This window comes from Microcoleus sp. D2_18a_B4 (genome assembly GCF_036702475.1).
GTDB lineage: Bacteria > Cyanobacteriota > Cyanobacteriia > Cyanobacteriales > Microcoleaceae > Microcoleus.
The window spans coordinates 57,672-101,551 of record NZ_JAUBTL010000015.1 but is presented as its reverse complement, the minus strand read 5'-3'; the positions used below and the strand labels follow the sequence as shown (position 1 = coordinate 101,551).

Here is a 43,880-nt window from a genome sequence, read left to right as displayed (position 1 = left end):
TTTGACGAAGCTCGGGCAGCTTACCAACGGGCGATCGCACTCAACCCTAATTTTAGTTGGTCTTACCACTTTTTGGGGGAAACTTGGCAGGCGATTGAGGAATACTGCGAAGCCGCTGCTGCTTACCGCAAAGCTATTGAGTTAAATCCCGATTTTTGTTGGACTTACAACAATTTAGGCGATGTGCTGATGGAGCTTTCTGAGTGGGAGGAAGCTGCTGTTGCTTACCGCAAGTTAGTTGAGCTAAATCCAGATTTTTGTTGGACTTATGAGAGATTAGGTAAGGCTTTGGTTGCACTGGAAAATTGGGGAGAAGCGACGGCGGCTTACCGCAAAGCTATTGAATTAAATCCCGATGATTGTTGGCTGTACAATTGTTTGGGGGAAGTTCTGGAATCACAAGAAAATTGGTCTGAAGCAGCAGTTGCTTTTGGTCGTGCTATCGAGCTAGAATCTGAGCAGAGTTGGCTGTACAAAAAGTTGGGTGATGCACTGCGGAATCAAGGGGATTTAGAAAGGGCGATCGCAATTTACGAAAAAGGCATCAATCTCGATCCAAAATCCTGTTGGTGTTACAAAGGATTGGGTTTGACTTTAATTGCCAAACAGCAGTGGGAACCTGCAATCACTACTTTAGTTCAAGCACTGCAAATTAAACCAGATTTGTTGGAAGCTTACGATAATATAGGTTATGCTCTGGAACAACAAGGAGAAGTCGATGAGAGCGAGTGGGCAAAATGCAGCCATCAAATCTTACCGTTAAGTGTTCTCAAAAAATACTGTCAGTTTACAGAGGATATGATAGTCGCCGCCGAGTCAAATCCGAACATCTCTTGCATTGACCTCTATCCTGCAAGCCAAATCAATTTATCCGCCTCCAAAACTACCGACAATAACAATAACTTATTTTCCCCAAATAAATTTTACATCAAAAAAGCTTTCGTTGCCATACTGCCAAACGGACGAGCTTGGGCCGATGTCATTAATACTGCGGCAATTACTTCAGATAATAAACTTGTTCTCGATGTTTCAATGGGTTCTCCTGAATTAATAGTAACTTCAGACAAATTACCTCCTGTGGAGCATATAGATGGAAGTGTTGCTTTTTTGTCCGCTCCCTGGGGAGGAGCTTATTTTCATTGGATGTTTGATGTAATTACCCGGTTTGAGCATATACAACGGAGCGGGTTAATAGATAGTGTAGATAAGTTTGTTGTCAATGCCGGCGATTATACTTATCAAAAAGAAACTTTAAATACTTTAGGAATTCCTCAATATAAAATTTTAGAAAGTGGCTGTTCCTTTCACATAACTGCCGATAATTTAATAGTTCCGTCAATTTGTAAAGATGGATCGGGCACCTCAAAATGGAAGTGTGAATATCTAAAACAGTCATTTTTGAACCCTAAAATACCACTAAAAACCGACTGTTCAGAGCGAATTTATATCACCCGTCAACAAGCATCCTATCGGCGAATCGTCAACGAAGAAGAAGTAGTTAATTATTTACAAAAATTTGGGTTTCGCAGTGTCAAGCTGGAAACGATGTCGGTAGCGGAACAAGCAGCCTGTCTGGCTGCTGCTAAAGTAGTTGTAGCACCCCACGGAGCTGGATTGACTAATCTAGTTTTCTGCACTCCGGGAACTAAAGTAATCGAAATTTTTTCTCCTATGTATGTGCCAAGTTGTTATTGGACTATTAGCAATTTGTGCGGTTTGGAACATTACTCTTTAATTGGCGATTTGGTTGATGATAGAACTCCGATAAAACCTTTACATAAAGATATGCGGGTGGATTTGAACTCGCTGGAAAAATTAATGAATCTTGCAGGAGTTTTGCATGGATAATGACTACCACAATCTGGGGAATTCTCTGCAAGAAAGCGGTCGGTTTGATGAGGCTGTTGCTGCTTACAAAAAAGCTATTGAATTAAATCCTAATTTTTCTTGGTCTTATCACAGTTTGGGCGATGTTTTGCTGAAAGTTGAAAAATGGGAGGAAGCTGTCGCTGCTTACAAAAACGCTGTTGAGTTAAATCCAGATTTTTCGTGGTCTTATCACAATTTGGGCGATGCTTTGCTGAAACTTCGGCAATGGGAAGAGGCTGCTGCTGCTTACCGCTGCGAGATTGCACTCAAATCGGATTTTGCTTGGTCTTTTTGCAATTTAGGCGACGCTTTAACTAAACTCAAACAGTGGGATGAAGCTATCGCTACGTATTTAAAAGCTATTGAAATTGACGGAGATTTGCCGGGAATTTACGAGAAGTTGGGATACGCTCTCGGACAAACAGAGTCGGATTTAAACTTAGTGTTAGAAGAATTTCAATTGCAAATTACACCGGAAAATTGGGAGTTTTATTTGCAGTTAGGAGAGAATTTAGCAAAGTACGATCGCCCAAAAAGCGCAATTATTATTTACCAATCTCTCTTGACAGCTATGCCTAATTATGGTAATGTTTCAGCGAAATTAGAGGAGTTGTTGCAGCAGCAAGAAAAGTGCGACCGCGCATTAGCCTCTTCTCGCGCAACTGTCGCCCAAAAACCGGATGATTGCTGGTCTTATTACAATTTAGGTGCTGTTCTGAGCCACCAAAAATATTGGGAGGAAGCGGCGGCGGTCTTTTTCCAAGCAATAGAAATAAATCCCGATCTTCCTTGGTGGTTTTATTACAATTTGTGGGAAGTTTTTGTTAGGCAAAACAAGCTAGATGAAGTTGAGAACTTGTGCCGCGAAGTTGTTGCAGCTAAACCGGAGGCTTTTTGGCCTTATCTGAATTTGGGGGAAGCTTTGACGAGGCAAGGTAAAATTGCTGAGGCGATTGATTTTTATCGAACTGTCAGTTACAAACAAAGTTTGGCATCTCTTATCAGTAAGAGAACAGGCAAGATGCCTGTTCCACAAGAAGATACAGGCAAGATGCCTGTTCCACAAGAAGATACAGGCAAGATGCCTGTTCCACAAGAAGATACAGGCAAGATGCCTGTTCCACAAAATTGGAACTTAAAACCAGTCAAAGTTCCTAACTTTATAATTATTGGTTGTCAGCGGTGCGGGACGACTTCTCTGTATACTTATTTAGCTCAACACCCGCAAATTTTGACTCCGATTAAAAAGGAGATGGATTTTTTCTCGTGGCACTTTGACAGAGGGATTGATTGGTATTTGGCTCATTTTCCACCAATGCCTTCGGGAGAGCAATTTTTGACGGGCGAAGCAAGTCCGAGCTATTTTGACTATCGGGAAGCACCGGAACGACTCTACAGCCTGTTTCCAGAGGCTAAACTGATTGTACTTTTGCGAAATCCGGTCGATCGGGCGATTTCTCAATTTTACCGCTTGACTGGCTTAAATTGGGAAGCGCGATCGCTCGATCGAGTAATTAGCGATGAAGTTGAACGGTTGAATCAAAATCCAGAATACATCATCGGCGAGGAACCGGGGAATTATTTAGCTCGCGGTAGGTACATAGAATTTATTAAAAACTGGCGGACTTTCTTTCCCCAAGAACAGTTGTTAATTTTGAAAAGCGAAGATTTTTATGCAGGTGCGGCCACAACTGTCAAGCAAGTTTTAGAATTCTTAGATTTGCCGGAATATCAATTGTCTCAATACCAAAATGCTAATCCTGGTTCTTACCAGCCGGTAAATGAATCGGTTCGCGACAGGTTGAGCGATTATTTCCGACCTTACAATCAGGAATTAGAGGAATATTTGGCGAGGCAGTTTGATTGGGAATAAAGTTGAGCTAAGATTAGAACAACTTGTAAGGAGGTAATACCGATGCTGACGATCGAGCTAGATACATTACTTAAAGAACAAGCACTCCAACGCCAAGATCCTGAAGATCGCTACCTTACCGATAGCGCCAACTGGGAACAATACGAGACACTGCTGAATCGGATTGGAGATGCGGCAGGATATCGAGTTACTTATTTAGATGGAGTTTTGGAAATTATGTCGCCTTCTCGCCGCCATGAAAGTAGAAAAACTCGCATTGGAGATCTGCTGCTTATTTATTTTGTAGAAGCTGACATCGAATATTTCCCTTTTGGGTCTACAACTCTGCGACAAGAGGAAAAACGTGGCGGTACGGAACCGGATGAAGCTTATTGTATTGGCACAGATAAAGAATTTCCCGATTTGGTAATTGAAGTGATTGTTACCAGTGGCAGCATCAATAAACTAGAACTGTATAGAAGGTTGAATGTGCGAGAGGTTTGGTTCTGGCGAAATGACCGATTTTCTATCTACCATTTGCGAGAAGAAATTCCGGTTGAATTCGTGTCCAACTGCGGTTATGAATTAATCACACAAAGCGAATTGCTGCCAGGAATTGATATCGATCTATTGACAGAATGTGTAAAAAATCCTCACCCGTTAGCAGCAGCAAAGGATTGGAGACAGAATTGCCGACATACTTAGGAATGATAATTAAATAACTTCCACAAGGAAAGTGGGATGGGCGTCCCGCCCGGCCAAAAAGGACGGGCGGGACGCCCATCCCACAATAACAATTAAAATTGTAAGTTATTTAATTCGCGATCCTTAAACAGCAAGTTGTGCACAAACCTGACGGTCAACGGAGTACCGTTAGACCGCAGGCTTCTTGTTTCCTTTTTTACAAAGGCTTTTTATAGTGAGGTAGTTCCACCCCCACTTACTAATATATTACCAGAGTATTTCCCGATTATCAAGGGACATAAAAGAATAATTGTCGGCTTCCGTCCGCGACATCCGACGCTTCTTTCCATCACGCGGGCGTAATTCATTCGGGGTACTTCGCGCAGCGCTCAGATATGTCCCCTCTGAATATACCGAGGGACTTCCCGGCTGGCAGTTAAATCTGCTAGCTGTCGCAAAAACAAGGAACTGAGCTCGCGCGCGCCCAAGTCCGAGAAAAAAACCCGCCTACCCTTGACAAGTCATACTCGTTATGAGTACGCTATAAAAAGCAAAGGAATTGAACCCAAGTACCCAAAAATTTAAAATCATGCTGACGAACCACGAAGGTCAAAGAGTACCCAAAGTCACCTTTCGCACTCGCAAAGACAACGAGTGGGTCGATGTCACCACGGATGATATATTTGCAGGCAAAACCGTAGCAGTGTTCTCGCTGCCTGGGGCTTTTACTCCCACTTGTTCGTCAACGCACCTCCCCGGTTACAACGAATTGGCCAAAGTTTTCAAAGAAAACGGCGTAGATGAAATTGTTTGTATTTCCGTCAACGACGCCTTTGTGATGAACGAGTGGGCAAAAGACCAAGAATCAGACAATGTGACGTTAATTCCCGACGGTAACGGCGAATTTACTGAAGGCATGGGAATGCTGGTAGACAAAACAGATTTAGGCTTTGGCAAGCGGTCTTGGCGTTATTCGATGCTGGTAAAAGATGGCTTGGTTGAAAAAATGTTTATTGAGCCTGATGAACCGGGCGACCCTTTCAAAGTGTCCGATGCCGAGACGATGCTCAACTACATCAACTCCGCAGCAGCCAAGCCGAAGGTAGTTTCGCTGTTTACAAAAATGGGCTGTCCCTTCTGCGCTAAGGCTAAGGCACTGCTGAGTAAACATGGCTTGGATTATGAAGAAATCGTCTTGGGCCGGGAGATCACAACTCGATCGCTCCGGGCTATGACTGGGGCTACAACTGTGCCGCAAGTATTTATCGACGGCAAGTTGATCGGTGGTTCCGAAGCCCTAGAGTCTTATTTGGGTGTTGCTTAGTTAAACCAAAATACTTAGCTTGCAGGTGCCCGCGTGCACACCTTCGTTGTAGGGTGCGTACTGTGCGCCTTTGCCGTATTTGGCGGTATTTAGCCCGATCGAGCTTTCGGGTCATTAGTTCGATCGGTCTATTTATCCATTCTCGTGCCACAATTACTGGGGAAGTAATATTAAAAACGCAAGAAAGGGGAGTGAACGATCGTGGATTTGAGTTTAGTCGCGTCAAATATCTTAAATCCGCCCATATTAGCTTTTTTCATGGGAATGCTGGCAATTTTTCTCAAATCTGATTTAGAAATTCCAGCCCCCATCCCCAAACTGTTTTCGCTGTACCTGTTGTTTGCGATCGGATTTAAAGGCGGCGTCGAACTGTCCAAAAGCGGAATTGACCAGCAAGTTGCCCTGACAATTGTGGCAGCGATGCTGATGTCAATGCTCGTACCCGTTTATACTTTTTTCATATTGAGGATCAAACTCGACTCCTACAATGCCGCAGCGATCGCAGCCACCTACGGTTCCATCAGCGCCGTCACATTTATCACCGCAACCTCCTTCCTCACAGCACAGGGGATCGACTTTGACGGTTACATGGTAGCCGCGCTAGCATTAATGGAATCCCCTGCAATTATAGTCGGGCTAATCCTGGTGAGTGTATTCGGCGGCGAAGAAGGAAAACGCGAAATAGTTTGGCCAGAAGTGTTGCAAGAAGCATTCCTAAACAGTTCAGTTTTTCTACTCATTGGCAGCCTAATTATGGGTATACTGACAGGAGAACATGGTTGGGAAGTTATGAGTCCGTTTACTCAAGACTTGTTTTACGGAGTCCTGACTTTTTTCTTGCTAGACATGGGGCTGGTTGCAGCCAGCAGAATTAAAGATTTGCAAGAAGCAGGAATTTTTCTGATCGGCTTTGCAATCCTAATTCCCATAGTCAACGCCGTAATTGCTTTGGTAATAGCGAAATTAATCGGAATGCCACAGGGAGACACTTTGCTGTTTGCCGTATTGTGCGCGAGTGCTTCTTATATAGCAGTACCAGCAGCCATGCGCCTAACTGTTCCTGAAGCGAATCCAAGTCTTTACATTTCAACTGCCTTAGCAGTGACATTTCCATTTAATATCATTGTAGGGATTCCCCTGTATCTATACGGAATCAATATGTTTTGGAGGTGAGATGATGGAGTCAGTCAAAAGAGTAGAAATCATAGCCCACTCAGTGGAGCTCGGCAAGATTTTAGACGGTTTAGACAAAGCTGGCGTACCCGGTTATTCGGTGATTCGTGATGTGGCTGGAAAAAGCACTAGGGATCACGTTTCCCGTGATTCATCAATGACGGCGCTGGATAACATTTATGTGCTTGCTTTTTGTTCACCAGCTCAAGTTTCAGCAGTTGCAGAAAACATTAGACCCGTGCTCAATAAATTTGGTGGGTCGTGTTTTATTTCAGATGCGGTGGAATTGCTAATTACTAGGTGCGTCGGGTAGTCATTAGTTATTAGTTATTAGTCATTAGTCATTAGTCATTAGTCATTAGTGATTAGTGATTATACCGCTTCGGAAAATTTGAGCTACACATATAGCAATCCTCGCATCATTTGTGAATTTCTTACTCCCTCCCCGCGAGTTCGGGGAGGGTTGGGGTGGGGTAAAAAATTTACGACTCCTGCAAGGATTGCTATAGATTGTACGCCATAGGTGTATGGACACGGCAGTGCTGTGTCCTTGCGCGTATCTGCGACTTTAATCCTAGGCTTTGGTTGCGACAATCGTCACTGGTGAGAATGCTAATCCGTTTCTCCTTTTGGATAAGTTTTTTATTATTACTTTAGGCTGATTTAAAAAATGCAATTTTGAAAATATTTTCTGTCTATTATAGCACTTTTACAAGTTGACAAAAATCAGCCATTAGCCATTAGTCAGCGGTCTTTTCAGGATTAATTGCCCTTCCCAGCCGGGGCCGAATTCAGAATTCTTAAGAGATAGAAAAGAATCAGTTGCAAAAATCCGTAAGCGTGGTAAATTCTAAGCCACAACAGGCGATCCTTTTCGTTGGCGTAGCCCCCGTAGGGGCGGGCTTCGCTAACGCCCGATCGACTAACGAGATTTTCAATAGGAGTTTAAACATGGCTGCATTAAAAGTTGGCATCAACGGATTTGGTCGCATCGGACGGCTAGTCATGCGCGCCGGCATCAAAAACCCCAACATCCAATTTGTCGGCATTAACGACTTAGTTTCGCCAGAAAACCTGGCTTATCTTTTCAAATACGACTCCACCCACGGCATTTACGACGGCGAAGTTGAAAGCAAACCAGACGGGATTGTCGTTGACGGACTATTTATCCCCTGCACATCGATTAGAAATCCTGCCGAATTGCCCTGGGGTAAATCCGGCGCAGATTATGTTGTAGAATCTACCGGATTGTTTACAGATTTTGAAGGCGCCTCAAAACACTTGACGGCAGGAGCAAAACGAGTAATACTTTCAGCACCGACAAAAGACCCGGAAAAAGTGGCAACTTTTCTAGTAGGCGTCAACCACCACAAATTTGACCCGACAAAAGATACGGTTGTTTCTAATGCTAGCTGTACGACGAATTGTTTAGCACCAATTGCCAAAGTAATCAACGATAACTTCGGATTGGAAGAAGGTTTAATGACGACAGTTCACGCAATGACAGCTACTCAACCAACTGTAGACGGCCCCAGCCAAAAAGATTGGCGGGGAGGACGCGGTGCGGCGCAAAATATTATTCCATCTTCGACCGGTGCAGCGAAAGCTGTTACTTTGGTGTTGCCAGAATTGAAAGGAAAATTGACGGGAATGGCTTTGCGGGTGCCAACTCCCGACGTGTCTGTAGTTGACCTTACTTTCAAAACGGCGAAGGAAACTAGCTATAAAGAAATTTGCGAGGCAATGAAAAAAGCTTCGGAGGGCGAACTCAAAGGCATTCTTGGATATACTGAGGATGCAGTGGTTTCGACAGATTTTCAGGGCGACGCGCGATCGAGCATTTTCGATGCAGGTGCGGGAATTGAACTGAATTCTAAGTTTTTCAAAGTTGTTTCCTGGTACGACAACGAGTGGGGTTATTCTAGCCGCGTGATTGACTTAATGCTGTCGATGGCCGAGAAAGACGGAATTTTGAATAATTAATTTTTTTGGGGGTGGCATTTTGGGCGGGCTCGCGTGCCCAACCCCTACTCCCCACAAACAAATTCCTATGATTTTTTGTGGAACGGGCCGGAGAGCCCGTTCCTGAGATTAGTACCTAATGTGAGTTAAACTTTTTTTGTTTCCGATTCGATCGCGCTTATGTCTGAATTACCACCGCTGAATAACGAAACTATTTGGGCTATCCTCAACGAAGAAATCGACGATGCTGCCGTCAACCGATTAGTTTGGCTGTATCTGGGCTACCGCTGGGATGCCGAGACTGGCAAGTGGAACAGTGCAGGTGTTGCAGCCGAGTGGCGGCAAGAGTACCCGGAACCGCCGGATTTTATCGATTCTAGGCCGGCGACGGTGAAATTGACTCGATCGACCCCCCCAGAAAACAAGCAGTTGCTGAAGGAAAAATTGGGCTTTAAAGGCTATAAAATTGGGGAATTCGGGCCGAGACAGACTCGCAGGGCGACGATGGCTAATTGGTTGATGGGTTTTATCGAATCTGGGGCGTAAAAGGAATTTTGGATGGCTGCGCGGTTGTGGCCACCGTTAAAGTACAGAGATAGGAGATTTTTTGGCAGGAAAACCCCTAAATCCCTATAAAGGATTGAAACTTTGATTAAACTCTTCCTCTCTTTCTCTGTGTCCTCTGCGTCCTCTGCGGTTAATTAACAAAAATTAAGCCTGTTGAAAGTCAAAACACACTAAAACCAGCCAATTCCAACATCCTCACCCCGAACCCTGACACCGGACTGCGGCAGACTTTATGTGTATAGTTTGAGGTCAAAAGGTTTCAACCGCCGCCTTCATAAAGGGACTAATAAACCCGGATTTGGTATTAATTATTTGCCGGGGATTGTGCTAATAGATTTGATCTAAGCGAAGGGTTTTCAACTCGAATTCAATTAACTAGAAAGCCAACGCTTCAGCCTTGATTTGCTGGTTCTGGCTGCACCTGCTAATTGCCTCAACCCAGGTACACGGTCCCACCAATTAGGAGTGATGTCACTAGGGGAACTCCTTTGCCACCCCAGGTTTGGAGAAGCAATCAAGGTGACAACATCGGGATTTTGAGATCGGAAAGTAGAATAAGCTCCGTCGAGGTGCATCGGGCCCCCGTCGGGATGTCCCGGAGGTCGCTGTTGCACTTCTTCCAGAAACCGCAGGAGGCGATCAAAAATCCTGCCATTGACAGCGTAAAAATGAGTGGTCATTACCCCCCCAGAAAAGGGTACGAGGGCGACAGGAGACTTTTGTTCAACCTCTTCGACGTGTCCGAAGTAGACGAAATCCCAATCTTGCTGACACAGTTGTTGGAGGATAACAGCTTGGTCTGTTCTGAACTTTGCTGAAATTTCTAGGTCGTCTTCTACAATCAAAATATTGCTCAACCCCTTGTCTTTTGCCTGCTTGAGGATACCTACATGACTGGAAAAGCATCCCCTCGCCCCAATGCTGGGGAAACCTCCTGCTTCGTCGGGGCGGATTGCGGGAAATATCTCAACCTTATTGGGCGTGAGGGGCATTCCTGCTTTCTCTAATTCCTTGACTATGAGTTGCCGTCGGTCTTTCCTTTCAGGGAGATTTACCGCATAAACTCCCTGGAAATAGTCTGTAATTTTCGTCATAGTTTGATCTCGAATCAAGAAGTTGATGAATCTTCGGCTTGAGCGGTCTCAAATTTTATTTTAGCTCTGTGTCTGCCTTAAACTATTCTATTTTTAGCAAGCTGCATCTTCCATTTTCCTAAACTTACTCAAATTACTTCGGCAGGATGTACTATTAACAGTTTAATTAGCATTGGGATTTGAGTCAGAAGCAACGCATTTCCCCTGTTGAGTTGGGTTTAAGGCTAGGTTAGACACTACTTTAGAAACAGCAGCTTGTTCTTGAATCCATCCGATTTCCCCCGGTTGCAGCTTGGCGCTTTCTACTTCAACGGTTGGCTTAACTACCGGGGAAGGCGAGGGAGTGGGACTTGCCACAGCGGGAGATGGATTCAGTGTCGGTTTTGAAACTGTAGAAAAATCTTTATTTGACTCGGGTTTGGGAGAGTTCGATCGCACTATTTCAGGAATAGAACAAACTTTCAATTCCAGCCAATTGCCTTGAGGCGTAAGCTGTTTGTTTGTCACCTGCAAAACACTGCCGGCTGGGACTGTTCCTTTGACAGTCAACTCACCGATTGCGCCTCGCAAATCCAAGCGATCGCCCTCTTTTCCCAATTCCCCAGCAGCAGAAGTTTTAATCTCTATAAACGAGCCTGTTTCTAAAGATTTGACCGGAGAAGCTACAGATTCAACTGTTTTCTCCGGCGTGCTTCCAGCCTTAATTAAACCGCCTTTCCCGAAAATCGACTCCCCGGCAGTATCGATCGCGCGACCCACCGGAGGGATGAAAAAATAAGCAAATACACCCCCCAACCCTAATAAAAATAAAATTTTCAGCAGCAGCCCAAATAAACTTTTGCTTTTTTCCGGCGGTAACAACAGCGTTTTTCCTTGAGAATTCCCCTCGCCCAGGCTTGTGCTTTCGGTCAAATCCGTTGGCATATCCTCGCTATCGGAAATTAGTTCGATCGGCGTATCTAAAGGTGCGACAGACAGTTCTGTAAAAGTATTGCCGTCTTCCCTCAAATGTGCTTGACAGTGAATTAAAGCAACAGTGACGTTATCGTGACCGTTTCTAGTATTAGCAATCTCAATCAGTCGATCGCGCGCCTTAGCCAAACTAATGCTACCGTCGAGAATTGGCAAAATCTCCGCTTCCCAACATTCCTCAACCCGGTCTTTATCACTCAAACCGTCGGAACACAGCAGCAAAACGCAGTCTTCATCCACTGGAAAACGCTGCACAGTCGGGTGCAAAGTGTTGGACGAAGTAATCCCCAAAGCTTGAATCAGAGCTCCGGCGGCCACTTGTTCCAAAGCATCCCGGTAGAGAGAGTAGCCCAAACGCACCTCGCGGCAAGCCACATTATCATCGAGAGTAACTTGATAGCAGCCGGTGCGGGTAATCCAGTAAGCCCGACTGTCTCCGACGTGGGCGACATAGAGTTCGTGAATGTGGGCTAAACCCATAACTAGCGTAGTTCCCATCCGCTGGCGGCCTTGGCGGTGTTCGCTGTCGTTGCGACTGGCTATCTTGTCGTTAGCAGCACAAGCCGCCCGTTCCAGCTTGGAAGTCAGGCTCAACGGGTCCCAATTAGCCTGATGCAGGGGCATTTGCTGCAACTTGTCGCGCAGCACACCAATTGCTTCTTCCGAAGCGACTTCGCCGCCGTCTTGTCCACCGATACCGTCGCAGACGATCGCGCAAGCTTCCGCCCCCGGATTTCCTGCCAACAGCGTACCGCTGGGCGGATAGCAAGCATCTTCGTTGTGAGCCCGGGATCTGCCTACATCCGTGCCCGTGGCAATTTCAACGTGACGATCGTAAAATCGACCGCACTTTGCCAAAGCTTTATCCAACTGGCCCATCAGTTGTTCGCCGTGGCGCACTTGACCGGCAACCATTTGCTGGCAAAGTTGCCTCAAAAAATTGGCAATAGCCGGGTGAGCATCTTCGAGCCACTGCTGCCACAATTTGCCCAACTGCGACAAATGAGGCGGTTTGCGATCGGGCTGCAATTCCAGAAACCGCACCAATTGCCCTTCCACCCGTAGCAGTTCGGGAGTCAGCAGCGTCGAAGCCACGCCCTGAGCGATACACGGCTGCCACAACTGGGCTATTTGCCACAGCCAATTGAGTTGGCGCATCGCTGCGGCTCCTTTCCAGGAATCCGCCAATTCCGGCATTAAAGATTCCGTCACCTTCAAAATAGGCACGTTTTCCAGCAGCCAGATATCTCCCGATAGCTTGCTCATCTTGGACGATACCAGACCGTATACTTGAGGTACGTGCAACTGATAGGCAAACAGTCTCAGATAAGGAGTGACAACACTCGGAATCTCATCGGGCAGTTCCGGCAAGTGTTCGGGTTGAGTATCGACAAGAAGTCGATCGCGCTTGACCAAGTAGCGACCAGCGATCAGATCGCCTGGCTTACACCCTTTGATCCCTTCACCTAAAGCCCATAAGTAGTGTTTTGCCACAGAGTTTTGCATAAGGGTTCCTGACGCCTTGGGGCAAGCGTGCTGATCTGAACTATTTTAGCGATTGAACCTCGACGGGTTGATACGTGGCGATTATTTGACACCCCCGCTTTCTCAACAGACGGAGATTCTTAAGACTTCGCAGTCCTAATATCCTGATTTTTCAGGTTCCTCGGCTCACCACGTTGGCACTGTTGTGTGCGTAGCGATATCTGCTACACAAAACTTGGCTAAACTTATTTAAGTCTCACCATTCAATCGGGATTGCTCCTGAAGGGTCTGCTTCCTGCTTCACCCAAGGGAGTCGGCTCCTTCTTGTCCACAGGCGTTAATTCGGGTGTAGCCCACCCTAATCGAATTAATTTTAGTTGAAGCTTTTAGCCATGAGTCATCCAATATTTTCAACCAATTTAACGAAACGCGGACTCCCGTTCGACCTTTTTACAGGCTGGTCAGTTTTGACTTGCACGCTCGGTTTACTCTCCCAGATAATTAAGCCTTGGTTTTTGGCATCGCTCTAATTCTACCACCCACAAAGGTTAACCAGTCAAGTTAAGTCTGACTAACTTTAGTAAACTTTTTTGCTATCTAGTCCAACTCCTGACAATGTTTTAGGCGTGACTTTCCCCCAATCCAGGGGTAGGTTTTAATGTCTTGTACTGACACAAATAGTCTACCATTTTGTTAACCCGCCGATGAATTTTGCTAGGAGCTTTCAGAGTTAGACGATCGCGCGACGCCCAAGTCATCGGCTTGAAATCACGCTGTTTTCAGCATATTCCTGATAGCGGCAATTTCCGAAGAAATCGCAGCACTCAAGGGAATTGAAATTTTAGACTAACTATAATGGTATGATGCAGCTAGGTAGAAATCACCTGAGCCGACAGGTATAGATAAATATCAATTGTCGGTTTTCTCGCGAAGGGTCATCTGTGCCTCGCACGCTAGTTTCGCAACAGAAGTTAAATTTAACCCTACCCAAAGACGGATACAGGCCCGCAGATTCATCTGTGGAGTCAATCTAAAATCTAAAATCTAAAATCTAAAATCAACTGACGGATGCCAGCCCCCGACAGGAATCGTGGACAGCAAAAAAAATTAGATATTAGTTCAAGCGCCCAGATTCATCTGTGGAGTCAATCTCAAATCTAAAATCTAAAATCTAAAATCGACTGATGGACGCAAGCCCCCGACAGGAGTCGTGGAGAGCAAAAAAAATTAGATATTAGTTCAAGCCCGCAGATTCATCTGTGGAATCAATCTAAAATCTAAAATCTCAAATCTCAAATCGACTGACCGGCCTCTGCAAGCTGTTGAGTATTGAACCATGCACCCACATGATCCCAGCGCCTTTCCCAAGAATTTGCCCGATCCGAAGCTGCCGCCTGCTGTTGAAATAGACGAAATACTCACTAGCATTCAACATTCTCACAGTTTCTATTACCAAGTGATGAATCTTGAGGTTTGGGCACTGGTGGAAACCTTGGATGGGATGTTTCCCGGCGCTTGGGGTCAGTTTATGGCCAACCGCCAAGTCGCAGTTAAACAGTTTTTGGAACGAGATCACGTTCCAAATTCTCCGGTTGATGCTGGGGAGGCGGGGGAGAAGTCCGAGGGCACTCGGAAGAAGGAAGAAGCCGGGAGTCAGGAGTCAGGAGTCAGAAACAAGCAGGAAGAAGAATAAAAGCAGATTTTCTCAATTCTCCCCATCTCCACCTTTCCTCTGTATCCAAGTCTAAATCCCCCTCAATCCCCAAAGCGAGAGACAAAACAGAACCCTCTTTTCCCCCCTACTCCCCTAATTAAGAGGAGTAGGAGGGATTGAAACTCAGCTACAAGCGACATTTATTATGGGTTTCAATCTTAAGTTGACATAAATGCCGATCGCCCGATCGCCCTTACAGGTGAACTTTGGAATCAACTTGAGGCAATCCCATGCTGTAGTTAACAGCGCGGCTGTTGAGGTTATAGCTGATTTGGCCTTTTTGTAGGAACGATCGTACCAAGTGCTCCAACTCCGAACCGATACGGCGGAGGTTGTACTCGGTCAAGTCTTCGCCCTCGTAGGCGTCTACGAGTTGGTCGAATTTGGCATATACCTGTTTGACAGACTCGTCGTTCCAGTTAAGTTCGTTATCTGGGTCAATGTCGAGCGTCAAAAGGTCGTTGCTGGGGACGAGTTCGTTATCTTCGAGGATGGCGGTGTATATGCGAATATGGCGGGTTGTTGACTTGAGCTGCATGAGTTCTTATGTGTAAAGATTTTTTGCTGAATTAATTGTAATGGGTCACAGACCGTTGGAGGAGAGTAGGTCGCCTGTTGTGGGAGCGATCGGGATATCTCACTCCCCCTCCGACTTCAAGGCAAAGACTTGGAATCGGTAGTTTTGAGACCTACTTAATTCAAGACTAAAAACAAAAGCTTTCGTAAAGTATAATAATGCAGAATTGGCATAGGAGGACAAGGTGGAAGGCAAGAGATTTATTCACTCCCTGCAACTGCAAAACTTCCTTTCCTATGGAAGTGAGGGGGAAAAAATTGAACTGCAACCCCTGAATGTATTGATCGGTACTAACGCATCCGGCAAGTCTAACTTAATTGAAGCGATGGGAGTGTTGAAGGCAACACCTACCGACTTACTTGCTCCGATTCGTCAAGGAGGTGGTATCAGCGATTTTCTGTGGAAAGGTGAAAAAGGTACTCCCACAGCAAAAATTGAGGCTATTTTAGATTACCCAGAACGAACGATGCCACTGCGCTATCAAATTAGTTTTACCGCAGTCGGTCAGAGACTTGAAGTAGTGGACGAAGCTATAGAAGATAAGGCACCGCGCAATAGTTCTGAAAGCGGGCCATTTTTCTATTACCGTTATAGCGATCGGGGTCGCCCTGTTATCAATGTTATACAGGAAAACGAGCAACAAACAAGAAAGCTGCGGAATCTGCGGCGAGAAGATATCATTCCCGATCAATCTATCTTATCTCAAAGAAAAGATCCCGAACTATATCCAGAACTATCATATCTGGGAAATAAATTTGCCGACATTGGTTTATATCGTAACTGGCAGACAGGGAGAGATTCAATACCTAGAAAGGCTCAGCAAACTGACTTGCCAGAACATCCCCTCCTAGAAGATGGTGGCAACTTAGGACTTGTTTTAAACAACTTACAGTATCAATTAGGAAGCAGGCAAATTATTGACAAATTACAACTGTTCTATGATGCTGCTGAAGAACTGAGTATCAAGATTTATGGCGGTACTGTCCAGATATTCATCCGCGAAACAGGATTAATTCAGCCAATTCCCGCAACTCGTTTATCAGACGGTACGCTGCGTTATTTATTCTTAATAGCTTTACTCCTAGATCCAACTCCCCCGCCACTTATTTGTATTGAAGAACCGGAGATTGGCTTGCATCCCGACATTCTGCCTGCTGTTGCTGAAATGTTGATCGAAGCCTCACAGCGCACACAATTGATTGTGACAACTCATTCCGATGCTTTAGTGTCGGCTCTGAACCCTGAGTCAGTTTTAATATGCGATCGGGATGATAGAGGAAGTCACCTGAGCCGTCTCGATCCCGAACGACTGAAAAAATGGCTTGAGAATTACAGTTTGGGAGACCTTTGGCGGATGGGAGAAATCGGGGGCAACCGATGGTAAAAGAGGTTCGCATTTACATCGAAGGCGGCGGCGATGGCAAGAATACAAAGCAATTACTTCGAGGAGGATTTAGCTTTTTTTTCAAAGAACTTGTGGAGGTTGCCCGCAGCAATAAAATCAAGTGGAATATCACTGTTTGCGGTTCCCGGAATAATGCTTTCAGGGATTTCAAGAATGCTTTGGCAGATCACCCAAATGCTTTTATCATCCTTTTAGTTGACTCAGAAGCCCCTGTAAAGCAGCCGCCTTGGGAGCATTTGAAGTCGAGGGATAACTGGGATTCGCCGCCTGGGGTTGATGAGACTCATTGCTATCTCATGGTTCAAGCGATGGAAGCTTGGTTGATAGCTGATATTGATACTTTAAAAAGATTTTACGGGCAGGGATTTAAAGAAAATGCGATTCCTAAAAATATTAATGTAGAGACGATTGAAAAGGATTTGTTAGAACCAAGTCTGAAAGCAGCTAGCCGCGACACAAAATCGAAAGGCGAATATCAAAAGATACAGCACGCTTCCAAGCTGTTAGAAATGTTGGATGTTGACAAGGTTCGCAAGGCTTCTTCAGAGTGCGATCGTATTTTTACAACTCTCACCAAACTCATGGAAGAAGCCAAATGAACAAGTATATTTAAGAAAAAGAAGGACTAAAGTCCTTACTACAAACAGGCTCGTAGTGAGGACTTTAGTCCTTCCATTTCCAAGGACTGAAGTCCTCACTACAAACATTAATTTATTTGTGAGTTGTGCCATCTGGCATAATTGCGCCTGTGAGTGTTGCTCCAACCAGATTTGCTCCAGCCAGATTTGCTCCAGCCAGTTTAGCCTCCTTCAGGTTAGCTTTCTCTAGGTTTGCCATCATCAAGTTGGCCCCGCGCAAGTCTGCTGAAGTTAGATTTGCTTCACTCAAATTGACGCGGATCAAGCTAGTTCCGCAGAGATTGAACCCGCTTAAGTTTTGCCCGCTCAAGTTGACGATATCGAGGTTTACTCCAACTAAACTTACTCCTATAAGATTAACTCCTCTTAGGTCGAGTTCTCTGAGGTTAGCTCTCTTTAAGTTAGCTCCCACAAAAATTACACCTGTGAGGTTAGCAACCTTCAAGTTAACGTTCTTCAAGTCTACTCCCGCCAAACTTACACCTGTCAATTTAACGCCTGTCAGATTAGTACCAATTAGGCTGGCACTGTTAAGATTTGCTTGACTTAAATCTGCTGCTACCAAATTAGCACTATTGAGATTAGCCGAAGTTAGGTTAGCATTATTTAGATTGGTGGCGGTTAAGTTTGCTCCACTGAAATTTGCTCCTGTTAAGTTTGCTCCACAGAGATTTGCCCCTGTCAGGTTTGCTCCTGTGAAGTTTGCATCGCTTAATATGGCTTGATGGAAATTCGCTTGAATCAGTTTTGCAGACTCCAATTTGGCCTTAGTTAGGTTAGCACTGCTTAACTTAGCTCCTATCAAATCAGCTTCTTGCAGATTTGTTAAACTTAAATTTGACCTTTGCAGATTAGCTTCAAATAGATTTACTTTTTTTAAAGTAGCACCAGTGAGGTTTGCTTCTGTCAAATTTGCTTCTGACAAAATGACATCAGCTACCAAAGTTTTTCCACTCAAATCTAATCCGAATAAATTGCAGCCAGTAAAGTCTCTTTCACCTGCGTTATATCGCTGACAAAATTCCTCAGTGCTGATAGCTAGTTCTCGCTCGTCAGGCTTAGCATTCACAGGAATAGCAGCAGGCGATTCTACCGCTTTGCTAGATACAGATTCTTCGCGCAATAACCGATCCACCCGATCGCTAAACCGCCTCACAACCTCAGCATCATCAAGCTTCTCACCAGCATTCGAGCTTTTCTCAACCGCATTCTCAACATAATACTTGTCTACAAAACTTTGCAACCCAGCATTATATCCCTGTCCTACGGCCTGAAACCTCCATTCGCCATTCTTCTTATACAAGCGTCCAAATTCTAAAGCCGTTTCTTGGGAAAAAATCTGATTTAAATTGTACCGAACCAATTCGCTAACAGTTTCTTGGTTGTAAAGCCTGATAAAAGCATTTGTAACTTGACTAAAACTTTGATTCTTTTCCTGTCCCTCGTGAATAGTCACAACAAACACAATTTCCTGAATCGCAGAATTGATTTTACTCAAATCCACATAAACCGTCTCATCATCTCCGTCTATTTGCCCAGTCGCGCTGTCTCCTGAATGCCGCACCGCACCGTCCGGCGATGTCAGATTGTTGTAAAATACAAAATACTTTTCATCAGGAATCCGACCGTCCGCCGCTAACATAAAAACAGATGCGTCAATGTCGCAATTTTGTGCTGTCTGGCTGACTTGCCACCCCAGGGCGATCGCAATTTTACTGAAATTAGGACTTTCTTTAGAAAGATTGAACCTTTCACCCTTAGTTAATTCGATACTCATATGCGATAATTCCCTTACCTCATAAATGGTATTAATTATCTCATCTATGTTAACCCGATCGCAAATTGGATTTTATCTCGAAGACATCGAAACCCCAATTGGCAGAACCGTCAATTTAACTATTACCGGACTCATTCTTTTATCTTCCGCCAGCTTCATCGCCGAAACTTACCCGATTTCGGAATCTGTTAGAATTAATTTCCAAACTCTCGATACCGTTCTTTTAATCGTTTTTGCAGTTGAGTATTTATTGCGGCTGTGGTGTGCCGAAGATCGAGTTAAATTTATTTTTAGTTTTTTTTCAATTATTGATTTGCTCGCAATATTACCATTTTTACTGGGATTTGTCAACGTTAGTTTTATCCGAATTTTTCGCTGGTTTAGAATTCTCCGACTCATCCGCTTTCTGGAATTGAAAATTTCTATTTTCCGCATCAGCAGCGAAGATGGGGTGATTTTTGCTCGGATTTTGTTTACCTTGCTGGCAATAATTTTTGTTTATTCGGGTTTGATTTATCAAGTCGAACATCCGACCAATCCCGAAAGTTTTGGAACTTTTTTGGATGCTGTTTATTTCTCGGTTGTCACGATGACCACGGTGGGATTTGGCGATGTTACTCCGATTTCGGAATCCGGTCGTTTTCTGACTATTTTGATGATTTTGACGGGAATTGCTCTGATTCCTTGGCAATTGGGGGATTTGATTAAACAATTAGTTAAAAGTGCTAATCACGGAGAAGCTGTTTGTAAAGGTTGCGGTTGGTCTGTACACGATGCTAATGCTAGATTTTGTAAAATGTGCGGCAGTCAATTAGATAATGGTTGACTGTTGACTGTTGACTGTTGACTACTGCCTCACCCTAGATAATTCATCCGTGTATCCGTGTCAAAATCCGTGTAGTGCTTTCCTTCTTTAAGCTAACGGTAACAAAATTTCAAATTCAGTGCCTCTGCCTAATTCCGATCGCATTCTGAATGCACCGCCGTGTTTGCCCGTCACTATTTGATAGCTAACTGCTAAACTGGTTTCTTTGAGGGCGCGTTTTTCCGTAGAGAATGATTCTATGATTTTTTTGTACTTGCTAGGTGACATTCCAGGCCCATTATCTGATATGCAAATCGAAACCCAGCGAACATGAAGTTTGTCTAAATCCGGCGCAGGTTCGGGACAGCAGACTTGAGTTGTGATTTCAATTTTAGGCTGGCGATCGGCGTCTTTGGGCCCTCCACCTTTGAACTCTTTCGCCAATTCTTGACCGACTGCTTCGTTAATTAATGTATGAATAGAGTTGGTCAAGATATTCATAAATACTTGGTTTAGCTGTCCTGCATAGCATGGGACTGGTGGCAGGTAGCCGTAGTTTTTCACTACTTGGATTTCCCTAGTCAAACGACTTTTGAGCAGCAAAAGTATGCTGTCTATGTTGGCGTGCAAGTCGGTGGGTTTGGGATAAATATCGTCGATGTGGCAGAAGTTTTGCAAACTGGTTGCTAACTTGCTCAAACGTTCTGCACCTGATTTGATGCTGGCAACAGTTCGGAGAAAATCGTTCTGCAAAAAGTCATAGTCGATCTCTTCTTTGAGCCGTGCTATTTCCGGCGGTGGGTCACTACAGTATGCGTCGTAAACTGAGAGCAATTCCATCAAGTTTTTGCTGTAGTCGCTGACGTAGGTTAAATTCCCCCAGATAAAGCCTACCGGATCTAAAATTTCGTGGGCTACTCCGTTGACTAAACGGCCTAAACTAGCCATTTTTTCGCTTTGAATCATTTGAGTTTGGGCTCTTTCGTAGCGGACTTGAGTTTCTATGCCACGAATTTGCCAGTACGCGATGTTGAGTGCGTTAGGGTCTAAGAGTCGGTAAGATTGGGAGTCTATTTGGACGACGATCGGTTCTGCCTGCAATTCGGGCGATCGACGCAGAGCTTGTGGAGCTGCTGCCAAAATGGTTGTACTCTCTGGGACTAATAATATTTCGACGCGAGCGTAACTGTAGAGAACTTTTAGTGGCAGGTGCAAAAATAGCTCCGGGCCTTGGGGTTTGAGCAAATATTCCAGCAGTTGCCTTCGAGATATCATGCCAGCAAACTCTCCTGCTTCCATCAAGACGACTCCCGGCACTAGGGGATGCTGTTCAAACATTTCGGCAACTGCCACGGCCAAGCAGCTCGATTTAACCTGAAATTCATACAGGGGCAAATCCCAGAGGGTAGATTCTAGGGAAAGGTCTTGATGACTACCTTCGGAGAGTGAAGGGCCAATGAGTTTGGAACTGAATTTATTTGCCACTGGAACTTTTAGTTGCCGAAACGCTGGGAAATTGATACTCCCCAAGGCTGAAGCCACGGGGATTCTTGAATGAATCCGAAAACTCTCAAAGGCGTTATCAAAGCACCTCTATACGCTCAAAACAACTACCACTACAAAGGGTATTGCAATTGCGCTTACTTTTAAATTGTGTTTGCTTTCATAATCCATCACAATGCCAGATAGGTACGCTTCACACTCTGCCATTACTTGTCAGTTATACAGGCTTACTACTCCTCAAGGAGTGTGGTGGCTCACTGTGCCGGGATTTCTCCGATACTAGAGTGTTTCAACACGTAGATGGTTGTTTTACTTACAATCTAATTCTAAAACAACCTTTCAATCAGTTGTATAAAGAAATATTGAAGGCGGTTGAAACCGAAGCCGACTTCCTCCCCGTGTCTAAAGCCAGGGGCTTCCGTCTCGTTCTTCGGTGAATTGAGAACCTACTACTAAGCTACCCTATCATTTCACTTTTCTGAGCGAACCACCGAGAATATTCTGAAGTTAATCATGTTGTGCCAACTAGAGGCAGGAGAATTTCAAATTCAGTGTTCTTACCTGGTTGCGATCGCATTCTCAGTTCGCCACCGTGCTTTTCTGTGACGATTTGATTGCAGATAGCCAGCCCCATACCGGTGCCTTTGCCCGCTGGTTTAGTGGTAAAAAAGGTGTCAAATATCTGCTGGTGATTTTCTGGGGGAATGCCGGGCCCGTTATCGGCAATGCAAATTGCCACCCGCTTGCCGTGTTCGGTTTCTATAACTTTAGTGGTAATTTCGATTTGGGGCTGCCAGTTGTCCCGGCACGGGGTGTGTGTTTCTCGATCGGCTGCGTACTCTGCCAGGGCGTCTAGAGCATTAACTAACAAATTCAAAAACACCTGACTCAACTGTCCGGAGTAGCCGCTAACTAGCGGCAGTTCGCCGTAATTCTTAACCACTTCTATGCTGTTTTTAAAGCGGTTTTTCAAAATTAACAGCGTCATCTCCACGCATTCGTGAATGTCTGTCTCGGCTGGTTTTGTCTCGTCCATGTGAGAGAAGTGGTGCAGCCCGTTAACTATTTTGAGCAATTGCGCGGCTCCCAACTCCATCCCTTCTAAGGTTATCGGCAAATCTTCTTGTAAAAAATCAAATTCAATTTCTTTTTTAAGGGCCTCAATTCGGGGACACGGTGCCGAATATTCTTCTTCATAAACGGACATTAGCTGAAGCAAGTTTTCAAAATAGGACAGCAGAAAAGTTAAATTTCCCCAAATACAGTTCAGCGGATTTCTGATTTCGTGGGCTACTTCTGCTACAATCCTCCCCAAACTAGCCATTTTTTCTGTTTGGATGAGTTTGGCTTGGGTTTGTTTGTGGAGTAACTTATTTGTTAATTGGTGAATTCTTGATTGAGCAACCATTAATTGGTGTACGTCTAACAGCTTGTAGGTCTGGGGGGCTATTTCCACTACTACGGGTTCGTAAATTAATTCGGCTGATCTGTAAAGACATTCCTGGGCTGCTTCTACTATTAATTTACTCGCGGGAAGTACGAGTTCCTCTGGCCTGGCAAACTTGTACAGCACCTCTATTGGTCGCTTGAAAAACATTTCTACTCCGTAGCGGCAGTTAACTTTTTCAAAAAATAGACGCCTCGATATTATGCCGACAAAATTACCCCCATCTGTCAAAATGACGCCTGGAAGCATGGAATTTTCTTCAAAAGCCTGGGCTACTTCTTTTGCCTGTTGAGTTATTTCAATTTGGCAGTTGGAGAGGGGCAGGTCTAGGAGAGTTGATTCTAAGGAGAGGTTCCAAGTACAAAATTCAGGTATATGCAACACTGATAACTCCAAGCTAGTCTCACGCACAGCAAACATAGATGAAACCCCTGTTAAATATTGTATTAATGGACAACTTAAGTTGCTATTAATTCGTAACTGGTAATTGGTAGCGGTAGTTGCTAATTTGTCAAATTACAAGAGCACCCTATGGGAAAACCCGATCGCAGTAGCATTGTCTGCTAAAGATTTTGTTTCTAAGTCAATATTAAACGATCTAAGCTTTTGTGTAACTTACGGAGTAGGCACTTTAAACTTTTTACCATGATATACCTGCGATCGCCTGTTTTCCGAAAATTTTTAATATTTATAACTAATTATTGTGATAAATTATACCATTTTTTCAGTTAGAGAAGGGAATTGGAGAACCGCGAGCGAGTTATCAGTGAATATAAGGGCATCCTTCGAGGGTTCGAGGGCCCGGATTAGCCATTGTCCAAGGGGCTTGAGGCTCCAACGATCCAGACTGGGCCCCAGACCAAAATCGGCAGATTGTACAGCAGAAGGAAGTTCGGCCACGGATTCGCTTTCTTGGGATGTAACCGAATGTAACGGATGGAAGGCTTTAGTTATCTAGCAGAGAAGGAAGAAGCAATGTTCCGCAAGGGTTTGTGGAATTAAGAACATCCTAACCGTCGGCCGCAGTTCCTATGCCACTCAAAAGAAATGCTACTTTAGGCAACTTCCGAACCTGGATAGTCATCAGTTTTTTGCAATCTGCCATCTGCCATCTGCAATCTGCAATCGTCTTAGGGTTCCACCTCCGGCCAGAGGCGTTCTAGCTGATACCGCCAAGCCGCGAGAGTATTTTCGCGAGACTCTCGCCCTAGTTCCATTTCACCCATCAATCCCTCTGCGTAGAAACGGTCTAAAGTCTGAAGGGTAGTTTCGACAGACTGCCCCTGCATCTTCGCAGCTTTGATGATTTGACGGATGCGGTTTTCTATCAAACCGTCGAAAAAGTCAGACAAACCTCTCTCTTGCAAAGCCAGCAGTCTGGCGACGGCGGCTGAGAAATCGGCAGCCGCGAGTGTGGCACAACTGTGCTGAAATACTCCCCACAAAACGTTTTGATGTAAGGCGTAGCGAGTTTCGAGGGTGGTGTCAAAGTTAGCTTCTAGCAGTTTATCAAGAAATGGTTGAGCTTCCTGGGCATCGGCGATCGGCAGCAAAATCCGCAGCCAACTCCCGTCTTCTGAAAGGAGGACTAACAGGCGAAAATTGGGGGTTTCTACTTGCCAAGAAGTGGCAGCAGGCATCTCAACAGTGTCACCAAATAAGTCTTTAAGGGTATTGCTAATTTCTTCGGGAGTCATGAGAATTTTAGATTTTAGGTTTGAGGTTTGAGATGTGAAATTGCAGGCTGGTGAGTTCGTTTCAAAAGTTTGTAATATTTACCAGTATGGCTTAGTATCAACTCAATTTCAAATCTCAAATCTCAAATTTCAAATCAATTTAGTAAAAGTAGGGTGTGCACCGCGCATATTTCAACGCTTGGTGTTTATGGGCGCACCTTACCCTATTGATATTTACTAATATCGGTCAATCTAAGATCTAAAATCTAAAATCTAAAATCGATTTAGGGGAGCCAGCGGGGGTGATAGCCGGCAAAAGGAAGTTCTTCTGGCTGTAGTTTTGCGGGAGAACCGTCTGCCAGTATTTCTACTAAGGGTAGCAGCCAGAGGCGGCTGGTTGCGATCGACTGTCCACTATCGTTGCGGGGACTGTCTGCTGCTGAGGGAGTTGCTGCTGTGACTGATTGGTCGAAAATTAATGCCAGCCCGTCGGGAGATAAACTGATTTGGGTATCTAATTGGTTGGGCAAAATCAGCAGCGGTTTGATGGTTCCTACCAAACGAGTACCCTCTTTTTTGAGGTCGATGGTGGCGATGAAAGGCTGTTCTTTGTAGCTTTCTGTTTTGAGGCGTTGGGCTAACAAACAGTAGAGACGCTGAACTTGGTTGTCTTGGTTTTTGCGGGGGTCGAAATAAACGGCCATAATGCTGCCGGGAATACGCAATATTTCTTGTTCTACACCTTGGTTATCTAAGATGAAAAGCGATCGAGTAAAGTCGCTGTTGTATTTAACATAGGCGGCGGCGGAGTTGTCGCGGGCCATGCCCAATACTTGTTCGTATTTTGGCAAAAATTCTACTGGGTCTGCTTCCGGTTTGAGGGGGACGATCGCTAATCCTTGTTTTTGAGATATTACCATCGATTTGCTGTCGGGGCGAATCATAAAATCTCCGCCTTGTTCATTTTCCAAGGGTCTGGGCGGCACTTTTTCTTCCAAAATCCAAGGACTGAAATCGCCGGGATTGCGGCGGTTGACGCGCTGGACAACTATGATTTTTCCGTCGGCTGAGAGGTCGAATTTGAGGTTTTGGTAATCTTTGGAGTCTAAGATTTTGTCGATTCTACCGGCTGGGTATTTTTGTTGAGTTCCTGATCCCGATTGGGGGTTGAGGCCGGTGGTGACTGTGAATAGTTCTTGATTTAGGGTGCCGCGAGTACGGGCGATTGATCGATCTGTGGCTGAGAATAAAATGCGATCGCTCTCAGGATACGGTTTAAAATCGGTAACGACTAAATCTTTGGGAGTCAGCGGTATCGGTTTCGAGTCGCTGCTGGTGAGATTGACTAGCATTAATCTGCTTTCTGTTTCGCCTTGGACGCCGATGTAAGCAAAAGCTCGATCGCGGCTGCGAAAGGAACTGCTAAACGGTTGCATTAGCGTTCCTTTATTTTGGTTTTTTTCTCCGAAATACTTGTCGGTTGCTCCAGCGAGTTTTAATGTGTAGGTAACGCCGTAGGGTGCTGGATCTTTGAGGGTGTAAGCCATGCGCTTTCCAGCCCAACTAAATTTACCGGGGAGGGGGGGTTCTAGCTTTAAGTTTTCCTCGACGGTGGACTGGTTCATCGGCCGAAAGAATGTGAGGATAAAGCCGGTATCTTCGGCGCCGATTTGTTTGTTTTCCCAGGTAAATTCTCGCACTCTGGGTGCTGTGCGATCGCCGCTAAGCAGCAGCAGTCCGATTAAGACGCTCAGCACTAGCATGAGGAAGATGGCCGTGCGGTCGATCGGCTGTTTGAATGGCAGAATAGCGAAGGGTGAAGGATTAATTTTTTTGTTAAAAATATTCACAAATCTTTCTCTCCTATTTCTGCTGAAAATTAACAACCACATTTTCCCTCTTAAATTTTACTGTCTTGGGCGCACTCCCTGCCCCCAGAAACCCATTTTTTTTTACCAGGCGAAAGGGCTGCAACGAAGTATACCGATTTTAGATTTTAGATTTTAAATTTTAGCTTGTACGGTGCGTAATGGCTCAAAACTGCTTGCTCTAGAGTGGTATTGACGACCGTCGAGCAGCCTACCCTTGTGCCATTTGCGTCCAGGACTGTTTGAGATTTTAGATTTTTCATCCTATCTCAAATATTAAATCGCCAATTGTGCGATCGGTTGAGAGGTAACGCTGGCGCTCTACTCATCCTACTAAATAATCATGACGACCTACTTATATCCCTTTCACAAATCCTTGACGATTGGTATGTTGGAACTATTATTAACCACTGACAGTGTATACGGCGATTGCTGTTCTGGATATAACTTATAATATTTGCTGTCGTAATGCCTGACCTCAAAATAGTTTAAGTTTGATGGGTGAGGCTTATATCTTGAGAAAAATTCCCAAATACAAAAAGTTGCTGCACTCTCTCAATGCCCGACATTCGCTACTTGATTTTTGAAGATGCGACATGATTTTATCCACTGTTTCATCTGCTTTCTTGACAAGCATTAAAATCCTGAATGAAGATTGCTAAAGTCAGCCAATTTTTCACCTTCTATCTGTACACTAGATAACTGATTCCACAACAGCGGCTGCTGTATTGTCAAATCAATATATCTCTTGGTTCCTTGATACATTTCCAAACGGTTTTGGTAAACAATAGCATTCTCATATCCACTTTGTCGGTTAAAATTTCTAATTTTTATAGAAGGAAAGCATCGTACAAAACCCTGTCATCTTCTATGAATAAAAACCAGTCCATTTTTTCTACTCTTTCGACAAATTATTCCTGAAGTCTAAACCCTACAAACCTGGGGTCGCATTCAGGGCTTTCTTGTATCTCAATGCACTTAATTGGATATTCAGGTAAGTAGGCTGTAATCTGCCTGTTCGGTAGAGTTTGGATAGTAATAAGCTGTTGGGCATCTAAATTGTATTTTTTGGGCGGGCGAGACGCCCAACCCTACTCCCCACAAGACTTTTCTTAAATTTGACTATACAATTTAAATGCACTTCAGCTTACTCAGGCCGCAATGAGCAAAACTCGTCAACAGTCCATCTATATGTTTGCCTGAGTCTCTCTATTTTTGCTGCAGCTTTTTCTGGATTGTTAGATTCTTCAACTGATGTAATGTGTGTGACAGTCGCACAACTTTGGGGCGTTTTTTTTCGGCTTGTTCGTTTTCTTTGAATAAATTTATAAGGCGATTTCTTTGATGAAAAAACATTAGTTTAGTAGACCTCGTGGCCACTCACGATATTTCTTGTAACAGAGCCATTTGTAAAAAGATAAAGTGCATTACTTTTCTTCTTGTATTGTGTTCGGCTGACCTATAGACAATCTCCTTTTTGTTTACTGAAACAGTTGATTGATTGGAACTAAATCCATCGGTGATATTTTATCGATTGGCAGACCCCAATCAAAAGCAACTCTACACCAAAGTAGAGTTGCCAGCACCCCTACAAACAGCCCTGTTAATTGAATATCCTGCCAAAAACAAGTTAGTCCTTCTTTCCACAAACCGTAGTTAGTTACTAGATAGGTAGGAATGTCGCCGAGAGCTACAGCAATCACGGCACCTAAATTACCTTTTAAGTGATATCCCAGCGGTATACTTATACATAGATTCACAAAAGTCAGCAGATTGCCCATAGCTCCGTACTGAGACTTTCCTACGGCTAACAGACAAGAACCCATGATATTGTGGATGGTGGTGTGCCAGATACCTAACGCCAAGATTGGCATCATCCAAGATGCAGCCTCATACTCTTTGCGATAGAGTGTTAAAATTAACTGATCTCCAAAGCTCACAAAAATTCCTAAACCTACGGCTAATGGTATTAGAATTAGCTTGCGGTTTTTAAGTATCTTGGCGCGCAACTCCTCCCGTGGCAAATCTGCCAGCATAGAAATTGAGGGAAAAATCACCCTGCCGCTAATGGCCAGGATTACTTGGCGCGGCATATCGCCGAGAGTAAAAGCGATGCCGTAAATGCCCAACATTGTTAAAGTAAATATTTTACCGAGGATGAGTCTATCGGCTTGAGAACACAAGAAAAACAAAGCCGTAGACAAAAATATCCATTTACCAAAAGAAAATATTTCTTTAGCTGCTTCTTTATCCCAAGCAAAGCGGTTTGACTTGCCGGGAATCAAAAAATGGCTCCATACTACCTCCATTAAAGCTCCAGTCAAGCCGCCTGCAACGATCGCCGAGATGCTGCGATCGAACCAGGCCCAGACAATCATCACTGTTGTAGAAACAATCTGTATGCCCAACTCAAAAATTACTACTTTCTTCACTGCCATTTTGCGTTCTAGGCTGGATGTGGCGGTGGATTTAAACCCTCCTATTAGGGAATTTATACCTATTGTTGGAATTAACCACACGAGACGGGGCTCTCCATAAAAATTCGCAACGGGCAGGGTAATTATAACTAAACAAATCCAAATGAAAAAGCTGCGAATAACTTGCAGTGTCCAACCGGTGTTGAGAAATTGAGGATCTTCCCCCCGTTTGTTCTGGATGATACTTGGGCCTAAACCTATGTCTGTAAATAAGTTTATCCCTGTTATAAAAACGTAGGTTAGACCTACCAGACCAAATAGTTCTGGCAAAAGCAGACGCGTCAGGATTAGGTTGCTGGCAAATCGGATAATTTGACTGCTTCCATAGCTGGCGATCGTCCAGGCTGCACCTTTGATTGCTAATTTTTTTTGTGATGACATATACTCAGAGTTTATTTACTAATGACGAGTGTAGTTGCTGAATTTGTTTTTGGCAACTCCTAGAGGATGGTGTTGCCACTTTTATAGCTGACTGTACCTTGTCTTAATTTGCATAGGGAGGACGGGTCTGAGGTGTCCCTCTCACAATAAAGGTAAAATTTAATCTCATACTTACTCCACATCTAATAATCATAAGGGTTTTTTGGTTCGGGAATTGGTTTGAGAGAGGATGCTTGAATGATTAATTTGCGCTTGCCTTGCAGTTCTTCTACGATCGTTTCTCCTTCTATTTCTAGCCAACTATCTGGGGCAAAGGCGGCGCGGCTTTGACCGATCAGTAATTTTACCGGCAACCCGATCGGATAGGCGTCTGCCGCGCAGCAAGTAATGATAAAACGCCCGATCCACATATATTGTTCTGCTATATTGGGGGGATGAATTACAAATCCTTGAACTTTGACTTTTTGACCTCTGTATGTATCCGGTTCGGGGTTGAAATTTAACAGCCGCACCCATTCGACAAGCGATCGCTTTTCTGGTTTTGTATTATTGCGAAATTCTTGGGGTTGCAGTCGGGTGATGGGCAGGGATTCGGTGAGGCCTCGTTCTAATGCTGTCTGGCTGGTAAATGTGCGTGGCGTTGTTAGTAAACCTATTAATGCGACGCTCAACATTAAGGTGCTGCCGATACTGGGGGGAAACAAAGTAACGTGTTCAACTTCTGTGGCTCTGAGAGAGTTATTTGCTGGTGATGTCCGCGATTGCTTTGTGGTGCGATCGAGTTTTAAGAGTTCCCAAGCTTTTAAACCGCCAATAACCATTAAGCCGATTCCTCCCGCTAGAGTCAAGCCAAAGTAATTGGGGTGAATGAGAATGCTTAATTTGCCGGTGATCCAATATTTAAGAAGCAGTATTCCCCACGCTAAGATAGCTAGGGCGTCCAGCCAGGGGCTAATTTTTTTAAGATTCATTTTTTAATAGTCATTGGTCATTGGTCATTAGTCATTAGTCATTAGTCATTAGTCATTAGTCATTAGTCATTAGTCATTGGTCATTAGTCATTGGGAATCTATCGTTAGTTTTCAGTCCGGGCCAATTTATTATTAACCTAAATGCAAGTTGACAGCGAGGGTCATTAAAAAGGTTAACTGAGCGGCCAAGACAATTAAGTAAACTACTGCTCGACCTTTAAAAATTGACAGCATTAAACCGATGCCTTTGAGGTCAATCATCGGGCCGAAAACGAGAAATGCTAACAGCGAACCGCTGGTAAATGTGGAAGCAAAAGACAGGGCAAAAAAGGCATCTACTGTAGAACAAATCGATACGACTGTGGCTAATAGCAGCATGGCTAGAATCGAGGAAACGGGGCCTTGGCCGAGGTTGAGAATTAGTTCGCGGGGCGCGCCAACTTGAATGATGGCTGCGATCGCACTTCCGATTACCAGCACTCCTCCCAATTCGCGCAACTCCTGTACCATAGTATCTAAAAGCAGGCGCAGACGCTCTTTAGAAACGCGGTGGAACATGGAGGAAGGTTTCGAGGTTTTTTCTGTTTTGCTTGTTTGTAATCGCTTCCAGTCGTCTTGTAGCAAAGATTCGATCGGCACCACCCCCCCCGGCTGACCGAGCATAAATGTTCCCGACTGCAACAGCAGCGGAGTGTTAGCTTGGACGAGTTCTTTTTCGGAAAACTCTGGTTTTGGCAAGGGGATTGCGCGGGCTACAGAAGGTTGCAGCAGAGGCCGCAAGTCTTTTTGGGCGCTGAACACCCAGCCGATAATTGTGGCTATAGACAGAGAAAATACCACCCGCAAAACTACAATTTCTGGCTGATCGCGAAATGCCGTCCAAGTCGCCCAAATTACCACGGGGTTGATGGTGGGGGCCGCAAGCAAAAAGCCGATCGCGGCTGGTGCGGGTACTCCCTGCATCAGTAACCTGCGGGCTACGGGCACGTTACCGCACTCGCACACGGGAAACAAAAAGCCGATCGAACTGCCCATCAAAGCCGCCAGCAGCGGGTTTCGCGGGATGCGGGATACGAGTTTGCGTTCGTCTACAAACCCCAGCAGCAAACCTGAGAATAAAACTCCCAGCAGCAGAAAAGGTATTGCTTCTACTAGCAAGCTGAGAAACAGGGTGAAAGCATTATTTAACTGATTCGTGAGGGCGGGTTGCATCGATCACCTACTGGTAAATTTCCTAGTTACACGTCTTTGACACGGCCCCTGTCGATCATACCAAAGCACAGCGCTAAGTTAAGATGCAGTTTAAAAAAATGCCTGCCTTTTTTTTGCTTAAATTTGTAGAGGTTTTAATTTAATCAATGCTGATGTCTTGAATGATTGGGACTCGCTAAACTTCTGTGAATTGCACTCCCTGTTTCTGCTTGCTCCGCCTGGTAGATCCAATCAATAATTGAGTCGGCAAACCGGCACCGCTTTGATGGATATTTCGGTCAAAAATGGTTGATTTTAGAATAACTGCCAGGGCTGATTTTGCGGATCGTGACCGATGTTGACTCTTTTATATTATCTGCCATCGAACGATCGCTAGAAAATTGCTTTGTAGCGATGACTTTAGTTTTCACGACAAACCTATAGGGGACGCACTGGCAGGTGTGCCGCTGGCTGGCCGTTACGGGGGGTTGCGAGTACCGGATCGGGGAGATGGGATGAAATCGCCTCAAATGCCATAGCACGGGCGAGGACCCGACGCCATCGCCCTTAGCCAGCTAAAACTCAGGGACGCGATCGCCCTAGCTTTGTGCTTTTAACTTGTTTCAGGGCGTTGTATCGCCGGGGCGATCGGGCAATTCCGATTTTATTCTATTATCAATCAATTATATTTCTCAGCCTAATAATTTATTAACAAAAGGTTAAGACGATAACTTAAGGTTAATGAATAGTTAAATAGTCGAACCAAACGTTAATACCGCTCAAGTCAGTATAAAATAAAGTCAGGTATAATTACCAGGGCGCATTTATCTCGGTGATACTCAATCTTGCCTAATACTTTAAGTGGTAAAATTCCATTTACTACAGTCAGTTTTTTGTGTAATTTAAAATGCAGTGTGCCAGGGTGATGCCGGTCAAAACACTCAACAACTCACCTGTTGACCTTTGGTAGCTGAATGTCTGCTGGCAAATAGAACCCCAAAAAGCGTGCTGATGAATTTATGTTGAATACCTCCTGCGTAGAAAGACCCGTCCAACCCATCTCCGAGGCTGACCTAGGAGAACTTTGTTTAGACTCTACTCTCCAACAATTGTCACTTTACGATTTTCAGGTAGAAGCTACGGATTTGGGGATGCAAATTTCCCAGATGTTAGAAGCTAATCCGCTGTTACCGGGAGTCATTGTGACCCATCAAGGTGAATTTGCCGGTATGATTTCCCGGCGGAGATTTTTAGAATTTATCAGCCGTCCTTTTGGGCGAGAATTATTTTTAAAGCGACCTGTGAGGGCTTTGTACCGCTTTGCCGAAACTGAGAGTTTAATTTTTCCCAGCAATACTTTAATCGTGGATGCAGCCAGGAAGTCGCTGTTGCGATCGAAAGAACTGCTTTATGAACCGATTGTAGTTCAAATGTCGCCTCAAACTTATAGTTTGCTAGACGTGCACGAACTGCTAGTAGCCCAATCCAACATTCATGAACTAGCAACAAAATTGCTGAGGCAGCAAACTCAATCTCAACTAATTCAAACCGAAAAACTAGCAAGTTTGGGACAGATGGTAGCTGGAGTCGCCCACGAAATTAGAAATCCCGTCACCTGCATCAGCGGAAATCTCGGCTTTTTGTCCAACTACTCGAAAGACATCATGGAGTTGCTGTCTGCTTACGAAGACATTGTGGGTGAAAGCGAAAAAATTGGCGAACTCAAAAAACACATAGAATTTGATTTTTTGCAAGAAGATTGGCTGGAAATCCTCAAAAGTATGAAAGTTTCCTCGCAGAGGCTGACCGAACTCGTCACCAGCCTGCACACCTTTTCTCACATGGACGAAACCCACTTGAAGCAAGCTAACATCCACGAATGTATTGACAGTACGCTGCTAATTATGAAAAACCGTCTGAAGTACGGGTTTAATGTAGTTAAAAACTATGGTGATTTGCCTTTAGTCAAGTGTTACTCTGGTCAGTTGAGCCAGGTATTTATGAATATCATCAGCAATGCGATCGACGCTTTGGAAGAGGCAAAAGAAGAAAAAGAATTTATGCCTGCGATTACTATTGAAACCGAGGTAATAGACAGTTCTGACGGAGACTGCGTGAATTCGGAATTAATTCAAAATTATGTTAGGGGCGATGGCGTCCCGCCCCGCAAGCTACGACAAAATGCCAAACAGCTATCATCCGCCAGCCAAAACGGCGACTTCTGCCCAGAAGCAGCGGAAAAAAATCAAAATAACGCTTGGATAGCCATCCGAATTGCCGATAACGGGCCGGGAATACCGCCAGAAATTCAGCGGCGGATTTTTGAGACATTTTTCACCACTAAACCCGCCGGGAAAGGTACTGGTTTGGGGTTGGCAATTACCCATCAAATTGTTACGGAAAAGCATAAAGGCAAGTTGAACTTGCATTCTACGCCCGGTACAGGTACTGAATTTGAAATTTTGTTGCCATTGATTTGAAGCAATAAGTCATATCAAATCTGTTAGCATCGAAATTATTCCTATCTCTCTTCTCTTGATCTGCGTGAATCAGCGTCAATCCATTGTCATCTGCGGTTAATACATTCTCTTTTTTTAACCGCAGATGAGGGCAGATAAACACCGATTAACGCAGATGAGTTAGATCGAGTTCGGTTGCACCATCGGTGATTGTTGACTGTTGACTGTTGACTGTTGACTGTTGACTAATGACTAAGGACTACTGACTACTGACTAATGACTCTTTTTAAGCTCTTAGCTGCACTGGCATTACCAAGAATGTAGCATTGACTCCGCCCAAAGGCTGGAAAATTACGGGGGCTAAAGCACCGTTTAATTGCAGTTGAATTTCGGGGGATTGAGCAGTTTTCAAAATGTCAATTAAGTATTTCACGTTGAAAGCAATATCTATGCTGTCTCCAGAAATTTGTGCGGGCATTGACTCTTTGCCACAGCCGACATCTTTAGCATCTACAGACAAAGTAATTTCCTGATTCTCCTCGTCGATGCTGCATTTGAGAATATTATTTTTTTGGTCTGCAAAAACGGCAATTCTTTCTACTGCTGCTAAGAACGATCGCCTTTCTAAGGTAATTTGCCGCTCAAAGGAGGGCGGAATCAACTGGCGGTAGGCGGGATATTGCCCTTCCAAGGTGCGAGTTGTCAGCCGCTGGTCTGCCCATTCAAAGACTACTTGACCGTGTTCAAAATGCAGGGTGACAGGTTCAGTCCACTGCCGCATCACCAGCATTCTTTCTACTTCCCGCAATGCTTTAGCGGGGACTGTCACCTCAAATTCTTCTTGGGTTTCTTCGCCTTCAGCTTTTTCATTGGCAGTTTGAACTACTGCCAATCTGTGGCCGTCTGTAGCTGCAAATTCCAGGCAATCTTGCAATACCTTTAAATGCACCCCTGCAAGTACCTGTTTTGCCTCGTCGGGGCTAGTAGCAAATAAAGTTCCTTTGAGTCCTTCTATCAAGGCTTCCGGTGGCAATTTGAGGATTGTTCCGGCTTCTATTGCAGGCAATTCTGGGAATTCTTCCGGGCCCATGCCTCTAACTTGGTAGCTGCCAGAACTGCAAGTGAGATATGCTACGGTGTCTCCCGCTTCGTCTTCTAGAGTAATCTCTCCATCTGGGAGTCTCGAAACAATATCGTTGAGTAATTTAGCGGGTATGGTAAAACTGCCGCCGCCAGTCACTTCTGCTGCGAAGCTGGTACGAATGCCTAAACTGAGATCGAAAGCTGTCAAGCTAACCCGCTGATTTTCCTCATCCGCTACTAAGAGCACGTTGGCGAGTACCGGATGTGTCGGGCGGGAGGGAACGGCCCGACTTACCAACGAGAGGTTGGCGTTGAGGTCACTTTGGGTGCAAACCAATTTCATGGTACGAAGGTTAATTAACCGGATTTGAAACAGAAACAAATGGTATCACAGAAAGCCTGCGGGTCGGTTTTTCTCTGTCAGGGCTTAAGCCTGGGCGCTTATTCCCGGTTTCTACGCAAAATTTTGTCTGTAAAAACGAGAAATCTTCCAAGAAACCGGGTTTCTGAGGTTCGCGCGCGTCGTGAACTATCTGTGTAGGGTGCGAAGGGCTCACCAGTTTTTTTTAGTTTATTGAATTATTTTTGTATCGATCGCCCTGTGGAAACTGTGGAAAAAAAAGCTAACTGCTTGCTGGGCGTCACTTATAGGTAATAAATACCTGTGGAAAACTTGTGGAAAAGCTGGTGCGGTCGATCGCCCATTTTTGTGCAAAAGCTGTTTCGGGCGATCGAGTAAAGTTTTCCACAAACGGAAGGCAACTTTTCCACAGGTTTTTCCACAGGCAAGATTGTCTATTATGGGGCATTGGGAATTGGGAATGGGAATTGTTGACTGTTGACTGTTGACTGTTGACTGTTAACTGTTGACTGTTGACTGTTGACTGTTAACTGTTAACTGTTGACTGTTGACGGCGTTGAGTGATGACAACTGACAACTGACAACTGACAACTGACAACCGACAACTGACAACTGACAACTGACAACTGACAACTGACAACTGTCAACCGACAACTGACAACCGACAACTGACAACTGACTTCTTCTCAAGTTTTGCGGCTGACAACATTAATTCGATCGCTCAACTGACGCAAAGTTTGAGCCAAATTCGGGTCAGTATTCCGCAACTGAGCAATTTTTTCGCAACTGTAAAGCACAGTCGTGTGATCTTTGCCACCGAACACTTCGCCAACTTTCGGCAAACTCAAACCAGTATGCTGCCGAATTAAATACATCCCTATTTGACGTGCCAGACTAATTTCTCGTCGGCGGGAAATTCCTTTCAAATCTTCAACAGAAACATCAAACTCCTCAGCCACAACTGCAATTACTGCATCTGGCGTTGCCTCTACGCTTTCTGTTTGCGGATTCAAAACCGGGGCGATATTTTCCACGGTCATCGGCAAACCAGTAATTGAAAGATATGCTACTGCCCGAATCAAAGCACCTTCTAATTCCCGAACGTTGGAATTGTAACTAGAAGCAATGTATTCAATGACATCTCGCGGCAGCCGCATATTTTCATATTCAGCTTTTTTCTGCAAAATTGCCATCCGAGTTTCCAAGTCTGGCAATTGAATGTCGGCAATTAATCCCATAGAAAATCGGGAACACAAACGCTCTTGTAGACGCGGAATTTGCTGTGGCGGACGGTCAGAAGCTAAAACTACTTGGTTTCCTGATTCGTGCAAAGTATTAAAAGTGTGAAAAAACTCTTCTTGAGTGTATTCTTTCCCTTCAATAAATTGGATGTCATCTATTAATAAAACATCGGCAGCGCGATAATGATCGCGGAAAGTTTGCATACTGTCCTTGCGAATGGCTGCGATTAAATCGTTAGTAAATTTCTCAGTAGAAACGTAAAAAATCTTGGCGTTGGGGTCAATTTCCAAGCGATAATGACCGATCGCCTGCATCAAATGAGTTTTGCCCAAACCGACGCCACCGCACAAAAATAGGGGATTGAATTCTCGGCCCGGAGACTCAGCTACCGCGAGGGAAGCGGCGTGAGCCATGCGGTTGTTGGAACCGACGACAAAGCGGGAAAATACGTATTTCGGGTTTAAATTGGCGGGTTTGGGGGGGTGAAGCGAGTGGCTTTCCGGGATATCGGCGATGGGGGAGGGCCAAATTATGGCCGAGTCGCTGCTGCCGCCTGTTTCGTTTCCCCCGGCAATTGTCAAGTAAATGTCTACGGGATAGCCGAGAATTTCTGCGACTGCATCGGCAAGGATTTCTCTGTAATATTTTTGCAACCAATTGCGAGCAAAGGGGTTGGGGGCGCTGACGATCAAACAGTTATTTTCGAGTTGTTCGGCCCTAGCAGTTTTGATCCACGTCTCAAAGCTAGGTCTGCTCAGTTGTACCTGGAGACGTTCAAGTATCTGATTCCACAGACTTTCGAGGGGAATGTCCACTGCTCACCTCTGCCGATCGGCATTCAAGATATTAATTCTACTCTAGAGAGTTTAGTCGTCAGATGCTAAAGTTTAAGGGAGTCTGCCGTAGCTTGCGGGGCCCGACGCCATCGCCCAAAAATTTGGCGGATCTGCAGCCCTGCGCCAGGTATCGGGGAGCTGCTCAGCAAATATTTAGATGTGGCAGGAAAGCCTTAAAACATGGCCATGAAGAGTTCTACTGGCAAATTTTGGAAGCAACCGGCAATTTACATATTGCTGCTGGTAACGGGAGCCGGGGCCGCCATGTTGGGCGATCGTCTGACGGTTTCTCAATTTCGTGCAAATTCTGGCGATTCTGGACAAAGGGCGCTGGAACCGAAATTGCAACTGCCTCCTAGTACAAAGGATCAAGCTAGGAAAGTCTTGCCGCCGGTTTCCTTGTCGGGCGACGCGGCTAATGTGAATTTTATTGTGGCGGCGGTGGCAAAAGTTGGCCCGGCAGTGGTTCGGATCGATGCTTCGCGCCTGGTGAAACCGGGAAATAGAGGGCTGTCGCCGGAAGATTTTTTTGGCAGAGAACCGAATTCGGGCGGCCGGGGCGGGATCGAACGGGGCACTGGTTCGGGTTTTGTCATCGGTGCCGACGGCCTGATTCTCACTAACGCTCACGTTGTAGAGGGAGCCGATACGGTAAATGTAACTCTCAAGGACGGCCGCAGCTTTCAGGGGCGCGTGTTGGGGGCGGATAAGGTGACGGATGTGGCTGTGGTGAAGATTGAGGCGAGTAATGTGCCTGTGGTGACGATCGGCAATTCGGATAAGCTGTTGTCTGGGGAATGGGCGATCGCCATTGGCAATCCTTTGGGTTTGGACAATTCCGTAACTGCGGGGATTATTAGCGCTACGGGGCGATCGAGCTCTGATGTGGGCGTACCTGACAAGCGGATCGGTTTTATTCAAACAGACGCTGCAATTAATCCGGGGAATTCTGGCGGCCCGCTGCTGAATGCTTCGGGTCAAGTTATTGGCATGAATACGGCGATTATTCAAGGTGCTCAAGGATTGGGGTTTGCGATTCCCATTCAGGCGGCGCAACAGGTGGCGAAGGAACTGATTACGACGGGGAAAGTCGAACACGCTTATTTGGGTATTGAAATGGCGACGCTGACTCCAGATGTTAAGGAGCAAATTAACAGCAACGCTAACAGCAGCCTGCGAGTTGCAGTCGATCGGGGTGTGGCTATTGTTAGCGTTGTTCCTAATTCTCCCGCAGCAGCAGCAGGTTTGCGGGCTGGAGATGTGATTCAAAAAATTAATAATCAGCCGATTATTCAGTCGGAAGCTGTTCAGGAGTTCGTGCAAAATGCTAAGGTGGGCGGGCTGTTGCAAATGGAAATTAACCGCAACGGGCAAATAGTTAATTTGACTGTTAAACCGGGGAGTTTGCCTGTTCAAAAAGTTGGATAAGAAGGAAAGCACGACACGGATTTTGACACGGATACACGGATTAATTATTGAGTGAGTAAGTTAGATTTTGTTCCTCCATTCAACCGACAAAACGGTAACAACAAATAACCAATAACGACTAACCAATAACTATGGTAGAACTCTTACAAATCTCACAATTAGGAAATCCCGTACTGCGCCGCCGATCGCAAGTGGTCGAGAATATTAAGGACGATCGCATTCAACAGTTGATTGACAGCTTAATATTTACAGTACAGCAGGCACACGGAGTAGGGATTGCCGCCCCTCAAGCGGCTCAGTCCGATCGCCTGTTCATCGTCGCATCCCGCCCCAACCTGCGCTATCCCCAAGCACCCAACATGGAGCCCACAGCGATGATTAATCCCCGGATTGTGGCTAGCTCAACAGAGACAGTCAAAGACTGGGAAGGCTGTTTGAGCATTCCGGGGATTCGGGGATTGGTGCCGAGAAGTAGGGCGATCGAGATAGAATACACCAGTAGAGACGGCAAACTCCACCGACAAGAATTGACAGACTTTGTGGCCCGAATTTTTCAACACGAACACGACCATTTAGATGGAATCGTGTTTTTAGACAGAGTGGAAAATACCCACGAACTGATGACTGAGGATGAGTACCAGCAGCAATTTGTCAAGCTGCTATGACCATACGGGAGCAATTCTCCAATCCAAAATCCAAAATCCAAAATCTCAAATCTCAAATCGATTGACCGAGGACGAGTACCAAAAGCAATTTGTCAAGCTGCTCTGACAGTTGGTATAATTGTTAGCAGTAATATCAGAGATGTTGCAAACAGGAGAGCAAATGTCTATCAACTTAGAAAAAGGCGGGAGAATCAATCTCTCTAAAGAAGCACCGGGGCTAAAAAATGCCGGGATTGGTTTGGGATGGGATACCAATGCTACCGACACCGGCGCAGCGTTTGACTTAGATGCTTCCGTGTTTATGTTGGGGGCTACTGGCAAAATCCCCGGCGAAAAATACTTTGTTTTCTACAACAACAAGGAGTCGCCAGACACTTCTGTAATACATCTGGGAGATAGCAGAACCGGAGAAGGATTTGGCGATGATGAAACCGTTACAGTCGATTTAACCAAAGTCGATCCGGCGGTGCAAGAAATTGTGTTTGTGGTAACTATCCACGAAGCAGAATCGAGAAGGCAAAACTTCGGTCAAGTACGGAATGCTTTTATCAGGATTTACGACACTACTACCAACACAGAGGTAACGAAGTACGATTTGGACGAGGATTTTTCTAGGGAGACAGCGGTAGAGTTTGGCAGACTTTACAAGAAAGACGGCGAGTGGAGGTTTCAAGCTGTAGGAGAAGGCTACAATTCCGGCTTGCAAAGCTTTGTAGATAAGTATGCCGCATAAAATGTCGATCGCTCCTAGCTAAATAAATCGAGGGGAAATTCGGAAGCAGGAATGTTTCCCTCGATTTTAAGCAATCAGACTCATGAGGTGATAAACCAGATGGGAATTCAATTAAAGAAGGGCGAAAGATTTAATCTTTCTAAAACATCTCCAAGTTTAACAAAAGTTGCGATCGCCCTGGGGTGGGAAATAGCAACTGAACTAAATTTATCGAACTCAAACCCGCAAAGCTGCGATATCGATGCCTCTGTTTTTGCATTAGGTTCAGACGGCAAGATTCCCGATGAAAGATACTTTGTATTTTACAATAACTCCCAGTCGCCGGACGGAGCGATCGCCCATTCGGGAGATAATCAAACAGGTCAAACTCAAGGAGATGACGAGACAATTGATGTAGACTTAGAAAAGGTAACGGCTGCTGTTGAGGAAATGGTTTTTGTGGTCACGATTCACGACGCACAAGCTAAACATCAAAATTTCAGCCAAATCAGAAATGCTTTTATCCGATTGTACGATCGCCAAACCGGCAGCGAACTAGCGCGGTATGATTTAACAGAAGGTTTTTCTGATGAAACAGCAGTCGAGTTTGGACGGTTGTATAAAAAAGATGCAGCTTGGAGATTTCAGGCCGTAGGGCAAGGATATAAAGCAGGGTTGCAGAGTTTTGTTGACAAGTATAATTCTGAGATTCAACAGCCAGAAAAACCAGCACAACGTACAGTAGAACTGCCTAAATTACCAGTTATTGAAGATAGCCACAAAAGTCAGAAAGCTATAGCATTAGACAAAAAGCTTCAGGAGAAAGCGCCGCACATTTTCAATCTCGCTAAGAAAGCCGATATCTCGCTAAAAAAGGCAAATCTAACAAATCACAATGCTCAAGTAGCGCTTTGCCTCGATATTTCTGCTTCTATGTCTTCCCTATACCGTTCAGGAAAAATTCAGCGTTTGGCAGAGAAGATTTTGGCTTTGGGATGTCGGTTTGATGACAACGGATCGATCGACATATTTCTGTTTGGAGTCAACCCGCACAATCCCGGTGAAATGTCGATCGACAATTTCTCAAACTTCATTCACCATATACTGCAACAGTATCCTTTAGAAGGAGGTACTTACTACGGTAAAGTGATGAAGGAAATTAGAAACTTCTATTTTCCTGATGGTCGCGGTAGCAGGCGCTACGCAGCTATTAAAGCCGATCGACCTGTCTACGTGATGTTTGTAACTGATGGAGAAACAGCGGACGAATCGGAAAGCAAGCAGCAGCTACAATGGTCGTCCTATGAGCCGATATTTTGGCAGTTTATGGCAATTGGCAAGTCGCAGAAAGATGTCAAAAGTAAGGGAGTTCGCGGCTGGTTAGCAAGATCCGTAGCAAGCGATTTTAGCTTTTTAGAGCAGCTTGACCAAATGGGCTCGCGCTACCTAGACAACGCCGATTTCTTCAGTTTAGAAGACCCGGAGCATATTGCAGATGAGGAATTATACGATTTGTTGACAGCAGAATATCCGCATTGGGTAAAATCAGCACGAATCAAAAATCTCTTACCCTAGAAACAGCTTTTGCCGACAAAATGCTAGCTTAGGGCAATCATTCAACTTCACCATAAACCTTACAAAATCTCAAAACTATGGCTATCAACTTAACCAAAGGACAATCAATAGTTCTCAGCAAAAGCGAATACGACTTGTCAAAACTCACAATGGGTTTGGGCTGGGATGTTGCACAAGCTAAAAAAGGTCTTTTCGGGCGAAGCAGCGGTGCAAATTTTGACTTAGATTCCTACGCTATGCTGCTGGGAGAAAATGGCAAAATAAAGAACTACAAAGAGGATGTAATTTATTACTCTCATTTGGAGTCAAATGACAAAACAGTTGTTCACTCAGGCGACAATCTCACGGGGGCTGGAGACGGAGACGACGAACAAATAGTGGTGAAGCTGAGTTCTTTGCCTGCAGAATATCACAAAATTATTTTGGGCGTAAATATTTACGATGGAAAAGAGAGAAAACAGCATTTCGGCCTGGTAGAAAATGCTTTTGTGAGAGCTGTAGATGCGACTGGGAAAGAAATAGCTCGCTATCGCTTGTCAAATGACCCGTCTTATGAAGGAAAATTAAATATGTTGATGGGAGAAGTCTATCGAGAAGGCGGCGAGTGGAAGTTTAAGGCTTTAGGAAACCCTTTGGCTGAGGATATGAACGGTGTTGTCGGTTCGTTTATGCGGTGATCTTAAATTCTTGAAACTGATGCTTGTAGGGGCGGGTTCACCCAAAATACCTGTCAATAATTGACAATCTATATAAACCCGCCCCCACCCAACCAGCCATCAAAATGCACATTTTCCGTAGAATTGTAGGGGCGGGTTAACCAACAAAATTAGCCAATAATTGACAATATATATAAACCCGCCCCCCTCCAACGGTAAATCGCAATGCACATTTTTAGTATTTGATAGAAGTCAAGGCTGATGTAGGTTATTGGTGGGGTGGGGGCGGGTTTATAGAGATTGTTTGTGGGAATTAAATGTTATTGGTGAACCCGCCCCTACCAGATTTTACGAATCAATCTTTAACCGGCCGCATTGTCGGGAACATGACGGCATCTCGGATGCTTTGAGTATTAGTTAAAAGCATCACCAATCTGTCTACACCGATACCCATTCCCGCACAATTAGGCATTCCCAAAGATAGCGCTTGAATAAAGTCTTCATCCATTGGATGCGCTTCGTCATCGCCCGCATTTTTCTGCGCCAACTGTTCCTCAAACCGCTTTCTTTGCTCTTTCGGATCGTTTAATTCTGAGAATCCATTCGAGTATTCTGTACCGTTGATAAACAGCTCGAAACGTTCTACAAATCCCGGCTTGCTGCGATGGCCTTTTGCTAAGGGACTGACTTCGACAGGGTAGTCGATGATGAATGTAGGTTGAATGAGTTTGGGAACAACTAATTTGTCAAAAACTGCATAGAGCACGTAGCCTAAACTCTGTTGTTCTAACTTAGACAGGTGCAATTCTAGCTTGGTTGCAGAGGCGATCGCACTTTCCAAGTCCAAACTGTCAAAATCCAGCTCAAACTCGTCTCTGACAGCTTCTACCATCGTTTTCACTTGCCAGTGTTTCCCGCTGAAACCGGGATATTTTTCGCTGTAGTCGAACTTGCGTTCTAAACTAATCGTTTCCCCCTGGTTTTCAATTTCTTTGACATCCCCAAATACCGCCGCCGCCGCGAAACACATCACGTCTTCGACAACTCCTAAAATATCGAAAACATCAGCATAAGCTTGGTAAACTTCCAAAGATGTAAACTCTGGATTGTGGGTGCTGTCAATGCCCTCATTTCTAAATGCTTTCCCTAGTTCAAATACTCGCTCGAAACCGCCGCAAATTGCTCTTTTTAAGAATAATTCGGGAGCCACTCGCAAATACAAATCCACCTCTAAAGCATTGTGGTGAGTGATGAATGGCTTAGCAGCAGCACCGCCGTAAATAGCTTGCAGTGTTGGCGTTTCTATTTCGTAAAAATCGGCTTGCCAGAGATAGGAACGGATGCTTTGAACGATGCGGCTTCGCAGCATAAAACGGTTGAGCGCATCTTGGTTGCTTGCCAAATCCATTTCGCGGTGACGGCGGCAAACTTCGGGGTCGTTAATTCCGTAA

Annotated in this window: 34 protein-coding genes (1 of these 34 only partly in view); 18 read left to right on the top strand and 16 right to left on the bottom strand. The window is 44.9% G+C overall.

Annotation, left to right across the window (positions count from 1 at the left end):
• From QUB04_RS11730 to QUB04_RS11695, 8 genes are all read left to right on the top strand, one after another.
• Positions 1 to 1,848, top strand: a 1,848-nt coding sequence (locus QUB04_RS11730; RefSeq protein ID WP_333284341.1) for a tetratricopeptide repeat protein, incomplete at its 5' end; no start/stop codon positions are given.
• Positions 1,841 to 3,742, top strand: a complete 1,902-nt coding sequence (locus tag QUB04_RS11725; RefSeq protein WP_333284339.1) for a tetratricopeptide repeat protein — start codon at positions 1,841 to 1,843, stop codon at positions 3,740 to 3,742. The genes QUB04_RS11730 and QUB04_RS11725, both read left to right, overlap by 8 nt.
• 42 nt (positions 3,743 to 3,784) lie before the next feature.
• Positions 3,785 to 4,426 (top strand): Uma2 family endonuclease, encoded by a 642-nt coding sequence (locus QUB04_RS11720; RefSeq protein ID WP_333284337.1) that lies wholly within the window; start codon positions 3,785 to 3,787, stop codon positions 4,424 to 4,426.
• A gap of 568 nt (positions 4,427 to 4,994) precedes the next feature.
• The gene (locus QUB04_RS11715) at positions 4,995 to 5,729 is read left to right on the top strand and encodes a glutathione peroxidase (protein WP_333284335.1); all 735 of its coding nucleotides are present in this window, start codon (positions 4,995 to 4,997) and stop codon (positions 5,727 to 5,729) included.
• Positions 5,730 to 5,930: 201 nt separating this feature from the next.
• Entirely contained in the window at positions 5,931 to 6,902 is a 972-nt protein-coding gene (locus tag QUB04_RS11710) for a sodium-dependent bicarbonate transport family permease (RefSeq protein WP_333284333.1), read from the top strand.
• Position 6,903: 1 nt separating this feature from the next.
• Positions 6,904 to 7,215: a P-II family nitrogen regulator gene (locus tag QUB04_RS11705; protein ID WP_223300725.1), complete on the top strand. Its 312-nt coding sequence runs from the start codon at positions 6,904 to 6,906 to the stop codon at positions 7,213 to 7,215.
• Positions 7,216 to 7,853: 638 nt separating this feature from the next.
• The gene (gene gap, locus QUB04_RS11700; RefSeq protein ID WP_333284392.1) at positions 7,854 to 8,885 is read left to right on the top strand and encodes a type I glyceraldehyde-3-phosphate dehydrogenase; all 1,032 of its coding nucleotides are present in this window, start codon (positions 7,854 to 7,856) and stop codon (positions 8,883 to 8,885) included.
• A gap of 159 nt (positions 8,886 to 9,044) precedes the next feature.
• Positions 9,045 to 9,410, top strand: a complete 366-nt coding sequence (locus QUB04_RS11695) for a DUF1823 family protein (RefSeq protein WP_333144302.1) — start codon at positions 9,045 to 9,047, stop codon at positions 9,408 to 9,410.
• Positions 9,411 to 9,802: 392 nt separating this feature from the next.
• On the opposite strand, the gene QUB04_RS11690 is transcribed toward QUB04_RS11695, so the two are convergent.
• Together QUB04_RS11690 and QUB04_RS11685 are read right to left on the bottom strand one after the other, a co-directional pair.
• Entirely contained in the window at positions 9,803 to 10,525 is a 723-nt protein-coding gene (locus QUB04_RS11690; RefSeq protein ID WP_333284330.1) for a glycosyltransferase family 25 protein, read from the bottom strand.
• Between the two features lie 162 nt (positions 10,526 to 10,687).
• Entirely contained in the window at positions 10,688 to 13,003 is a 2,316-nt protein-coding gene (locus QUB04_RS11685; protein WP_333284328.1) for a protein phosphatase 2C domain-containing protein, read from the bottom strand.
• Between the two features lie 1,315 nt (positions 13,004 to 14,318).
• Here QUB04_RS11685 and QUB04_RS11680 point away from each other — a divergent pair.
• The gene (locus tag QUB04_RS11680) at positions 14,319 to 14,675 is read left to right on the top strand and encodes a hypothetical protein (protein WP_333284326.1); all 357 of its coding nucleotides are present in this window, start codon (positions 14,319 to 14,321) and stop codon (positions 14,673 to 14,675) included.
• 214 nt (positions 14,676 to 14,889) lie between these two features.
• On the opposite strand, the gene QUB04_RS11675 is transcribed toward QUB04_RS11680, so the two are convergent.
• On the bottom strand, positions 14,890 to 15,234 hold the full coding sequence (locus QUB04_RS11675; protein ID WP_333284324.1) for an NAD(P)H-quinone oxidoreductase subunit M: 345 nt from the start codon (positions 15,232 to 15,234) through the stop codon (positions 14,890 to 14,892).
• 223 nt (positions 15,235 to 15,457) lie between these two features.
• Here QUB04_RS11675 and QUB04_RS11670 point away from each other — a divergent pair, with 223 nt between their 5' ends.
• Together QUB04_RS11670 and QUB04_RS11665 are read left to right on the top strand one after the other, a co-directional pair.
• Complete coding sequence (locus QUB04_RS11670; RefSeq protein WP_333284322.1) at positions 15,458 to 16,657, top strand: AAA family ATPase; 1,200 nt, start codon at positions 15,458 to 15,460, stop codon at positions 16,655 to 16,657.
• Positions 16,651 to 17,277, top strand: a complete 627-nt coding sequence (locus QUB04_RS11665) for a DUF4276 family protein (RefSeq protein ID WP_333284320.1) — start codon at positions 16,651 to 16,653, stop codon at positions 17,275 to 17,277. Before QUB04_RS11670 ends, QUB04_RS11665 begins: the two co-directional genes overlap by 7 nt.
• A gap of 112 nt (positions 17,278 to 17,389) precedes the next feature.
• On the opposite strand, the gene QUB04_RS11660 is transcribed toward QUB04_RS11665, so the two are convergent.
• Entirely contained in the window at positions 17,390 to 19,093 is a 1,704-nt protein-coding gene (locus QUB04_RS11660; protein WP_333284318.1) for a TerD family protein, read from the bottom strand.
• 25 nt (positions 19,094 to 19,118) lie between these two features.
• On the opposite strand from QUB04_RS11660, the gene QUB04_RS11655 reads away from it, so the two are divergent.
• Complete coding sequence (locus tag QUB04_RS11655) at positions 19,119 to 19,919, top strand: ion transporter (protein ID WP_333284316.1); 801 nt, start codon at positions 19,119 to 19,121, stop codon at positions 19,917 to 19,919.
• An 87-nt stretch (positions 19,920 to 20,006) separates the two neighbouring features.
• On the opposite strand, the gene QUB04_RS11650 is transcribed toward QUB04_RS11655, so the two are convergent.
• From QUB04_RS11650 to QUB04_RS11620, 7 genes are all read right to left on the bottom strand, one after another.
• Positions 20,007 to 21,383 (bottom strand): ATP-binding protein, encoded by a 1,377-nt coding sequence (locus tag QUB04_RS11650; protein WP_333284390.1) that lies wholly within the window; start codon positions 21,381 to 21,383, stop codon positions 20,007 to 20,009.
• 529 nt (positions 21,384 to 21,912) lie between these two features.
• Entirely contained in the window at positions 21,913 to 23,268 is a 1,356-nt protein-coding gene (locus tag QUB04_RS11645) for an ATP-binding protein (protein ID WP_333284314.1), read from the bottom strand.
• A gap of 710 nt (positions 23,269 to 23,978) precedes the next feature.
• Positions 23,979 to 24,545 (bottom strand): hypothetical protein, encoded by a 567-nt coding sequence (locus tag QUB04_RS11640; RefSeq protein ID WP_333284312.1) that lies wholly within the window; start codon positions 24,543 to 24,545, stop codon positions 23,979 to 23,981.
• A gap of 263 nt (positions 24,546 to 24,808) precedes the next feature.
• Positions 24,809 to 26,374, bottom strand: coding sequence for a hypothetical protein (locus QUB04_RS11635; protein WP_333284310.1), 1,566 nt, complete (start codon positions 26,372 to 26,374; stop codon positions 24,809 to 24,811).
• A 1,499-nt stretch (positions 26,375 to 27,873) separates the two neighbouring features.
• Positions 27,874 to 29,250: an oligosaccharide flippase family protein gene (locus QUB04_RS11630; protein ID WP_333284308.1), complete on the bottom strand. Its 1,377-nt coding sequence runs from the start codon at positions 29,248 to 29,250 to the stop codon at positions 27,874 to 27,876.
• A gap of 182 nt (positions 29,251 to 29,432) precedes the next feature.
• Positions 29,433 to 30,221, bottom strand: coding sequence for a TIGR03943 family putative permease subunit (locus QUB04_RS11625; RefSeq protein ID WP_333284306.1), 789 nt, complete (start codon positions 30,219 to 30,221; stop codon positions 29,433 to 29,435).
• Between the two features lie 132 nt (positions 30,222 to 30,353).
• Positions 30,354 to 31,433, bottom strand: a complete 1,080-nt coding sequence (locus QUB04_RS11620; protein WP_333284303.1) for a permease — start codon at positions 31,431 to 31,433, stop codon at positions 30,354 to 30,356.
• A gap of 998 nt (positions 31,434 to 32,431) precedes the next feature.
• On the opposite strand from QUB04_RS11620, the gene QUB04_RS11615 reads away from it, so the two are divergent.
• The gene (locus QUB04_RS11615; RefSeq protein ID WP_333284301.1) at positions 32,432 to 33,892 is read left to right on the top strand and encodes a HAMP domain-containing sensor histidine kinase; all 1,461 of its coding nucleotides are present in this window, start codon (positions 32,432 to 32,434) and stop codon (positions 33,890 to 33,892) included.
• Positions 33,893 to 34,157: 265 nt separating this feature from the next.
• Here QUB04_RS11615 and dnaN read toward each other — a convergent pair whose 3' ends face one another.
• The 4 genes from dnaN to dnaA all read right to left on the bottom strand — a co-directional run bounded on the left by dnaN (position 34,158) and on the right by dnaA (position 37,372).
• The gene (dnaN, locus tag QUB04_RS11610; RefSeq protein ID WP_006632140.1) at positions 34,158 to 35,297 is read right to left on the bottom strand and encodes a DNA polymerase III subunit beta; all 1,140 of its coding nucleotides are present in this window, start codon (positions 35,295 to 35,297) and stop codon (positions 34,158 to 34,160) included.
• A 298-nt stretch (positions 35,298 to 35,595) separates the two neighbouring features.
• Complete coding sequence (locus QUB04_RS11605; protein WP_333284299.1) at positions 35,596 to 35,763, bottom strand: hypothetical protein; 168 nt, start codon at positions 35,761 to 35,763, stop codon at positions 35,596 to 35,598.
• Between the two features lie 50 nt (positions 35,764 to 35,813).
• Positions 35,814 to 35,990, bottom strand: a complete 177-nt coding sequence (locus tag QUB04_RS11600; RefSeq protein WP_333284297.1) for a hypothetical protein — start codon at positions 35,988 to 35,990, stop codon at positions 35,814 to 35,816.
• A gap of 11 nt (positions 35,991 to 36,001) precedes the next feature.
• Positions 36,002 to 37,372, bottom strand: a complete 1,371-nt coding sequence (gene dnaA / locus QUB04_RS11595) for a chromosomal replication initiator protein DnaA (protein WP_333284295.1) — start codon at positions 37,370 to 37,372, stop codon at positions 36,002 to 36,004.
• 207 nt (positions 37,373 to 37,579) lie between these two features.
• Between dnaA and QUB04_RS11590 the strand changes: the two genes are divergently transcribed.
• From QUB04_RS11590 to QUB04_RS11570, 5 genes are all read left to right on the top strand, one after another.
• Positions 37,580 to 38,821, top strand: a complete 1,242-nt coding sequence (locus tag QUB04_RS11590) for an HhoA/HhoB/HtrA family serine endopeptidase (protein ID WP_333284293.1) — start codon at positions 37,580 to 37,582, stop codon at positions 38,819 to 38,821.
• 131 nt (positions 38,822 to 38,952) lie between these two features.
• Positions 38,953 to 39,486, top strand: a complete 534-nt coding sequence (def, locus tag QUB04_RS11585) for a peptide deformylase (RefSeq protein ID WP_333284291.1) — start codon at positions 38,953 to 38,955, stop codon at positions 39,484 to 39,486.
• Positions 39,487 to 39,646: 160 nt separating this feature from the next.
• Complete coding sequence (locus QUB04_RS11580; protein WP_333284289.1) at positions 39,647 to 40,219, top strand: TerD family protein; 573 nt, start codon at positions 39,647 to 39,649, stop codon at positions 40,217 to 40,219.
• Positions 40,220 to 40,318: 99 nt separating this feature from the next.
• The gene (locus QUB04_RS11575) at positions 40,319 to 41,773 is read left to right on the top strand and encodes a TerD family protein (protein WP_333284287.1); all 1,455 of its coding nucleotides are present in this window, start codon (positions 40,319 to 40,321) and stop codon (positions 41,771 to 41,773) included.
• A 77-nt stretch (positions 41,774 to 41,850) separates the two neighbouring features.
• Positions 41,851 to 42,450: a TerD family protein gene (locus QUB04_RS11570; RefSeq protein WP_333284284.1), complete on the top strand. Its 600-nt coding sequence runs from the start codon at positions 41,851 to 41,853 to the stop codon at positions 42,448 to 42,450.
• Positions 42,451 to 42,784: 334 nt separating this feature from the next.
• On the opposite strand, the gene lysS is transcribed toward QUB04_RS11570, so the two are convergent.
• Positions 42,785 to 43,880, bottom strand: partial view of a lysine--tRNA ligase gene (lysS, locus tag QUB04_RS11565; protein ID WP_333284282.1) — the 3' portion only. 458 nt of this gene lie beyond the right edge of the window; the window shows 1,096 of its 1,554 coding nt (coding positions 459–1,554); its start codon lies off the right edge, out of view; its stop codon occupies positions 42,785 to 42,787.

Excerpts from the sequence above, each read along its gene's own strand:
- QUB04_RS11725 (WP_333284339.1), top strand. The coding sequence starts at position 1,841 with ATGGATAATGACTACCACAATCTGGGGAATTCTCTGCAAGAAAGCGGT.
- QUB04_RS11720 (WP_333284337.1), top strand. The coding sequence starts at position 3,785 with ATGCTGACGATCGAGCTAGATACATTACTTAAAGAACAAGCACTCCAA.
- QUB04_RS11715 (WP_333284335.1), top strand. The coding sequence starts at position 4,995 with ATGCTGACGAACCACGAAGGTCAAAGAGTACCCAAAGTCACCTTTCGC.
- QUB04_RS11705 (WP_223300725.1), top strand. The coding sequence starts at position 6,904 with ATGATGGAGTCAGTCAAAAGAGTAGAAATCATAGCCCACTCAGTGGAG.
- gap (WP_333284392.1), top strand. The coding sequence starts at position 7,854 with ATGGCTGCATTAAAAGTTGGCATCAACGGATTTGGTCGCATCGGACGG.
- QUB04_RS11695 (WP_333144302.1), top strand. The coding sequence starts at position 9,045 with ATGTCTGAATTACCACCGCTGAATAACGAAACTATTTGGGCTATCCTC.
- QUB04_RS11690 (WP_333284330.1), bottom strand. The coding sequence starts at position 10,525 with ATGACGAAAATTACAGACTATTTCCAGGGAGTTTATGCGGTAAATCTC.
- QUB04_RS11685 (WP_333284328.1), bottom strand. The coding sequence starts at position 13,003 with ATGCAAAACTCTGTGGCAAAACACTACTTATGGGCTTTAGGTGAAGGG.
- QUB04_RS11680 (WP_333284326.1), top strand. The coding sequence starts at position 14,319 with ATGCACCCACATGATCCCAGCGCCTTTCCCAAGAATTTGCCCGATCCG.
- QUB04_RS11675 (WP_333284324.1), bottom strand. The coding sequence starts at position 15,234 with ATGCAGCTCAAGTCAACAACCCGCCATATTCGCATATACACCGCCATC.
- QUB04_RS11665 (WP_333284320.1), top strand. The coding sequence starts at position 16,651 with ATGGTAAAAGAGGTTCGCATTTACATCGAAGGCGGCGGCGATGGCAAG.
- QUB04_RS11660 (WP_333284318.1), bottom strand. The coding sequence starts at position 19,093 with ATGAGTATCGAATTAACTAAGGGTGAAAGGTTCAATCTTTCTAAAGAA.
- QUB04_RS11655 (WP_333284316.1), top strand. The coding sequence starts at position 19,119 with ATGGTATTAATTATCTCATCTATGTTAACCCGATCGCAAATTGGATTT.
- QUB04_RS11645 (WP_333284314.1), bottom strand. The coding sequence starts at position 23,268 with ATGTTTGCTGTGCGTGAGACTAGCTTGGAGTTATCAGTGTTGCATATA.
- QUB04_RS11640 (WP_333284312.1), bottom strand. The coding sequence starts at position 24,545 with ATGACTCCCGAAGAAATTAGCAATACCCTTAAAGACTTATTTGGTGAC.
- QUB04_RS11630 (WP_333284308.1), bottom strand. The coding sequence starts at position 29,250 with ATGTCATCACAAAAAAAATTAGCAATCAAAGGTGCAGCCTGGACGATC.
- QUB04_RS11625 (WP_333284306.1), bottom strand. The coding sequence starts at position 30,221 with ATGAATCTTAAAAAAATTAGCCCCTGGCTGGACGCCCTAGCTATCTTA.
- QUB04_RS11620 (WP_333284303.1), bottom strand. The coding sequence starts at position 31,433 with ATGCAACCCGCCCTCACGAATCAGTTAAATAATGCTTTCACCCTGTTT.
- QUB04_RS11615 (WP_333284301.1), top strand. The coding sequence starts at position 32,432 with ATGTTGAATACCTCCTGCGTAGAAAGACCCGTCCAACCCATCTCCGAG.
- dnaN (WP_006632140.1), bottom strand. The coding sequence starts at position 35,297 with ATGAAATTGGTTTGCACCCAAAGTGACCTCAACGCCAACCTCTCGTTG.
- QUB04_RS11605 (WP_333284299.1), bottom strand. The coding sequence starts at position 35,763 with ATGCCCCATAATAGACAATCTTGCCTGTGGAAAAACCTGTGGAAAAGT.
- QUB04_RS11590 (WP_333284293.1), top strand. The coding sequence starts at position 37,580 with ATGAAGAGTTCTACTGGCAAATTTTGGAAGCAACCGGCAATTTACATA.
- def (WP_333284291.1), top strand. The coding sequence starts at position 38,953 with ATGGTAGAACTCTTACAAATCTCACAATTAGGAAATCCCGTACTGCGC.
- QUB04_RS11580 (WP_333284289.1), top strand. The coding sequence starts at position 39,647 with ATGTCTATCAACTTAGAAAAAGGCGGGAGAATCAATCTCTCTAAAGAA.
- QUB04_RS11575 (WP_333284287.1), top strand. The coding sequence starts at position 40,319 with ATGGGAATTCAATTAAAGAAGGGCGAAAGATTTAATCTTTCTAAAACA.
- QUB04_RS11570 (WP_333284284.1), top strand. The coding sequence starts at position 41,851 with ATGGCTATCAACTTAACCAAAGGACAATCAATAGTTCTCAGCAAAAGC.